The sequence below is a fragment of the Limnohabitans sp. WS1 genome, from assembly GCF_003063265.1.
GTDB lineage: Bacteria > Pseudomonadota > Gammaproteobacteria > Burkholderiales > Burkholderiaceae_C > Limnohabitans_A.
Map to the genome: position 1 here is coordinate 1 of NZ_NERU01000001.1, position 57671 is coordinate 57671.

A 57671-nucleotide genomic window follows, 5' to 3' on the forward strand; every position below is an offset into this window, starting at 1 on the left:
CAGGCAACGCCACGCCCGAGGCCAGCGACAGCGCCAAGCGCGACACCTCCAACTTCGGCCCCGTCGACCCCAACGTCGACCCGGCCAATGCCGACAAAAACATCAGCATCGAGATCACCTCCGACCTGGAAACCGGTGGCGGCAACGCCGTGCTGAACGCCGCCGAGCTGGCCTCCGGCAAGATCAGCGTCAAAGTCAAGTTGTCTGCAGACGCCAAAGCCGGTGACACCCTGGTCATCGAAGGCACGGGCAACACCGCACAAACCATCACCCTGAGCGCCGCGCAAGTGGCCGCCAAAGAAGTCGTCACCGACTTTGCCAACGTGCCCGCCAACGGCACCAAGTTCGTGGCCACCGCCCAACTGAGCGATTTGGCCAAAAACATCAGCAACAAGGTCGAAGACTTTGCGGTCATCAACACCGACTTGCCAGGAGCCCCCAAAGTGGTCATCCTGGAAGACGCCAACGACAACAGCTTCATCAGCCGCGCTGAGCTGTCGGGTGCCATCGACGTCAAAGTCACCGTGCCTGCGGGCGCGGTGGTGGGCGACACCATCACCGTCACCGACGGCGTGAGCGCACCGCAAAACTTCACGCTCACCCAGACCCAAATCGACAACGGCATCCTCACCAGCTTTGCCGCGCCCGCAGACGGCGCCACCTTCAGCGTCAGCGCCACGCTCAAAGCCACGGGCGGCAGTGCGCCCACCAACGCCGTGAGCAACCCCGGCACCGACAGCGCCAAGCTCGATCTGACCGACTTCAGCAAAGTGGACCCTGCCAACCCGAATGGCCCGCGCATCAGCGCTGTGGGCGTGAACATCGACACCGATGCCAACGGCTTGGGTGACGGCATCATCACCAGCGCCGAACTGCTGGCCACCGGCAGCAAAATCAAAGTCACCATTTTGCTACCCCAAGGCGCAGCCGCAGGCGACACCCTCACCGTCAACGCCAGTGGCAACAGTCTGCGCCAGATCACCCTCACGCCAGCGGACATTGCCGCGCAAAAGGTCGTCATCACCGACTACAACAGCGTGGGCGAGGGCAACACCTTTGAAGTCTCGGCCAGCATCAAAGACCAAGCCGGCAACGCCAGCCCCACGCCGGACGCCAAAGACAGCGCCATCTTGCGCACCGTCATCGCCGGCGCCCCGGTGGTCGTCATCACCGAAGACGCCAACAACGACGGCTTCATCAACGTGGCTGAGCTCAGCGGCACAGTCGGCATCAGCATCAGCATCCCCACGGCAGCGCAAGTGGGCGACGTGCTCAAAGTCACGATCAACGGCACGCCAGAAAACATCACCCTGACGGCCGCTGACTTGTTGGCTGCCAGCATCACGCGCCAAGTCAGTGCCAGCAACGGCCAAACCGTCACCGCCAAGGCCCAGCTCATTGCCGCAGGCAACCAAGCGTCTGCCGAAGGCAGCGACACGGCTGTCATCGACACCACCGCCCCCAACGGCGGCAAAGCCGTGGACTTGTCGATTGACACCGACACCAACAACGACGGCTGGATCAACCGCAAGGAACTGGGTGCGGACACCAGCGTCAAAGTCACGGCCAAGTTCGACCCCGCCTTGGTGGACGTGGGCGACAAAGTCACCTTCACCGCAGCGGACGGCAGCGCCCCGCAAATCGTCACCCTCGACGCCGCCTCTAAAGCCGCAGGGCAGGTCAGTGTCAGCTTTGCCGCGCCTGCCGAAGGCGCCAGCATCAACGTCAAGGCCGTGCTCAAAGACAGCTCTGGCAACGCCACGCCCGAGGCCACCGACAGCGCCAAGCGCGACACCTCCAACTTCGGCCCCGTCGACCCCACGGTGGACCCGGCCAATGCCGACAAAAACATCAGCATCGAGATCACCTCCGACCTCGAAGCCGGTGGCGGCAACGCGGTGCTGAGCGTCGCCGAGCTGGCCGCAGGCAAGATCAGCGTCAAAGTCAAGCTGTCGGCCGACGCCAAAGCCGGTGACACCCTGGTCATCGAAGGCACGGGCAACGAGGCACAAACCATCACCTTGAGCGCTGCGCAAGTGGCGGCCAAAGAAGTGGTCGCCGACTTTGCCAACGTGCCGGTCAACGGCACCAAGTTCGTGGCCACCGCCCAGTTGAGTGATTTGGCCAAAAACATCAGCAACAAGGTCGACGACTTTGCGGTCATCAACACCGCCCTGCCCGGCGCCCCCAAAGTCGTCATCCAAGAAGATGAAAACGACAACGCCTTTGTGAGCCTGGCCGAGCTCAAGGGCCTGGTCAACGTCAAAGTCACTGCCCCTGCAGGCGCGGTGGCCGGTGACATCCTCACCGTCACCGCCACCACCAACCAGGCGGTGGGCCAGCCACAAAACATCACACTCACCCAAGCCCAAATCGACGGCGGGGTGGACCTGACCTACACAGCGCCCGCTGACGGCGCAACACTCACTGTGAGCGCCACGCTCAAGTCAGCGGCCAGTGGCAACGTCAGCAACCCCGGCAGCGACAGCGCCAAGTTCGATCTGAGCGACTTCAGCAAAGTGGACCCGGCAAACCCCAACGGCCCGCGCATCAGCGCTGTGGGTGTGAACATCGACACCGACAACAACACGGCTACAGGTGACGGCATCATCACCGCCGCAGAGCTGACTACCACCGGCGGCAAGATCAAAGTCACCATCAGCTTGCCCGCAGGCGCTGCCGTGGGCGACACCCTCACGGTGAACGCCAGCGGCAACAGCCAGCGCTTGATCACCCTCACGCAAGCGCAAATTGACGCCAAGCAAATCGTCATCACCGACTACAACAGCGTAGGCGACAGCAACACCTTTGAGGTGACCGCCAGCATCAAGGACCAGGCCGGCAACGCCAGCCCCACGCCCGACGCCAAAGACAGCGCCATCTTGCGCACCGTCATCGCCGGTGCCCCGGTGGTCGTCATCACCGAAGACACCAACAACGACGGCTTCATCAACGTGGCTGAACTGAACGGCACGGTGGGCGTGAACATCACCATCCCCACCGCTGCCAAAGCAGGTGACACCTTGCGTGTGACCATCAACGGCACGCCGCAAGACATCGTGCTCACGCAAGCGCAAATCAGCGCGGCCAGCATCACGCAAGAGCTGACAGCGCCTGCCAACGGCCAAAGCCTGACCGTCAAGGCCCAGCTCATTGCCCCGGGCAACCAAGCGTCTGCTGAAGGTACAGACATCGCGGTGGTGGACACCACGCTGCCCAACGGTGGCCAAGCCCTGGGCCTGGCCATCGACGCCGACGTGAACAACGACGGCTGGGTCAACCGCCTCGAGTTGGGCAACAAAACCAGCCTCAGCGTGAGCGCCAGCTTTGACAAGGCACTGGTGAGCGTGGGCGACAAAGTCACCATCAGCCTGGCCGACGGCAGCCAAGCGCAAGTCATCACCCTGGACAGCGCGGCCATCGCTGCAGGCAAAGTCACGGGCAACTTCTCCGTGCCCGCTGAAGGGCAAAGCCTGTCGGTCAAAGCGGTGCTCAAAGACAGCTCTGGCAACACCACGCCCGAAGCCACCGACAGCGCCAAGCTGGACACCTCCAACTTCGGCCCCGACACCAACCCGGCCAACGCCAGCAAAAACGTCAGCATCGTCATCACCTCGGACACCGACAACGGCGGCGTGGGCAACGGCGTTCTGGGCGTGAGCGAACTGACAGGCGGCAAAATCTTCGCCACCGTCACCCTGTCCTCGGACGCCAAAGCGGGCGACACCCTGGTGGTGGAAGGCACGGGCAACACCGCGCAAGAATTCACCCTCAGCGCCGAACAAGTCGCGGCCCGCCAAGTGCTGGTCGTCTTCAACGCCCCGGCCAACGGCACCAACTTTGTGGCCACCGCCGAGCTGAGCGATTTGGCCAAAAACACCAGCGGCAAAGTGACCGACAGCGCCACCATCGACACCAGCCTGGCCGGTGCGCCCACCGTGGTCATCCTCGAAGACGCCGACAACAACGGCTTCATCAACAAAGCCGAGCTCTCGGGCCAAATCGACGTCAAAGTCACCGTGCCCGCAGGCGCTGTGGTGGGCGACACCATCATCGTGACCGACGGTGTCAACGCACCACAAACCTTCACACTCACGGCCACACAAATTGCCAACGGCATCCTCACCAGCTTTGCAGCGCCTGCTGACGGCAGCACCTTCACCGTCACCTCCACGCTCAAAGCCGCTGCATCGGGCAACGTCAGCAACCCTGGCAGCGTCAGCGCCAAGCTCGATCTGACCGACTTCAGCAAAGTCGACCCGGCAAACCCGAACGGCCCGCGCATCAGCGCTGTGGGCTTGAACATCGACACCGACAACAACACAGCCACCGGTGACGGCATCATCACCGCCGCAGAGCTGACTGCCACCGGCGGCAAGATCAAAGTCACCATCAGCTTGCCCGCAGGCGCTGCCGTGGGCGACACCCTCACGGTGAACGCCAGCGGCAACAGCCAGCGCTTGATCACCCTCACGCAAGCGCAAATTGACGCCAAGCAAATCGTCATCACCGACTACAACAGCGTGGGCGACAGCAACACCTTTGAAGTCTCGGCCAGCATCAAAGACCAAGCGGGCAACGCCAGCCCCACGCCCGACGCCAAAGACAGCGCCATCTTGCGCACCGTCATCGCCGGAGCCCCGGTGGTCGTGATCACCGAAGACACCAACAACGACGGCTTCATCAACGTGGCTGAGCTCAGCGGCACGGTGGGTGTGAACATCACCATCCCCACGGCTGCCAAAGCGGGTGACACCTTGCGTGTGACCATCAACGGCACGCCGCAAGACATCGTGCTCACGCAAGCGCAGATCAGCGCGGCCAGCATCACGCAAGAGCTGACAGCGCCTGCCAACGGCCAAAGCCTGACCGTAAAGGCCCAGCTCATTGCCCCGGGCAACCAAGCGTCTGCTGAAGGTACAGACATCGCGGTGGTGGACACCAGCACCCCCGTCGGCGCCATCCGCATCGACGCCATCACGGGCGACGACTTCCTGACTGCCAGCGAAACAGCCGGCACTGTGACCATCACCGGCACCGTGACAGGCGAATTCAAAGCAGGCGACGTGGTCACCATCACCGTCAACGGCACAGGCACGCCCTACAGCGCCACCGTCAATGCCGCCGGCCAATACAGCGTGACTGGTGTTCCCGGCGCAGCTTTGGGTGCAGGAGCCAACGTGGCCGCCAGCGTGCTGGCCCACGACGGTGCCATGAACAGCGCCACCTACACCAACACACGGCCCTACACCAAGGACACCAACACCGAAGCGCTCAAGACCGCTTTGACGCTGGACCCCGTGGCAGGCAACAACATCATCGACACCACCGAAGGGACCGCTGTCAGCACCACACTCACCGGCAAAGCCACAGGTGCATTTGCAGCAGGCGACGTGGTCACCTTGACGGTGAACGATGTCAAGTTCACCGGCACCGTCAACGCAGCAGGCGTGTACAGCATCGCCGTCAACACTGCTGACCTCAAGGCCGACACCGACACCCGAGTCGAAGCCCGCATCGCGGCCACCGTGCCCGGCAGTGCGGCCAAGCAAACCGCAGAAGCTGCGCAAGACTACGTGGTCGAAGACACCAACACCGCAGGCAAGCTCACGGCCATCAGCATTGACGCTGTGACGGCTGACAACATCATCAACAGCACCGAAGCGGCAGGCAACATCACCGTGACCGGCAAAGTGACGGGCAAGTTCGCCGCAGGCGACACCGTCACCTTGACAGTCAAAGGCGCAGCCTTGCCTGGCACAGTGCTGGCAGACGGCACCTTCAGCATCCTTGTTTCGGGTGCAGACCTGGTCGCCGACAGCAACACGCAAATCGAAGCCAGCGTCACCGGCACCGGTGGCACAACGGCCAACGCACTGCAAAACTATGCCGTGGTCCTCAACGTGGCACCGGTCAACACCGTGCCCGCTGCCCAAACCGTGGCCGAAGACACCCAGCAAGCCATCACCGGCATCAGCGTGTCTGATGCCGACGGCAACCTGGCCACCACACAAATCAGCGTGCTCAACGGCAACCTGAACGTCACCCTGTCAGGTGGTGCCACCATCACCGCTGGGGCCAACAACAGCGCCACGATGACCCTGAGCGGCACACAAGCGCAAATCAACGCCGCACTGGCCACCATCCAGTACAAGGGCGCTGCCAACTACAACGGCAACGACACCCTCACGGTGCTCTCCACCGACGGTCAAAGCGTCACTGACAGCGACACCGTGGCCATCACCGTCACAGCTGTGGACGACAACGCCAGCATTGGCGGCACCACCACCGGTGTGGCCACCGAAGACACCCTGGCCAACGCCAGCGGCACCCTCACGGTCACCGACGGCGACGCAGGCCAAGCCACACTGCAAGCGGCCACCACCGCCAGCTTGGTGGGCACCTACGGCAACTTCACGCTGAATGCCAGCACCGGCGCGTGGACCTACACCTTGGACAACACCAAGGCTGCCACGCAGGCCCTCAAAGCAGGCCAGCAAGTGAGCGACAAACTCAACGTCAAGAGCAGCGACGCCACCGCCAACCAAGACATCACCGTCACCATCACCGGCACCAACGACGCGCCGGTGGTCAATGGCAACGTGAACGTCAATGACGTGATATTTACGGATTTGTTGGGGGCGGCAGTGCTTGTCCCTGGCATTTCTTCAACTGTGAGTGACTTCCTTGCCAATACGAGCTACACCTTTGGCAGCACAACCGGCACGATGACTGGCAATATCAGCGCAATTTCGCAGGTTATTCCCAGCGGGTTCTTTGGATCTTTGGTTGAAGGCGATACCGCTTTGCGCCTTGGCCAAGGCCCCGCTAATTTTGATGAAACAGCATCCGTTACATTCAATAAAGCAGTGGGACAAGTTGTCATCAAAATTTCAGCGTTGGGCCAAAACGTCCAATTAGGTTACGAAGAGGTCAAGATCTCCATTAATGGACAACCATTCAAACTCACGCAAGCAAACCTGAGCAATTCTGTCGATTGTCTAGACGGTAGTGCTTTGACTCCTACTTTATCTGCAGACGGTGCCCTGATTGGCCCAGATCACATCAGCACAACCATCACCATTAATCTGCAAGATGTACCAGGGGGCATCAATAGCCTTGCTGTGTTCAATGACTACATCAGAGATGGATCAGATTTTGGACCCGGCGGCGTATACGCCAAGATTACAGCTACTGAAATCCCCACGGCTACTCCCACCGCCTCCAAAACCGTCAACGACCTCTTCGGCCCCACCTTCACCGACGTGGACACTGGCGACGCTTTCCGTGGCGTGACCATCACGTCCGCAGGGCAGGGCACAGACGCCACCAACCTGGGCAAATACCAGTACCAAAAAGCAGGCACAAGCACCTGGGTCGACCTGCCATCGGGTTTGACCGACACCACCTCGGTCTACCTGGCAAAAGAAGACGCCATCCGCTTCGTGCCCTCCAGCACCAACAGCTCGGCCTTCGCCAAGCCCGACCTGACAGCTCGCCTGGTTGACAACTCGGCCACCACCGTGCCCACCACCGGTGACGTGATCGACGTCGCAGGCGTCAAGCACGGCGGTAGCACCCCTTACAGCGGCGACACCGCCACCCTGCGCGTGGGCCCCAACACCGTGGCCAGCATCAGCGGCACCAGCACTGGCTCCGCCACCGAAGACAACGGCAGCCAAAACAGCGCCACTGGCACCCTCACGGTCACCGACCCTGACGCAGGCCAAGCTACGCTGCAAACGCCTTCCAACCTGGCAGGCACCTACGGCAACTTTGCGCTCAACACCGCCACCGGCGTGTGGACCTACACCTTGGACAACACCAAGGCGGCGACCCAGGCTCTCAAAGCAGGCCAGCAAGTGTTTGACACCCTGACCGTGGCCAGCGCCGACGGCAGCGCCACCCGGCCGATCACCGTCACCATCACCGGCACCAACGACGTGGCCGTCATCAGCGGCCCCGCCACCGGCGAGCTCACCGAAGACAGCGCCACCACCGTGGCCAGCGGCACGCTCACGGTGACTGACGTGGACACCGGCGAAGCCGCCTTTGCCACGCCCACCACCTTGGCAGGCACCTACGGCAACTTCACCTTCAACACCGCCACCGGCGAGTGGACCTACACCTTGGACAACACCAAGGCCACCACCAATGCCCTGAACACCGGCGACACCGTGTTTGACACCGTCACCGTCAAGAGCACAGACGGCACCGGCAGCCAAGAGATCAAAGTCACCATCCGGGGTGCCAATGAGATCGTGCTGAACACCGCCCCCGTGCCCAACCCGGCCGATGGCTTGGTGAACAACCCGCTGCAAGGGCAAGACGCGGTGACTGTCAGCATCACCGACAACACCACCGTCAACGCAGGCAACTTTGTGACCAACGGCACCACCGTGGCCCAAGGCCTGGTGCGCTACACGCTCAGCTTCAGCGGTGGCATCGACGCTGCCACCTTGACCGAGGCCGACATCAAAGTCAGCAACGGCACCCTCAAGGCCGGGTCACTGACCCGCGTGGGCACCACCAACGAGTGGACCGTGGACGTGCAAACCCCCGCATCGGGCAACGGCGCGACCAGCGTCAGCGTGATGGACGGTGCCTACACCGGAGCCAACGGCTTGGCCGGGCAGGGCAATTCGGCTACGCAGGCTTATGGGACGTTTGGATTAGATGCATCCGGCGGTGCGGCGTTGTCCGGTCCTTCGCAAGGTACTTCGACCAACGAGTCAATGGCCTCATTAGCTGATGGCGGTTGGGTGACTGCGACCTTCAACACGGCATGGACCATTGGAACCTTAACGCGCTATTCCGCTTCAGGTCAGCAAATAAATCAAAAAACTTTTTATATCAACTCTGCTGGGAATCTGCCCTCTTTAAGCGTCGTGAGTTTGTCGAATGGTGAATTGGCCGTTGTCAATGGAGACGGATATGTCATGACTGTCAATAGGTTTGATGCCAATTTGGCGGCCATTGGCACGCAGTCCACGATATTGCAAAACGTCAATCAAGGATTTACGACTCCTTCAAGTACAGCGCTTGAGGATGGTGGATTTGTGGTCGCATGGGTAGGACCAGGTACAAGCGGCGCAACACCCAATGGATTATTTGCGCAGAGATATGACGCATCAGGAGAAAAAGCAGGTGCGATATTTCAAATCGATGCGGTAGGTGCAGGACCTGGAGCATTGAACTTGGCTAGCCTCAATGGTGGTGGATTCATTGCGACATGGGTTGATAATTCCGCCACTTTGGGTGAAAGGGTTTTGTTTCAAAAGATCAATGCCGATGGAACCAAAAATGGCGCTGCGACGGTTGTCGTTTCAAGCAATGCCAATCCCTATTACAGAACGCCTGTTGTTGAAGTACTTGCTGATGACAGTTTCATCGTGGGCTGGTCAAGTGCAACAGGGGGTACTGCGGCCCATGAGTCGCGATTCCAGCGTTTCGGCGCCAATGGCGTAGCCATTGGTGGCGCCATTGACCTCACTGCGGGCGTGGAGGTCAATCCACAGATCGCTGCCTTGGAAAATGGTGGGTTTGTCATGACATGGCTTACCAACTTCACCTTTAAGTACGAGGGGGTCGCCGTTCAGGTGTTTGATGCCCTTGGTAACAAGGTCGGTAACCAAGCAACCTTAGCAACTTACTCTGCGCTGAACACGCATATCACTGGATTGACAGGTGGAGGCTATGCGTTGTCTTACAACGATTCTTCTGTCAACGGGTACAACTTTGGAACTGTCGTTAACAAGGTCTTCGCGGCCCCCGGCGGTTCCTTCCTCTCGGGCGCTACAGCCGGTGGCACCGACACCTTCACCGGTGGCGACGGCACTGACGTCATCACCGCCAACGGCGGTGCCGATGTCATCTACGCCGGTGCAGGCAACGACACCGTCATCGTCAACGCCGACAACATTACCCAGCTGGCCACTGCGGCCAACATGGTGCTCGACGGCGGCACGGGCATCAACACGCTCAAGGTGGACGGCACGGGCTCCACGCTCGACCTGACCAACGCCACCATCGCGGCCAAGGTCAGCAACTTCAGCGTCATTGACCTGACGGGCACGGGCAACAACACCCTCAAGCTCAACGCGGCTGTGGCCAAGTTCTTGTCGGGTGCCAGCGACAACGCGCTCACCGCTGTCAACGAAGCCAAGCTGCTTGTGGTCAACGGCAACAGCGGTGACGCCGTGCAGCTGCTCGACCCACAGGTGGGCGGCACCAGCCAATGGACCGCAGGCCCCACCGAAACCGGTGCCGAGCTGATCGCCAAGCTGGGCGCAGCCCAAGGCTTTGTGTCTGGCCAAAGCTACAAGGCCTACACCCTGGCCGGTGCCACGGTGTACATCAACACCGCGCTCAGCGTCACCGACTTTGGCACGCCCACCACAGCGCCTGCACCCGTGGCCACCGCTGGCCAGACCGTGCAAGAGCTGTTTGGCACCCGCTTTACCGACGTGGACGGCGCGAGCGTGGCCAACGGCCAATTCAAAGGCGTGGCCATCACCGACGCGGGCACCAGCACAGAGCAAAGCAACCAAGGCGTGTACCAGTGGTCCACCGACGGCACCAACTGGACCCCCCTGGCCGCAGGCCTGGGTGACAGCAATGCCGTGTTCTTGGCCCCCACCACACTCATCCGCTTCCAGGCGGCAGCAGGTGTGGCCACGCTCAACCTGCACGACCTGAGCGCCCGCTTGGTCGACATGTCGGGCCAGACCAACACCGCAGGCCTGACCAACGGTGCCACCACCAACGCCAGCAGCAACGGCGGCACCACCGCCTTCAGCGGCACGCCCATCACGCTCAAAGACCTGGGTGCGCCTGCAGCGCCGGCCATCGTCAGCTACTTTGACGACGTGGGCAGCGCCACCGGCAACAACGCCAGTGGCACCACCACCGACGACGCCAAGCCCGCAATCAGCGGCACGGCCGAAGCGGGCAGTGTGGTCAAGCTGTACAACAACAACGTCGAAATCGTCACCGCCAACCCCATCGTGGCCAACGGTGCAGGCGTGTGGACGTACACCCCCACGGCCGACCAGGCCAACGGTCTGTACACCATCACCGCCAAAGCCACGGACGCCAGCAACAACGTGAGTGGGGTGTCCAACACCTTCACTTACACGGTGACAGCGCCCGAACTCAACGCCGCCCCCGTGGCCAACCCTACGGTGGTGAGCAACGTGTTTGCGGCTACGGCCATGGCACCCGAGGTGACCATCACCGACGACCAAAGCACCGCCAGCGTGGCCAACGGCACGCAAGTCACCTACACCCTCAAGTTCAGCGAAGCCATCAAGGCCAGCACCTTGACCGAAACCGACCTGACCGTGACCAACGGCACCTTGGTGGCAGGCTCGCTCACGCAAGTGGACGCGACCACCTGGACGGTGAAGGCGAGTGCGCCAGCTTCGGGTTCGGGCGCTGTCGCCATTTCTTTGGCCGATGGCAGCTACACCAATGCAGCCGGTGTGAATGGGCTGGGTAACTCTGCGACGCAGGGGTATGGGAATATTCCGCTTGCAGCAACAACGGTTGAAATCGGAGGTGCGGCAAGTATTAATAGCGTACCAACTGGTTGGACTATGGTCACTGGTTCACCCGATATCAATGACAGCGTTAACACCGCTTGGATTGCAAATTATTCACTGTCAAATTTGAATGGAACTTCTTCCAACGGTGGTACTTACGTCGATTTGGCTTCTTTCCCTGCATCAGTCACTGAGTCGATGAAGGCGGAAATGACAGGTCTGACTGTTGGTCAAACTTATAGCTACGGAGTCCAATGGCAACAAATATCTTTGTTGCCGCTTGCACCTAATCCTGGCATTACCAATTTGTCCGGTGGTCAACTGAGCGTAACCATCAATGGCACAACTCAGACATACACCAGCTCTGGTGTGGCCGATGGTTGGCAAACGGCGTTGTTCACTTTCGTGGCAACTTCATCAAGCATGGATGTCACCTTAGCGCCTAACGGTACGACGGGAACTGTGGCTAGCTCACCGGCTGGTGCTGTTATTGCAGTTGATTCATTGTCATTGGCGCAAATTACAAGCGCTTTGTTACCAAGCACCAGTTTCAGTGGCACCACTACCGCTGACACCTTCGCAGGCACCGACACCGACGAAACCTTCAACATCGCCACCGCCGCTACATCCGCAGCGCAAGGGACCGACAAAGTCTTCGCCGGTGCAGGCAACGACACCGTCATCTTCAACAACAACAACGCGGGCGTGATGACCGTGGACGGCGGCAGTGGGGTCAACTTCTTGAAGTTGGATTCAGCCGCCACCGCCACCTCGCTGGACTTGACCGACGCCGCTGTGCGTGCGCGGATCAAGAACTTCAGCAGCATCGACATGACCGGCGCGGGCAACAACACGCTCAAGCTGGATTGGACTGCAGTGGCTTCCATGTCGGGTACCACCGACGTGACGGCGACTGCGGCCAACGAGTCCAAGATGCTGGTGGTCAGCGGCAACGCGGACGACACGCTCAACCTGGTCAATCTGGCCAGCTGGAACGTGGGCGCGGCCCAAACCGCCGCCAGCCTGAGCGCCGCTTATGGCAGCGCCTACAACTTCCAGGCCGGTAAAACCTACAAGGCCTACACGCTCAACGGCGCGACGGTGTTTGTGGACCAGGCCATCACAGTGCCTACCACGCCGATATCGTCCACCACCGCCAGCGTGGCCTACAGCCAGGCCGTCACCATCGACACCCTGTTTGCAGCCACCTTCACCGACAGCAACGCCGCAGGCACGGCCAACGCCACCTTCAAGGGCGTGGCCATCACCACGGCAGGCAGCGCAAGCGACGTGACCAACTTGGGCAAATACCAGCTGTCCAAAGACGGCGGTGCCACATGGACCGATGTGGCCGGTGGCCTGACCGACAGCACAGCGGTCTACGCCGACAAAACTGCGCTGATCCGCTTTGCCGGTGCCAGCGGCGTGGAAGCCATCAACCCGCCCAACCTCACGGTGCGTTTGATCGACAACTCGGGTGCAACCGGCACGGGCACACTGACAGCGGCCTCCACCGGCAACACGGTCAACGCCAGCGTCAACGGCGGCGCCACCGCCTTCAGCGGCGGCAACAACGGCGGCACGGGCGACACCGTGACCATCAACCTGCTCAACCGCGCACCCGTGTCTTCGGATGCGGATGGGGTGGTGACGACGGATTTGTTGGGGGCGGCAGCCATTCCAACGAGTGTTGCAATCGTCGGTAGCCGCTTGGATTTGTCTGCAAGCAATACGACCCAGTCAGGCGCACAGACCATCACAACAAATCCTGAAGCAATCCAAATTAAATACAGTGCTCTTTCAAATTATGTAGTCCCTCTTGCAACTGAATCTGCCAGCATCACAATCAATGGGACACCCTACAAGCTGTCGTTGGCAAATTTCAGCAACCTTGGAACCATGAGTTCCACGAATTTGCAAGGTTTTGATATTCTCAAATTGAGTGCTGATGGGTATAGCTTCACTTCAACCCTGGCTGAAAGTACCGGAACAATCACCATATTGGCGCGTGATGTTCCTGGCGGTGTGATTAACTCCGTTTTGGTGACCAATACGGTGGTCGCTGGATTACCAAATGGTGCGGACTATACGATTTACACCGGTACTGCATTGGCCACCCCAGCCCAATCCGTCGAAGCCCTCTTCGGCCCCACCTACACCGACGCCGACTTCGACACCATGCGTGGCGTGGTCATCACCTCGGCTGGCACGGGCACCGACCTGAGCAACCTGGGCCAGTACCAGTACTCCACCAACGGCGGCACCACTTGGCTGCCCCTGGCCGGTGGTTTGACCGACAGCACCTCGGTGTTCCTGGCCAAGACCGACTTGATCCGCTTTGTGCCCTCGGCCAGCAACACCTCGTTGGTCAACAAGCAAGACCTGACCGCCCGCCTGGTCGACGACTCGGCTGCCGTGGCCCCCACCTCGGGTGCCACCGTGGACGTGTCCGGTGCCTTGCATGGCGGCAGCACGCCTTATAGCGGCAATGCAGTCACCTTGCATGTGGAGCCCGTGGTCAACTCTGCCCCCGTCCTGGCCGACACGGCTCTCAGCTTTGCCAACCTGGCCCAAAGCGCCACCCCGGCCACGCCCACAGGCGCTGTGGGTGTGCTGGTCAGCAGCCTCTTGGGCGGCGTGACCGATGCCAACGCCACCGACGGCAAAGGCATGGCCATCACCAGTGTAGACACGGCCAACGGCAAGCTGTTCTACAGCACCAACGGCGGCACCACCTGGACCGCCGTGGACACCAGCACCGCACTCAGCGATGCACGCGCCTTCTTGATCGGCTCGGACGCCGACAACCGCCTGTACTTCCAGCCCAATGCCAACTACGCCGGCACGAGCAGCAATGCGCTGACCTTCCGCGCCTGGGACCAAACTGCAGGCGGCACCGAAGCCAGCTTCACCAACATCACCGCCAACGGCGGCAGCACGGCCTTCTCGGCTGCGACCGACACGGTGGGGCAGACGGTGCCTTTGGCTTATGTGGTCTTGACGGATGCGATCAATGGTGAAGCCGTTGCAGATTTGAGTGGCTTCAGTGTTTCGAACGCGGGCGATGTCAACGGTGACGGCTACGATGATTTGATCATTGGTGCTATTCAGGCTGACCGTAACACGAGCTTTAATGACGTTGGTAAGAGCTATGTGGTCTTTGGCGGTTCGGGCAATGTGATGCCGCTCAACTTGACCAGCCTGTCGGCCGGAACAAGCAGCGCAGGTTTCATGATTCAGGGCGTTAATCCGCTCGACACCAGTGGCTGGTCTGTCTCTGCTGCTGGAGATTTGAACGGTGATGGATTGGCCGACCTCATCATAGGCGCGCAAGCAACAGCAACCACACCCGGTCGCAGTTACGTGGTTTATGGCAAAACAGATTCGGCCGTCGTCAGCCTTGTGGACATCTTGACGGCAACAAGCTCGGCGGGTTTTGTGATCAATGGCACAGCGGGCGATCAAGCTGGTTACTCGGTATCTGGCGCGGGTGATGTCAACGGGGACGGTTTGGCCGACTTCATCGTGGGTCGACCCAGAATCGAAAGTACAGCGCCAACCGTCAGCGGCCAGTCGTACGTGGTGTTTGGTAAGACCGACAACAGCCCCCTCAATTTGACCGCCATTGGCGGAGCCAACAGCGGCGGCTATGTCATCAACGGCGAAGCCGTTGGCGACCAGATGGGCACCTATGTGAGCAACGCAGGCGACGTGAACGGTGACGGTCTGTCAGACGTCATTGTGAACACGGGCGTCAACGGCAAGAGCTACGTGGTATTTGGCCAAACCGCCAGCACGGCCATCAATTTGTCCGCTGTGGCAGGGGGTACGGGTGGTTTTGCCATCACCGGCATGTCGGGTGGAGAAATCAAAACGTCCAATGCCGGTGACGTCAACGGTGACGGTTTGGCAGACGTGATCGTCAGTGCACCATTGCTGAACGGTGTGGCTGCTTTTTCTGGCCGCTCTTATGTGGTCTTCGGCAAAACGGGCACCACCGCTGTCAACGTCAGCAGCTTGAGCGCCAGCAGCAACACCAACGGTTTTGTGATCGATGCACCTGGCACGAATGAAGTGCTGGGATCATCGGTTTCTTATGCGGGTGACATCAACGGCGACGGCTTGGCCGACTTGATCGTTGGCAGTCGCGGCACGGACAAGGGACGCGTTTATGTGGTCTATGGCAAAACAGATGGCACAGCAGTGAGCGGCTCTGCAGTTGCAGCAGGATCGGGTGGCTTTGTCATCAATGGCCAATCGGCCGGGGATCAACTCGGAAAAGCGGTCTCTTACGCCGGTGATATCAACGGTGATGGCTACGACGATTTGCTGGTGACAGCACCTAATGCCAACACCAACTTCGGCAAGACCTACATCGTTTACGGTGGTTCGCAGTTCATCAGCGGCAGCATTGCCACAGGCTCCGGCACAGCAGGCGACGAATACGTCGCAGGCACCAATGGCAACGACACTCTGACCGGTGGCGGGGGTACGGACCGCTTCAACGCAGGTCGTGGCAACGACACCATCGTGCTGCAAGCCTCTGACGTGACCAACTTGGCCAACACCACCGTCGGTGGTGCCAAAGCCATGGTCGACGGCGGCACGGGCTTTGACACCTTGCAAGTGTCGGCTGCAGGCGTGAACCTGGACATGACCGCCATCAGCAATGTGAGCGCCGTGGCCAACGAAGGTGCCAGCCGCATCAACAGCATCGAACGCATCAACCTTGGATCAGACGCCACAGCCAACACGCTGACGCTGACGGCCAAAGATGTGAACGACATGGTGGGTTTCAACAGCTACAACAGTGGCAATGGCTGGGTCGGCTTGGCTGCCTCGGTTCAGCGCCATCAGTTGCTGGTTGACGGCAACAGCGCCGACACCCTCACCTCGACCGACGCTTGGAGCTACGCAGGCACTGCCACCAACGGCGGCAAGACTTACAGCGTGTACAACAGCATCTCCAGCATGTCGCAGATCATTGTGGACAGCACGGTGCAAAACAAGCTGAACCCGGGCCTGAGTTTGGCCATTGTGGACACGGGCTTGGGGGGGTACGCCATCAACGGCGAAGCCGTTTCTGACAGCAGTGGCTACACCATCAGGAACGCAGGTGATGTGAACGGCGACGGTTATGACGACATTCTGATCAGCACGCCTTTTGCGAACGTGGGTGCCTTGAACGATGCGGGCAAAGCTTACGTCGTGTATGGCAAAGCAGGTGGCCTCACAGGCAATACCAACATAGAGCTGAGCAGTGTGGCGGCTGGTGTGGGCGGTTTTGTAATCAATGGCGCAGCAGCTTCCGATTACACAGGGACAAGGTTCAGCGCTGCGGGTGACGTCAATGGCGACGGCCTGGCCGATGTGATCGTGTCGTCTGAAAACGCAGACGTGACGACCGCCGGAGACAACATCGGTCGCGCTTTTGTGGTTTATGGCAAAACCAGCGGAGCGGCGGTTAATTTGTCTGCCGTGGCCACCAGCGAAGGCTTCTCGATCAACGCGGGTCAAACCAGTGCGGGGTTAACCACTGTGGGCCAAGCGGGCGACGTCAACGGTGACGGCCTGGCCGACTTGATTGTGTCCACCACCAACGCCGATTCAGGGAGCACGTTGAACATCGGCAAGTCCTATGTGGTGTTTGGCAGCACAAACAACAGTGCATCGGTTAACCTGACAGCGATTGAAGGGGGTGTGGGTGGCTTCGTCGTCAATGGCCCTGGTGCCGATGTGCGTGTGGGGTATGGTGCCCGAAGCGCTGGCGACTTCAACGGCGACGGTTTGAGCGATCTGATCATGGGTGCAGACTTCAATGCATCGAACGCGTTCAGTGGCACCAGTTACATCGTGTACGGCAAGACCAGTACCACTGCAGTGGACTTGTCCAATGCAGGTACAGCGGCGTTCGCCATCGTGGGTCAGTCCGCCGCAGACAAGGCTTTCCGCGTGTCCAACGCGGGCGACGTCAACGGTGACGGTCTGGCCGATGTGGTTGTGGGCGCTATAGGCGCAGACACCGCAGCGGGCGTCGACGCGGGCCGCAGCTATGTGGTGTTTGGCAAAACCGGTGCTTCGGGCACAGTCCAGTTGAGTGCTATTGCAGCTGGTGTGGGTGGCTTTGCCATCAACGGTGAAGTGGCAGCAGACACCGCTGGCATCGTGAGTTACGCCGGCGACATCAACGGCGATGGCTTGGCTGACCTGATTGTGGCGGCCCCGGGCAACGACAATTTGGCTGGTGCCAACGCGGGGCGTGCCTATGTGGTTTACGGCCAAACGGGAACAACGGCGGTCAATCTGAGCACGGTGGCCAATGGTGTGGGTGGCTTGGCCATCAACGGTTTCTCTACGGGCAGTTCTGTGTCATCGGTTTCTTATGGGGGTGATCTGAACGGTGATGGCTATGATGATTTGCTGGTCGCGACAGCGAACGCCGATCCAGCGGGCCGCACCGATGCAGGAAAAACCTTTGTTGTCTTTGGTGGCAACCAGCTGGCGACCCTGGTGGACTTTGTGGGCGATGCCACAGCCAACACGCAAACTGGAACCACGGCAGCCGAAACCTTTGCGGCAGGCGATGGCAACGACACGCTGATTGGCAACGGCGGTGCCGATGTCATGTCAGGCGGTCGTGGCAACGACATGTTTGTGATCAACGCCAGCAACATCACGGCTCTGAACAGCGCCATGGGTGCAGGTGGCAACACCGCGCAGCAAGCGCGTGTAAATGGCGGCACGGGTGTCGACACCCTGCAGTTGTCTGGCGGTGCATCGTTGGACCTGACCGCAGTGACCAACGTGGATGCCATGTCTGCCGAAAACACCAGCCGCATCGAAAGCATCGAACGCATCGACATGGCCACCGACACCAGCGCCAACACGCTGACCCTGACTGCCAAAGATGTGAACGACATGGCGGGCTTCAATGTCATCCGCACGGGCACCGTCAGCGCAGATGGCAACATTTGGGCCAATGTGACGGGCACGGCATTGAGCGCCATCACCAAATACCATCAGTTGGTGGTGGATGGCACGAATGTGGATACTTTGAGCTTGTCTAACAATGAACTTTGGACCAAGGTGGGTGAGGTCAGCAATACGGGTTCGGTGTTGGCCAGCACGCATGCGGTGTATCAAAACAATGCGACCAACACGCAGTTGATCGTAGACAAGCGCGTGAATATCCAGCAGCTGGACTTTGCACGGGTGTCGATCTCGGACAACCAAACTTCTGCGACCACAGGCAACAACACGCAGCTGACCTTCACTTTGAAATTCAGCGAAGCCGTGGATCCGAGCACCTTGACCACTGAGGATCTGAACGTTGTCAATGGCACTTTGGTGCCCAATTCGTTCACGCAAGTTGACAGCACGACTTGGACAGCCCAGGTCACCACACCGACTTCGGGATCGAGTGCAACAGTCTTGTCTTTGAGCGATAACAGCTACAAGGCGATGAGCACAGCCATTGGTTTGGGTGGCTCTGGTGTGCAGGCTTATGGTGCCTTGGGTACGGGGGCTTCACCCGGTTCGGGATATTCTTCAGGCACTAACTCATACAGTGCAATTGGTGCGTTCACCAACGGTTCGACGGTCTTTGCTTACAGCAATGGCTTGACGCCATGGGCGACTCAGGGCGGTTCTTTGTACCCGAACGGTTTGTATGAGTTTTCATATTTGACGGTTGAGTTGTACAGAGCCGATGGTTCCTCTGTGCTCGTTGAAAACATTGACCAGGCATCGAAGTGGAACGGTACGCGTCACACTTCGCCGCAGGTGGCTCAGGCCGGTGCAGATGGTTCGTTTGTGGTGACCTGGAATTTCTACGGTTCGAATGGTTACTTCTACCCTTATGCGCAAAAATACAGCGCAGATGGAGTCGCAGTGGGTCCACGTACCGCATTGGCCACTACGGGTTCTTTCTCGACCGTGGTTGCGCCTTTAGGTCTGGATGGTTCGTATTCGATCACTTGGACAGAAAGCAACGTCATCAAGTTCCAACGCTTCAATGCCGACGGAACCAAGACAAACTATTCGCTGATGACACTGGATGGCGATGGCAATGGTGCAGACACTTCACCTCAGGTGATCTCGACAGGCGCAGATGGCGGCAGTGTGGTGACCTGGACAGGTCCGGATGGTTCAGGTCAGCCGACTGTCTTTGTGCAGAAGGTTTTTGCAAACAGTGGCATGTCGGGCTTGGTCAAGCTCAAGGCACCTTCAGCAAGCACCAATTCAGACAGCCAGCCAGACATTCTGGTCGTTGGCAATTCGGGTGAGTATGTGGTGACTTGGACGGGCAAGGATGAGGGTGGCGACACCAGCATTTTTGTGCAGAAGTTCAATGCGGATGGGTCAACCACTGGCAACGCGGTTGTCAAGTTGGAAGGTGCGGGTTCGACATCGAGCAACGACTCTGCACCACAGGCGTATTCGATTGCTGCAGATGGTTCGTTTGCATTGGTTTGGACTGTCACAGGCACAGGCAAATACATGCAGAAGTTCAATGCCAATGGCACCACAAACGGCACTACAGCGTATGTGGCACCCGCCGATGCACAGGTCGTTGTTTTTGACAACGGTGACTATGCCTTGTCGACTTTGTTGAACAACAACACCATCGTCACGACCAAGTACTCTGGCGCAGGGGTCATGCTGTGGACAGACAGCTGGTTCTACCCAGCTCCGTCCAACGTGTCGCCTTGGGCTGTGAATGGTATGTCCTACACCATGGTGGCTCAGGCAGATGGGGGCATCGCGTTGGGTGGTGTTGCGGCTGTGACTGGAACGTCCTACAACTCCAGCGACTCATTGAAGTTCTATGTGGACTACACCTCGACAGGTCGTGCGTTTGTCAAGACCGGTACAAGCGGCACAGATGTTTTGGTGGGTACCGATGGTGCTGACTACATCACTGCCGCAGGGGGTGCTGACATCGTTTACGCGGGTGCGGGTAACGATAGCGTGACGATCGACGCTTCTAACATCAGCAGTTTGGGGGTCAGCAACAACATGGTGCTGGACGGTGGTTCGGGGATCAACAAGTTGATTCTTAACACGTCTACCGCGCAGACACTGGATCTGACCAACATCCTGGTGTCCAGCAAGGTAAATGGTTTCACGTTGATCGATTTGACAACAGGGACCAATACGCTGACCTTGTCTCAGACGCAGGCAGCTGTGTTGTCGGGCGCTTCAGACAATGCATCGACCGCCGTAGATGAGTCCAAGATGTTGATTGTGAACGGCAATGCTGGTGATGGTGTCCAGTTCATGGATGGCACCAACTGGAGCGCCGGGCAGTCATTCACTGGCAACAGCTTGAACCTGACTTATGGGGCAGCTTTCGCTTTCAAGAGCAGCAGCACGTACAAGCTCTACACAGCGGCCAATGGAGCGACGGTTTTTGTGAACTCTTTGGTCACGGTCACCGGCAATATCGCACCAGTAGTTTTGGACATGAATGGTGATGGTGAATTGAGTTACGCCCGGATGCTCATGGACGTGAACAGCGATGGTGAGATGGACATGACCCTTTGGGCCGGTCGTCAAGATGGTGTGCTGGTTTGGGACAAATACCATGACGGCAAGGTTCACAACCACACGCAATATGCGTTCGTTCAGTACGGCGGAGAGTCCGATCTGGAGGGTCTGGCCGCGATGTTTGACACCAACCGCGATGGCCAACTGAATGCTGCTGATGCATTGTTTGGCGAGTTCAAGGTTTGGCAAGATGCGAACCAGAACGGTGTGAGCGATGCAGGTGAGTTGCTCAGCTTGACCGATGCGGGCATTGCCAGCATCAACCTGGTCAGCGATGGTGTGCAGCGCACACCTGTGGCGGGTGTGACTGAAGCCGGTCAGACCACCGCGACCATGGTGGATGGCCAGAGTGTGTTGGTGGCTGATGCGGCCTTCGTTTACGAAACCGCAATCGATGCCGATATGGCTGGATATTTGGCCGCTCAACAGAGCACCGATGTGACGCCTGAACAAGTCGCCGCCGCGATTGCCGTGTGCACCAGCGCTGCCGAGTCGAGCGTCTACTCGCTCAGCAACGGCCAGAGCCTGGACCTGACCACCGTGCTCAAGGACATGAGCTTCAACGGCATCGTTAAGGGCTTGGAGCAAGTGGACATGGCCACCGACACCAGTGCCAACAAGGTGTCCCTGACCCTGGCCGATGTGCTGAGCCTGCCGCCCACCAACGGTGTGCACCAGCTGATGTTGACCGGCGCGGCCAACGACAAGCTGATGCTGACCGAGGGTGAGTGGACCGACACCGGCAACGTGGTCAAACAAAACGGCCAAAACTACGCTGTCTACAGCGGCACCACCGACCCGTCAGCGCAACTGCTGATTGACCAGCACATGCTGCAGTCTCACCAGACCAGCTAAACAAAAAAGGGCCGCCACAAGCGGCCCTTTTTTTGTCAGTCGCTGCGCGATGTTTTGTGTCTTTGTATTTGCCTTTGTGGGAGCCCACCCCTGTGGGCGATTGGTTTTAAATAAAATGAATACGCCAATGGCGTATAGAATGGAGTTCTGTGGAATTCATCGAAACCCCCACTTTTACACGCACGATCACCGTGTTGTTGTCGGATGATTCTTATGCGCAAATGCAGATGGCATTGGTTGAAAATCCGGCTCTTGGTGATCTGATCCGAGGCGGCGGAGGGATTCGAAAATTGCGCTATGCAGTGCAAGGGCGTGGCAAAAGTGCGGGGGTCCGGGTGATTTATTACTGGCTTAAAGATGAGTTTCAGATTTATTTGTTGTTGGCCTACCCGAAGTCAGCCAAGGATTCGCTGACAGATAAAGAGGTTGCGCTTTTATATGACTTGGTAAAGGAGTTGTGAAAATGGAAAAAGCATTGTTCGACGATTTGGTACAAAGCTTGAAAGAGGCCAAAGCGATTTCTACTGGGAAAGCCCAAGCTTCACGACGCTTTGAGATCAACAATCCTGATGTGCGACAGCTTCGAGAGCAAGTAGGTTTGTCACAGTCTGAGTTCGCGCAGATGATGCGTGTAAGCGTGAAGACGCTTCAAAATTGGGAACAACACCGCCGCAATCCAACCGGTCCCGCAGCGGCATTATTGAAAATTGTGTCGACGTCCCCAGAGCTCGCAATGCGTTCACTTCACGCTTGATTTCGCTTTAAAAACTCAGGGCTTAAAGTAGGCATCCACCTTGTGGGCGATTGCCTTGCTGCCCATGTGGGAGCCCACCCCGTGGGCGATGGTTCCTCGGCACGACGCATACCCAGACTTTTTTGTAGGAGCGACGCCCCCGTCGCGATGAAGCCTTGCAGACCACCACCCATCGCCCCGAGTGCGGGTCTCTTGCAAAATGCAGGCAAACCCCGCGACTGCCGCCCTAAAATGTCAGAGTTGCCCTAACCCCTCACACACCATCATGCCCACCCGCTACCTCGACCCCAAAGTGGACCTCGCCTTCAAACGCGTGTTTGGTGAGCATGAGCATCTGTTGCGCAGTTTTTTAAACGCTTTGCTGCCCCTGCCCGACGACGGCCAGATTGAAAGCCTGGAGTACCTCACACCCGAACAAGTGCCCGAGCTGCCGGGTTTGTTCAAAAACTCCATTGTCGATGTCAAGTGCAAAGATGCCCGGGGGCGCACTTTCATTGTGGAGATGCAAATGCTGTGGAGCACCAGTTTTGAGCAACGCATTTTGTTTTCTGCCAGCCAGGCTTATGTGAAGCAGTTGCACGCGAGTCAGAGCTACGCCAGCTTGCAGCCGGTGTATGCCTTGGCGTTGACCAACCAGGTGTTTGACCGTAAAACACCGGAGTATTACCACCACTACCAAATCGTGCGCCAGCATGAGCCAAGGCGGGTGTTAGAAGGGCTGGAGTTTGTGTTCATTGAGCTGCCCAAGTTTGCGCCCCAAAGCCGCACCGACAAGCGCATGCAGGTCAAGTGGCTGCGGTTTATGAGTGAGGTGGGCGAGACCTCGGACAACACACCCGATGCTGACCCCAGCTGGCGCGAAGACCCGGACATTGCCCAAGCACTTGAATTGGTGGAGGCAGCGGCGTTTACCGAGCAAGAGCTGGAGGCGTACCACATCCAGATTGACAAGGCGCGCATTGAGTCAACGGTGCTGGAAGATGCACGGGCAGAGGGCAAGGCAGAGGGCAAGGCAGAGGGCAAAGCCGAGGGCAAAGCCGAGATTGTCCGGACCATGCACGCCAGTGGTATGGGTGCAGCGCAAATCAGCCAGTTCTCTGGTTTGAGCGTGCAACAAGTTGCCGAAATCTTGGCCTTGTGATGACCTCACCACGCCACTGACTTACATCACCCCAACAACGAACACAGCCCATGCCCACCGGTTTCTCTGAACAGCTTGCATCGCCGGGCTTGACAGAGACGGGCGTTGCCGCAGCAATCAACGCGATCTCTGAGGTGTCCAGCGAATTGCCCCCTGCACCCGAGGTGTGCCTGCCCGCTGCCGAGTCGAGCACCTACTCGCTCAGCAACGGCCAGAGCCTGGACCTGACAACCGTGCTCAAGGACATGAGCTTCAACGGCATCGTCAAGGGCCTGGAGCAAGTGGACATGGCCACCGACACCAGTGCCAACAAGGTGTCGCTGAGCCTGGCCGATGTGCTGAGCATGCCGCCCACCAACGGTGTGTACCAGCTGGTGTTGTCTGGCGCTGCCAACGACAAGGTCATGCTGACCGAAGGCGAGTGGACCGACACCGGCAACGTGGTCAACCAAAACGGCCAAAACTACGCCGTCTACACCGGCACCACCGACCCGTCAGCGCAACTGCTGACTGACCAGCACATGCTGCAGTCTCACCAGACCAGCTAAACCAAAAAGGGCCGCCACAAGCGGCCCTTTTTTTGCGGTGTGGGAGCCCTTGTGGGAGCCCACCCCGTGGGCGATTGCCTTCATTGTCTTTGTAGGAGCCCTTGTGGGAGCCCACCCCTGTGGGCGATTGGTTTTGTTGTGGGAGCCCACCCCGTGGGCGATTGCCTTGCCTTGATGGGATGCGCGGAATCGCCCACAGGGGTGGGCTCCTACAAACAACCTCACTTGATCACCCGCATAAGGGCGTGGGGGTTTTTCGCGATAATGAAACACACTCCGTGGAGACCATCATCGTTTCATTACAAGATACGAACCAACCAGATGTGAGGCTTTTCGCTATTCCTGCGAATGCGCCTGTGGTCTGGTTGTTTGATGTGGACCAAGCGTTAAAGACGCATCCTGCCTATGTCAATGCCAAAGCTGGTGATTGGCGGAGCGCGTTGACATTGGTTTCTGATCTCGCTTTGGCAGGTGTTTATGCAAACCGTCATAAGTTTGCCCGTGATTGCATTTTTGTGGCGCCCTTTGCGCGAGAAGCCAGTGGCGATAACGCGATTCCTCAAGTGTTGGCTGAAGTTTGTGCCGTGGTTTTCGGAGCGACGGCTGACCAAACGATTATTCAGGTGACGAAGGTTTACCATACGGGTGCAGACGCGATGGAGCGCTTGGCCCTGCGCCCAGAGTTTGATGGTGTAGTGCAACCCGGCAAGCGCTATGTTTTGGTGGATGATGTGACCAGTTTGGGAGGAACCTTGGCTGAGCTCGGTCATTACATCCAATTAAAAGGTGGCATTGTTGCGGGTATTTTTGTTTTGGTAAATGCGGGAAGATTGAAATCTTTTTCACCAGATAGACAAACACTCAAACTATTGGAACAGAGGTATGCAAATGAACTCATTGAAATCTTTGGCATCAAAGCCAGTGCTCTCACCGCCAACGAAGCCCGCTATCTTGTCGGATTCCGTTCGGCTGACGAAATCCGAAATCGACTCGTTAAGGCAAAACAAGAAATTGATATCCGATTACGTTCAAAAGGAATTCCAGGCGTCTTTGGGTGCTAAGTTGGCGTTGCTGCAACAAACTGCTTAAGCTAGAAACACCTTCCGTAAGTTTTTCCCGTACCCTTTGGCTGATTGGTTTCTTTGTGGGAGCCCACCTCATGGGCGATGGTTCCTCTGCAGTGCGCATACCCAGACATTTTTTGTAGGAGCGACGCCCCCGTCGCGATAACCCTCGCAGACTAACAACCATCGCCCCGAGGGCAGGGTTAACAAACTACAGGCAAGCCCTAGCTCGCTCCCTGCACCTGTCGTGCGCTGGCCTTGCACAGGTGATCGACGCGGTGACCGAGGTGGCCTCTGAGCTGACCGCCGAAGAGCTTGCATCGCTGGGCGTGTCCGAGACGGGCGTTACCGCAGTGATCAACGCGATCTCTGAAGTGTCCAGCGAATTGCACCCTGCACCCGAGGTGTGCCCCACCGCAGCCGAGTCGAGCACTTACTCGCTGAGCAACGGCCAGAGCCTGGACCTGACCACGGTGCTCAAGGACATGAGCTACAACGGCATCGTCAAGGGCCTGGAGCAAGTGGACATGGACACCGACACCAGTGCCAACGTGGTGTCCCTGACCCTGGCCGACGTGCTGAGCATGCCGCCCACCAACGGTGTGTACCAGCTGGTGTTGTCTGGCGCGGCCAACGACAAGGTCATGCTGACCGAAGGCGAGTGGACCGACACCGGCAACGTGGTCAACCAAAACGGCCACACCTACGCCGTCTACACCGGCACCACCGACCCCTCAGCCCAACTGCTGATCGACCAACACATGCTGCAGTCTCACCAGACCAGCTAAACAAAAAAGGGCCGCCACAAGCGGCCCTTTTTTTGTCAGTCGCTCCGCGATGTTTTGTATATGCCTTTGCAGGTGTCTTTGTAGGAGCCCACCCCTGTGGGCGATTGCCTGTCGAATTAACACTTAAAAATTTGGAAATGGAAGGGAGTTTATATGCATAATAATATGCATTTAAATGCAGATCTGATTTTCACTTGCAATGCCATCAAAAGTGCCACCAATGAACGCGATCGGGGGTTGCCTTTACTGGCTGCAAAGGGGATGTTCGATGAACACATGGTTGTCATTGAAGATGTGCGCAAGGCGTATTCCGAACAACGTTTTATCGGTATGAATTTTTTGAGTGGGCGATTGATGGTCGTGGTTTTTTGCATGCCAGACCCTCAAACGGTTCACGTCATTTCTTTCAGAAAGGCGAATCATCGTGAGCAAAAAAAATTTGACACTCAAACCTTCGCAAGAGCTTCCCATCATTGACTGGGACAAAGTCGATGCCGCAGCGTTGCGCGAAAAACCAGACGACGAGAGTCCAGAGTTGACCTTGTCTCAAATCAAAAAAATGAAGCCACTGCCACATGTGGTCCCCTCACTCGTTTCAGGAAAAACACGCATCACCATCATGGTGGATGACGCCGTATTGCAGGCGTTTAAAGCCAAGGCGGGCGGCCGCGGCTATCAAACCTTGATCAACGAAACGTTGCGCAAAAGCCTGGAGGCCGATTCATTGACCCACCTGATTCGGCAAGTCGTCCGCGAAGAACTTCGCGCCGTGTAAGCCACTCCACCGCAGGCGATGGCTTTACCTTCGTAGGGACCCACCCCGTGGGCGATGGCTTTGCCTTCGTAGGGACCCACCCCGTGGGCGATGGTTTCTAGGCAGGGCGCATGCCCAGACTTTTTTGTAGGAGCGACGCCCCCGTCGCGAAAAGCCCCGCAAACCACCCCCATCGCCCCGAGTGCGGGGCTCCTACAAAATGGAGGCAAGCCCCGCGACTGCCGCCCTAAAATGTCAGAGTTGCCCTAACCCCTCACCGCCCATGCCCACCCGCTACCTAGACCCCAAAGTGGACCTCGCTTTCAAACGCGTGTTTGGTGAGCATGAGCACCTGTTGCGCAGTTTTTTGAACGCCTTGCTGCCCCTGCCCGACGATGGCCAGATTGAAAGCTTGGAGTACTTGACGCCCGAGCAAGTACCCGAGTTGCCGGGTTTGTTCAAAAACTCCATTGTCGATGTCAAGTGCAAAGATGCGCGGGGTCGCACCTTCATTGTCGAGATGCAAATGTTGTGGAGCACCAGCTTTGAGCAACGCATTTTGTTTTCTGCCAGCCAGGCTTATGTGAAGCAACTGCACGCGGGCCACAATTACGCCAGCTTGCAGCCGGTGTACGCCTTGGCGTTGACCAACCAGGTGTTTGATCGGGCCACACCCGAGTATTACCACCACTACCAGATTGTTCGCCAGCACGAGCCACGTCGGGTGTTGGAGGGTTTGGAGTTTGTGTTCATCGAGTTACCCAAGTTCGCCCCCCAAAGCCGCACCGACAAGCGCATGCAGGTCAAGTGGTTGCGTTTCATGAGCGAAGTGGGTGATATGCCGCGCAAAGCAGAGACTGACCCGGACGCCAGCTGGCGCGAAGACCCCGACATTGCCCAGGCCCTGGAGTTGGTTGAGGCAGCCGCGTTTACCGAGCAAGAGCTGGAGGCGTACCACATCCAGATTGACAAGGCGCGCATTGAATCAACGGTGCTGGAGGATGCACGGGCAGAAGCCAAGGCAGAGGGCAAGGCAGAGGGCAAGGCAGAGGGCGAAGCTTTGGGTATTGCAAAGGGCAAAGCAGAGGGCAAGGCCGAAGGCGAAGCCGCAGCCAAGGTCCAAATGGTTCGTGCCATGCACGCCAGCGGCCTAGACTTGGTGCAAATCGCACAAATCACAGGCTTGAGCCGCCAACAAATTGACGATTTGCTGGTGCCATGATGGATGCACCGAGGTTGTAGGAGCGACGCCCCCGTCGCGAAAACCCTCGCAAACCACCAACAATCGCCCCGAGGGCGGGGCTCCCACAAAATGCAGGCAGCCTCCTGTAGGAGCGACGCCCCCGTCGCGAAAAGCCTCGCAAACCACCAAGAATCGCCCCGAGGGCAGGGCTCCCACAAAATGCAGTCAGGAAAAGCCTCACAAAACAACCCTTATCTCCAGAGAGCAGGGTTTCGGTAATGGGGCGTTCATGCGTTAAGCTTTTCGTTTTAGTCAAGCTTGGAGAGATGTCTTATGCAACCATTTTCAACCCGTGCCAACCGCGTCAGGGCTTGGCTGGCCATGTTTGTGGTGACGTCAGCCTTGACCGGTTGTGGTTACAACGATTTTCAGCGTCTGGATGAGCAGACCACTTCGGCATGGTCCGAAGTGCTCAACCAATACCAGCGCCGCGCCGATTTGGTGCCCAACATCGTGGCCACGGTCAAAGGCGAGGCCAATTTTGAGCAGGAAACGCTGACCAAGGTGATTGAGGCACGCGCCAAGGCCACCAGTTTTCAGATCACTCCCGAGGTGCTGACCAATCCGCAGGCGATGCAGCAGTTTCAGGCCATGCAGGGCCAACTGTCCAGCGCCCTGTCGCGTTTGATGGTGGTGTCCGAGCAATACCCCAACCTCAAGGCCAACCAGGGTTTTGCGGATTTGCGTGTGCAGCTCGAAGGCACTGAAAACCGCATCACGGTGGCGCGCAACCGCTACATTGCCGCCGTCAAGGATTACAACGTCTTGGCCCGCAGCTTTCCGACCAACTTGACGGCCAAAGTGTTCGGCTACGCGCCCAAGGCCAATTTCGCGGTGGCCAATGAAGCGGCCATCAGTGCGCCGCCCAAAGTGGATTTCGGCAAGTGAGCTTGCCCCCTGTGATGTTCCCCATGCCCATGGGTGGTCGTGCTCGTTGGGGCTTGAGCAAGGGTCTGACAAGGCTGTGGCTGTGTGCCGTGGTTTGGGCCGCCATGTGCTTGTCGCCCGCGTGGGCGCAGGCGCTGGTGCCTGTGCCAGCCCTCACCGCTCGCGTGATGGACCAGACCGGCACGTTGGCCGTTGCCGATGTGGCCGCCCTTGAGCAGCAACTCCAAACCTTTGAGCAGCAACGCGGCACCCAGATCGTCGTGCTGCTGCTGCCCAGCACTGCGCCTGAAGACATCAGCGACTTCACCCAGCGCTTGGGCGATGCCTGGAAAATCGGTCGCCGCCAGGTGGGCGACGGTGTGTTGCTGGTGGTGGCGCTCAATGACCGCCGCTTGCGCATTGCCCCGGCCAAGGCACTCGAAGGCGCGGTGCCCGACTTGGCGGCCCAACGCATCATTGACCAGGTGATCACGCCCGCTTTTCGTCGAGGGGATGTGGCGGCAGGCTTGCGTGAAGGATTGACGCACCTGCAGGCCCGCATTGAGGGCGAGGCCTTGCCCTTGCCTGGCACGGGTGCTCAACGAGCCCAACGCAGCGAAGGCGACGAGGTGGATTGGCTGAACTTGGCGGTTTTGTTGCTGGTGGCCTTGCCTGCCGTGGCGGGCGTGTTGCGCCGGGTGTTGGGCCAGCGAGTGGGCGCATTGGCCACTGGTGGCGTGGTGGGCGTTTTGGTTTGGAGCGTGACGGGTCTGCTTTGGCTGGGAGGCATCGCCGCCTTGTTGGGCTTGATGTTGGCGCTGTTCATGCAGGCACTGCCCAGCGCGGCTGTGCGCCGCAGCCAGGGGCGTGGTGGTGACTTATCCGGCTGGGGTGGCGGGCGTGGCCACTCAGGCACTTGGGGTGGTTCGGGCGGCGGTGGGTTTTCGTCGGGCGGTGGTGGTGATTTTGGGGGCGGTGGTGCCTCCGGGAGATGGTGACATGCACGAATCGCTGATGACCCATGGGGCGCGTTGGTGGCGACACCGCTGGATGCCCGAGCGTGCCGCCGAGCGGGCGGTACCACCGGCCATGGCCGAGCAACTGCAGGCCCGGGTGAGTGCGAGCGAAGCGAGGCACAGTGGTGAAATTGTGGTGTGCGTCGAAGCTGCCTTGCCCAACAAGGACCTGTGGCGGGCGGGGCGCGAAGCCCCCTTGCCTGTGGTGATTCGTGAGCGGGCACTTTTTTGGTTTGGTCAATTGCGCGTTTGGGACACCGAACACAACAACGGCGTGTTGATCTATCTGCTTTTGGCTGAGCGCTGCGTCGAAATCGTGGTGGACCGTGGCATCAGCCGTCATGTGGCGGATGAACACTGGCAATCGGTGGTCCAAGCTTTGGGCCAGCACTTGCAAAGCGGCGACTTTGAAAGTGGCCTGACACAGGCGCTGCAAGAAGTCTCGGCGCTGCTGGTCGAACACTTTCCCCTGCAGCCCGATGACGTGAACCCCAACGAGCTGAGCAACCGAGTGGTTTGGGTCGATTGAACCGTCCCATTTGCAGGTCAGATGTCCATTGGCAGGAGCACCGCCCCCGGGGCGATGGGGTGGTGGTCAGCGAGGCTTATCGCGACGAGGGCGTCGCTCACACAATCCCTGTAGGAGCCCCGCCCCCGGGGCGATGGGGTGGTGGTCAGCGAGGCTTATCGCGACGAGGGCGTCGCTCACACAATCCCTGTAGGAGCCCCGCCCTCGGGGCGATGGGGTGGTGGTCTGCGAGGCTTCATCGCGACGAGGGCGTCGCTCCCAAAATCCCTGTAGGAGCCCCGCCCCCGGGGCGATGGGGTGGTGGTCTGCAAGGCTTGATCGCGACGAGGGCATCGCTCCCACAATCCCTGTAGGAGCCCCGCCCCCGGGGCGATGGGGTGGTGGTCTGCAAGGCTTATCGCGACGAGGGCGTCGCTCCCAAAATCCCTGTAGGAGCCCCGCCCCCGGGGCGATGGGGTGGTGGTCTGCAAGGCTTATCGCGACGAGGGCGTCGCTCCCACAATCCCTGTAGGAGCCCCGCCCTCGGGGCGATGGGCGTTGGATTGTGAGGGCGTCATCCAAAAGCCAACGACCTGTCAAGCACAATCGCCATCACCATCGCCACAGGGGAGCGCGAAGGTCAAACAAAAGGTAAGCCATGCACAACTTCTGGACCGCTTGCGGTCACCAACACCTGAGGCGCGACACGCGCGGCTGGATGAGCGCGACGCCCGACTATTGGCGTTTGTGGTTGCAGCGTCCCGAGCTGGCGCTGGTGCCCGAATCGTGTCAAGCTGAAAAGCGTTTGCACAAGGCCTTGTTGGACAACCCCTTGGTGCAGGTCGCGCCCGCGCAATTGAGTGCATTCAAGGACGACGATGCGCGGGAAAACTACCAACTGTTCTTGCGTTTTCGGGACGACGTGCAAGCTGCGGGTTCGCTGGAATCGGCTTACATGGCTTGGCAGCACAGCGGCCATATTCAGCTGCCCCCGCTCTTCATCGATCTGGTGGTGCAAGCCATCGTGTGCAATGTGCTGGACGATGTGGAGGACGCTTGGGTCTGGCGTGCGGCCGAGCTGCTGTTCCGCCGCCAGCGCATCACCGTCGAAGGTGGCCGCGTGTTGTCGGGCGACAGCGAGACTTTGGACAGTCTCAAAGCCACAGGCGGTTTGGGCGAGATGGGGCGTTTGTTGATGGAGGGCGGTGCCACGCTCAAGGCGGTCGATGTGAAGGTGCTGCACACGGACAATGCCGAGCGCTATTTTGCGCAGCGCGAGGGCTTGGGCCGCTACGCCTTTTTGCTCGACATGACGCATGAACTGCAAAACCAATTGCCTCACGGTTTGATTCTGAGCATGGTCAACGCCCGCTCAGGCCTCAAGGCCTTGTCGGTGGTGCTGGCGCGTTGGGTGCAACACTTCCTGGGCGCGGCGGTCAGCATTGAGCCCTTGCAAAAGGTGGACGATTCGGCCTGGCGCTGGCATGTGGGACTGGACGTGACCTCGACCGCTTTGCTCAATGACCTGTACCAAGGCACCGAGCTGTCAACCCAGCGCCAACAGCAACTCATCAGCCTGTTCAAACTGCGCTTTGACAACCCGCAAGACATGCGTGCCGATGTGCAGGGCAAGCCCGTTTATTTGGGCCTGGCCATGAACGAGCAGGGTCTGCTCAAACTCAAACCGCAAAACCTCCTGCTCAATTTGCCACTGGCTCGTGAGGTCTAACAAGCCGCTACTGCGATGTTTGAAGTGTTGGCACAGCAATCCCTGTAGGAGCCCCGCCCTCGGGGCGATTGTGGGTAGTTTGCGAGACTTTTCGCGACGGGGGCGTCGCTCCTGCAAGGGAGATGCCCCGCATTTTGTAGGAGCCCCGCCCTCGGGGCGATGCTTGGTGGTCTGCAAGGCTTATCGCGACGGGGGCGTCGCTCCTAGTGCGCCCGTGAAGGCGCGTACACAGCATGGTGAGAGTCCATGTCGGGGTAAGCCAAGGCCCCGTAGTCGAAGGTAACTGCGTCGCTGCGAAGCGGGGTGGGGAGCAACCGGAGGCGAACTGGCGGTGCGCAGTAAAGCGAACTCGATTCGGCAGGGAGTGGCGGCGAGCTGGCTAGGAGAAGGCGAAGCCTGAAACACATCGCATGCGTTGTTTTGGTGGATAAAACGACATGCGGGCCACCCATGTGGTTGGAGGCGCAACGCTAGGAAGTGTGCGTGAGATAAGCGGGGAGAGCTGTGGCCCGAGGTGACGGGCCGCAGCAGTCAGAGCCATCGTAGTAGCGATGGGCTGCCAGAGCAGATATGGCCAAACTGCACCGGAAACGGTGTGGGCAAACGAGAGTTTGCAATGACCGGGGTGCGCCCCTTGAGCCTAAACCGAGCAGACGGCAGCCTGAGAAATGCGGAGTAGGAAAGCCGCACGAGCCAAGGGTGGCAGGAAAGTGGATACGAAAAGGACAGAGATGAACGAGAGCGAAAGCGAAACGGCGGCAGTGCCTCTTAGGGCTAAAACAAGCCGAGTCAGACTCTGCCCAATGGGCGTGGGTGGACCGAGAAGTCTGGACGGATCGTATGTTGGCGGCGCTGGGCAACGGCGTCAAAGGACACAATTGGTCAATACTGGCCAAACGCGTACTTCGCAGAGTTGGGGCTGTTCACCATGACGCAGGCCCGATTGAAAGCGAGCCAATCCCGATGTGGAAACCACTGACTGGAGAGCCGTGTGCGGGAAAACCGCACGCACGGTTCGGAGGGAGGGGAGGCTTCGGCCTTCTCTACCCCTATCAGGGGGAATGTGGGAGCCCAGTTTCAGGGGCCATGGTTGACTGCCTGTTTGTAGGAGCCCCGCCCCCGGGGCGATGGGTGGTGGTCTGCGAGGCTTGATCGCGACGGGGGCGTCGCTCCTACAGGGGGACTGTGGGAGCCCAGTTAAAGGGTCATGGTTGCCTGCCTGTTTGTAGGAGCCCCGCCATCAGTTCAATGTACCTGCTCATGGCCCTGCATCAGGCACCCATCCCTTTTAAGGTGAGGTTCAAATGCCTGGCGCAGGCCAGCGCAGCACGAACTGGCGCTGGGCTTCGGTTTCGGGGCTGTGGGGTTCTTGCGCGTGTTTGTCGACCGCACGCCATTTTTGGGCCAACAGGTCCAGCGCCTGTTCGGGTGGCAGGCCTTGTGCGACCAGCCAGGTGGCGGCCACGGTGCCGGTGCGGCCGATGCCGGCGCGGCAGTGCAGGTAGACCTTGCCGCCTTGCTCCAGCGCCGTTTGAACATCGTTCAGGATGGCCTGCATGCCTTCCACGCTGGGCACACCAAAATCGGTGATCGGGTGGGAGAGGCGTTGGGCGGGCTGTGGTGTTGCGGCCTCAGGCCCCGACAGGGGTAAGGGCAGCGGCTGGTAGGGCGGCACTGGGTCGTGTGGCGAGGTCAGGTCCACAAAGTGGGTGATGCCCGCCTCGGCCAAGGCCGCCAACCGCTCAGCCATGGCCTCTGCGCCCAAAAGCCCCGGATGCTCACCCGCCAACACGCGACCCGTCCACAGCCAGTAGCTGTTGCCAAAGGGTCGTGCCGCGCCATCGCCCCGGCTTTCTTGGGAGGTGTCAAAGTCGGGTGAGGGCATGGACGGGGCAATGCGTTGAAACAAAGCGCAGGCTCAATGCGCCAGGATCTTGGACAAAAAGTCTTGCGTGCGTTCGTTTTGCGGGTTGTCAAAAAACGCAGCGGCGGTGTTTTGCTCGACGATCTGGCCTTGGTCCATGAAGATCACGCGGTCGGCCACTTGGCGGGCAAAGCCCATTTCGTGGGTCACGCAGATCATGGTGATGCCCTGGTCGGCCATCTCCACCATCACGTTCAGCACTTCGCCCACCATTTCGGGGTCGAGCGCCGAGGTGGGCTCGTCAAACAGCATGATGTTGGGCGTGAGGCACAGGGCACGGGCAATGGCCACGCGTTGCTGCTGGCCACCCGACAGTTGCAGCGGGTACTTGTGCGCTTGCTCGGCAATGCGCACACGTTTGAGCTGCTGCATGGCGCGTTCTTCGGCCTCGGCCTTGGGCACTTTGCCCACCCACATGGGGGCCAGCGTCAGGTTTTCCAGCACCGTCAGATGCGGGAACAGGTTGAACTGCTGGAACACCATGCCGACTTGGCGACGCGCCGATTCGATGGACTTGACGTCGTCGGTCAGCTCCACGCCATTCACCGTGAGGTGACCGGCCTGGTGCTCTTCGAGGCGGTTGATGCAGCGGATCAGGGTGGATTTGCCCGAGCCCGAGGGCCCGCACACCACGATGCGTTCGCCACGCGCCACCGACAGGTCGATGTCTCGCAGCACATGAAAGTCGCCATACCATTTGTTGACTTTGGAAAATTCGATGATGGGAGTGCTCACGTTACTGTCTCCGGGTTCCGGTGTTGAGGTGGCCTTCGAGCCAATGGCTGTAGCGCGACATGGCAAAACAGGCGATGAAATAAATGGCCGCCACAAACAGCTGGCCTTCGATGAAGAACTTGCGCCAGTCGGCGTCGCCCAAGGCCAGCTGCACCGCACCCGTCAGGTCGTACAGGCTCACGATGGTCACCAGCGAGGTGTCTTTGAAGGCCCCAATGAAGGTGTTGACGATCGAGGGCACCACCAGGCGCAGGGCCTGAGGCAGCACGATCTTGCGCTGGATTTGCCAGTAGCCCATGCCCAGGGAGTGGGCCGCTTCGACCTGGCCTTTGGGCAGCGCTTGCAAGCCGCCGCGAATCACCTCGGCCAGATAGGCTGCGGTGAACAAGGTCATGCCAATCAGCACCCGCACCAGCACGTCGATCTTGCCGCCATTGGGCATGAACAGCGGCAAGATGAAGGAGGCCATGAACAGCACCGAAATCAGCGGCACGCCGCGCACGAATTCGATGAAGATCACGCACAGGGTGCGGATCGCGGGCAGCTGGGACTGCCGGCCCAAGGCCAGCAAAATCGCCAACGGAAACGCCACCACCAAGCTCACGCTGGACAAGAGCAGCGTGAGCGGCAGGCCGCCCCAGCGTTCGGTGTCAATCGGGGTCAGGCCGGCAAACCCGCCGCTCATGAGCCCGTAAAACACCGCATAAACAGCCACCCAGGCCACCACCAGCGCGGGACGCCAGAAGCTGCGCAGGCAACTCAGCACCAACAGCAGCACCAGCAAGCTGGACGCGATCAGTGGACGCCACTGCTCGTCGTAGGGGTAGCGGCCAAACAGGATGAGGCGACCTTTTTCGGTGACGACGCCCCAGCAGGCCCCCACACCTTCGGCGGCGCGGCAGGCTGCGTTGTCGGCCTGAACCACGGCGTTGAACACGGTCCAATTCAGCAGGGGCGGCAAGGCCCAGGCCAGCAGGGCCAGCACCAGAACGGTCAACAGGCTGTTGGCCCAGCCATCAAAAAATCGGCTGCGCAGCCAAGGCAGCAAACCGACTTGGTTGCTGGGCGGCTGGCGGGCGGCAATCGGGGTAAAGACAGCGTGGTTCATCAGCGGTCCTTGATCTGCACACGGCGGTTGTAAATGTTCATGAGCGCCGAGGTCAGCAAACTCAAGCTCAGGTAGCACAGCATCACCACGGCGATGCACTCGATGGCACGGCCCGTCTGGTTGAGCGCGGTGGAGCCAATCGAGACCAAGTCGGGGTAGCCCACGGCCACGGCCAGCGAAGAGTTTTTGGTCAGGTTCAGGTACTGGCTGGTCAAGGGCGGCACGATCACGCGCAGCGCTTGCGGCAGTTGCACCAGGCGCAATTCGGCCGAACGGGGCAGGCCCAGTGCCACGGCTGCTTCGTGCTGGCCATAGGCCACCGACTGCACACCCGAGCGCACCACTTCAGCAATGTAGCCCGAGGTGTACACGGTCAGGCCAATCAGCAAGGTCAGGTACTCGGGCGTCACCGAGCCGCCACCGATCACGTTGATTTCGGTGGCTTCGGGGATGTTGAGTGCACTGGGTGCGCCGCCCACCAGCCAGCCTACAGCGGTCACAGCCAGCAAAATGCCTAGGCCGATCAGGTGTGTGCGGGCTGGGTGGTACTGGCCCGTGATTTCAAATTGGCGAATGGCCCGACGAGCCCAAAAGCGCCAAGCGACAGCACCGGCGATCAGGCCGATCACGGTTCCCCAGTGGCCGGTGGACCATTCGGGCAAGGGGTATTGCAAGCCGTTTTTGCTCAGGAACACGCTGGCCAGGGGCTTGAAGGGCTCTTCAATCGTGGGCAGCAGTTCGGTCATGGCGAAGTACCACATGAACAATTGCAGCAGCAAGGGCACGTTGCGGGTGACTTCGACGTGCACCGTGCACAGGCCCCGCACCAGCATGTTGTTGGACAGGCGGCCGATGCCGATCAGGGTGCCCAGCACGGTGGCCAGCGCAATGCCCACCAGCGCCACGCGCAAGGTGTTGGACAGGCCGACCAAATAGGCCACCCAGTAGCCTTGGGCTGAGTCGAACTCAAACAGGCTCTCGCCAATGGCAAAGCCTGCGGGTTGCAAAAAGAAATCGAAGCCGCTTTGAATGCCGCGCGTGCGCATGTTGGCAAAGGTGTTGGACAGCAGATAACTGACGGCCAGAACGAGCAGCAAAATGGTCAAAACTTGGTAGACCAGACCTCTGAAGGACTGGCTGCGCCAAGACCAGGCGCGTGATCGGGGGGGAGGGGGGGGAGCAGGTGGGATCATCATCGTGCATCGGCCCGCACGAGGCGGGCCGATGTCCTTTCAGGGGTTGCCGTGTTTGTCTGAATCAGAAAAACACAAGGGGGTCGATCAGCGCACGGGTGGTGCGTACATCAGGCCGCCTTTGTTCCACTGGTTGTTCAAACCGCGTGGCAGCTTCAGGGTGGACTTGGGGCCCACGTTGCGCTCGAACATTTCGCCGTAGTTGCCCACGGCCTTGATGGCGCGGTAAGCCCACTCTTTGTCGAGGCCCAGCAATTTGCCGGTGTCTTCCGAGGTGCCCAAGATGCGCTGCACAACGGGGTCGGTGCTGCTCTTCATTTGGTCCACGTTGGCTTGGGTGATGCCGTACTCTTCGGCTTCGATCAGGGCGTAAACCACCCATTTGACGATGGCAAAGAACTCGTCGTCACCCCGGCGCACGCTCGGGCCAAGAGGTTCTTTGGAGATCAGGTCGGGCAAGATGACGTGGTCATCGGGGTTGGTGGCTTCCTTGTTGCGCACCGAGGCCAGGCCCGAGGCGTCGGTGGTGTAAGCCTGGCAGCGGCCTGCAAAGTAAGCCTTGTTGGTGGCTTCCTGGGTGTCAAACACCACAGGCTTGATGTTGAGCTTGTTGACCTTGGAGAAGTCGTTCAGGTTCTTCTCGGTGGTGGTGCCCGATTGCACGCACACGGTGGCACCCTTGAGGCTCTTGGCGCTGGTGATCTTGGACTTTTTGGTCACCATGAAGCCTTGGCCGTCATAGTAGGTGGTGCCGGTGAAGTGCAGGCCCAGCGAGGCATCGCGGTTCAGGGTCCAGGTGGTGTTGCGCGACAGGATGTCGATTTCACCGGCTTGCAACACGGCAAAGCGTTGGGTGGCGTTCAGGGGCGTCCACTTGACTTTGCTGGCGTCGTTCAACACGGTGGCGGCCACGGCCTTGCACACGTCCACGTCCAGACCGGTCCAGTTGCCTTGGCTGTCTGCCGCTGCAAAACCAGGCAGGCTGGGGTTCACGCCGCAGTTCAGCATGCCGCGCGATTTGATGGCGTCCAAAGTTTTGCCAGCAAAGGCCGGGGTGGCGACCGAGCCCATCAGGGCCAGCAAAGAAGCGGCCAACAAAGGGCGCTGGATCAGAGAGCGAACAATTTTCATCGGTGAACCTCAACAATTAAAAAAGCCATTTTGCATCAAAAAAAATGACAACTGCTTCGGGTTATCACCGAGCAAGGGGTGGCCCTGAGAGGGGGTACAGGCCTTGCACCACAGGAGCGCAGAGGCTGCATCATGAGGGTGCAAAAAGACCAAGCCTGCACTTTTTGTGGGCGGTTCAGGGTTTGCGACAATACGCCCCATGACCCAAGAACTCACCCTCATTCGCCCCGATGATTGGCACCTGCATGTGCGCGACGGCGCCGCCCTGAACGTGGTGGTGCCGCACACCGCCGCACAGTTTGGCCGCGCCATCATCATGCCCAACCTCAAGCCACCGGTGACCACCGCCGAGCAGGCTTTGGCCTACAAAAGCCGCATTTTGGCCGCCGTGCCTCAGGGCATGGCTTTTGAGCCCTTGATGACGCTGTATCTGACCGACAACTTGGCACCCGCCGAAATTGCTCGGGCCAAGGCTGCCGGTGTGGTGGCTTGCAAGTTGTACCCGGCAGGTGCCACCACCAACAGCGATGCGGGCGTGACGGATTTGCGCAAAATTTACCCCGTGCTCGAAGCCATGCAGCGTGAAGGCGTGCTGCTGCTGGTGCACGGCGAAGTCACCTCGTCCGACATCGACCTGTTTGACCGCGAAGCCGTGTTCATCGAGCAGCAACTCATTCCCCTGCGCCGCGACTTTCCAGGTCTGAAAATCGTGATGGAACACATCACCACAAAAGAAGCTGCGCAGTATGTGACCGAGGGTGACGCCAACTTGGGCGCGACCATCACGGCACACCACCTGCTGTACAACCGCAACGCCCTGTTTTTGGGCGGCATGCGCCCGCACTATTACTGCCTGCCCGTGCTCAAGCGCGAAACGCACCGGCTGGCGCTGGTGCAAGCGGCCACCAGCGGCAACGCCCGTTTCTTTTTGGGCACCGACAGCGCCCCGCACCCCGCGCACCTCAAAGAGCACGCCAGTGGTTGTGCCGGTTGCTACACCGCGCACGCGGCCATCGAGTTGTATGCCGAGGCCTTTGACCAAGCCGGCGCACTCGACCAACTCGAAGCCTTTGCCAGCTTCCATGGCGCAGACTTTTACGGCCTGCCGCGCAACACGGGCACCATCACCTTGCGCCGTGAAAGCTGGACGCCCGCCGAAAGCTTTGCTTTTGGCGACGCCGAACTCAAGCCCCTGCGCTCGGGCGAAAGCCTGCCGTGGCGCATGGTGAGCCTCTGAGCCATCCCGTCAGCCCCAACCGGCCCGGTTGCCGCTGTGAGGCCGTCAGCGCTTTGGGCGTGTCCGACATCGACTGGACCGCGCCTTGGTTGGCCGACTGGCGGCCAGTGGGGCAGGCCATTGCCCAGCGCGTGGTGGCCGGGCTGCCCCAGCCCCAAGCCCTGAGCGAGGCTGGCTTGGCCCCTGTGGCTTTTGTGCCGCAAGCCGATTTGCCCGAGGGGCAAGCTTACGAAGACTTTATCTTGGCGCATGGCCAGGTGCCCACCCGCGAAGGCTTGCACGACTTTTTCAACGCCTTGTGCTGGATGCACTTTCCGCAGGCCAAGCGCCAGCTCAACCGGCTGCAAGGCGCAGAAATTGCCCGCGCGGGCGTGGGGCAGGTGCGGGGCGCGGTGCGTGATGCGGCCACGGTGTTTGATGAAAACGCTTGGCTGATCCAGCCCTCAGACGCGCTGTGGCAAGCCCTGACCACCCACCAATGGCACGAAGCCTTGGTGACGCGGCGCGATGAATGGCACCACACCCGGCTGTGGACCTTTGGCCATGCCGCACTCGAAAAACTGGTGCAGCCCTACAAATCCATCACGGTGCATTTGTGGCGTGTGCCAGGCGATGTGCCACACGACCAAATCGACGATTGGTTGGCCCATGACCTGACGGCCGACAAACTGGCCCTCAAACCCTTCAGTCCTTTGCCGATTTTGGGTGTGCCAGGGTGGTGGCCGGACAACGCCGACCCGGATTTTTACGAAGACCGCAGCGTGTTTCGTCCGCGCCGGGTCAAACGCTCAGCATCCGCCTGAAAAACCGTACGCCAATCCGGAAATCACCGGGTCATCTTGATTTTGGACAACAAGCCCCTAATATTCGCCACAACGTGCCCGCGTCTTTCGGGTTGAAAGAGAAACCTTCCATGAAACGTATTTTTCTGTTTGTCTTGACCAACATTGCCGTGGTGGTGGTGTTGGGCCTCGTCGCCAGTTTGTTGGGCGTGAACAAATTTTTGACCTCCAACGGTCTGAACCTGGGTGCATTGCTCGGCTTTGCCCTGATCATGGGCTTTGGTGGCGCCATCATTTCTTTGCTCATGAGCAAGTGGATCGCCAAGATGTCCTCGGGCGTGAAGCTCATTGATCAGCCGGCCAACGCCGACGAAGCCTGGATTGTGGACACCGTGCGCAAGTTGGCCGACAAAGCCGGCATCGGCATGCCCGAAGTGGGTGTTTTTGAAGGCGATCCCAACGCCTTTGCCACCGGCGCTTTCCGCGACTCGGCTTTGGTGGCCGTGTCCACTGGCTTGTTGCAAAACATGACCCACGAAGAAATCGAAGCCGTGCTGGCCCACGAAGTGGCGCACATCGCCAACGGTGATATGGTCACCATGGCCCTGATTCAAGGTGTGATGAACACCTTTGTGGTGTTCATCTCGCGCATCGTGGGTTATGCCGTGGACAGCTTCCTGCGCAAAAACGACGAAGAAAGCACAGGCCCCGGCATGGGTTATTTCATCACCACCATCGTGATGGACATCTTGCTGGGTTTTCTGGCGGCCATCATCGTGGCTTGGTTCAGCCGTCAGCGTGAATTCCGTGCCGATGCGAGCGCTGCCCAGTTGATGGGCCGCAAGCAGCCCATGATCAACGCTTTGGCCCGTTTGGGTGGCGTGCACACCGCCGAATTGCCCAAGAGCATGGCCGCCATGGGCATTGCCGGTGGCATCGGCCAGCTGTTCAGCACCCACCCGCCCATCGAAGACCGCATTGCTGCCCTGCAAAACAGCGCTCAGTAAAGCGTCATTCCAACGCTTTTTTGTGTAGGCGCGACGCCCTCGTCGCGAAAAGCCTCGCAAACCACAAGCCATCGCCCCGAGGGCGGGGCTCCCACAAAATACAGGGCATCTCCCCTGTAGGAGCGACGCCCCCGTCGCGAAAAGCCTCGCAAACCACAACCCATCGCCCCGAGGGCAGGGCTCCTACAAAATGCAGGGCATCTCCCTTGTAGGAGCGACGCCCCCGTCGCGAAAAGCCTCGCAGACCACAAGCCATCGCCCCGGGGGCGGGGCTCCTACAAAAAGCAGGGCATCTCCCCTGTAGGAGCGACGCCCCCGTCGCGAAAATCCTCGCAAACCACAAGCCATCGCCCCGGGGGGAGGGGCTCCCAATTGATGGGTCCCATCCACAAGGCAATGCTTACTCTGGGTTGGACACGCCCGATGCGACGTGGCCAGACGGCACATGTCGGGCGGCCGATTCGATGTGGCCGGTTTGGTCGTCAAAAAAGAAATCAGGCTCGAATTCACGCAAAAACTCACCTTTGGGCAAGCCGCCCAAAAACATGGCCTCGTCCACCTCAATGTTCCAATTCATCAGCGTGCGGATGGCGCGTTCGTGGGCCGGAGCGCTGCGGGCGGTGACCAAGGCGGTGCGGATGCGCATGTGGGGTGTGCCCTCTTGTTGCAGTCGTTGCAATGCGGCCAGCAAAGGCTTGAAGGGACCGGCCAGCAGGGGTTGTTCGGCTTTGTCGCGTTCGTGCGCCTGAAAAGCCGTCAGACCTTCCGACTGAAACACCCGTTCGGCCTCGTCCGAAAACAGCACCGCATCGCCATCAAAGGCAATGCGCACCTCGTTCGGGTGAGATTCCGAGGCCAGCGCTGAATGCGGATAGACCTGCGCTGCGGGCACCCCGGCCCCCAAGGCGGCACGCACATCGGACAAATGCGTGGACAAAAACAAATTGGCGTTCAGGGGCTTGAGGTAACGCCAAGGCGGCTGTCCCCGGGTGAAGCTGCCGCGCTGAATGGTCAGGCCGTAGTGCTGCGCCGAGCGGAACACCCGCATGCCCGAGACCGGGTCGTTGCGCGAGAGGATGACCACCTCGACGCGTTGCGCATCGGCGTCGTTGAAGGCCAACAACTTGCGCACCAGAGAAAATGCCACGCCCGGTTTGGCCGGCGCTTCCAGACGCTGCAGCTGCAATTGCATGTAAGCGCGGTCGTCGCCTTGCTCAAACACACGGTTTTCTTCTTCAAAGTCAAACAAGGCCCGCGATGAAATCGCCACGACCAATTGGCCTTCCAGTGAGACGGGCATCGTGATCTCCGGTGCAGTTGAAATGGTGAAGCGCCTTGTCGATGCAGGCTTATTTTTTCTCGGAATAGGGTGTCACCAATTTGGCGTCGATGCGGTAACTGGCCACTCCCATGTGCGAGTCGGTTTTGGTTGCGCTCAGAGTGCCGGTCACCCACACGGTGTCCATGCTGCGAAAGCGCTTGACGGCCTGGTCGAGCTTCACATGCACGATCTGGTTGGCGGGTGGTGGTGGCGAGTGCACGCAGGCCCCAAAGTAAGGCACCAGCAAAAATTCCTTGAGGCCTTCAGGCAAGTCTTCCAGAGGCACCAGGTAGCCAGGCAGGCGCACGTTTTGCCCCAGGATCAAGGGGTTGATGGGGGCGTTGTCCCACATCTGGCGCATTTTTTTCAGCGCTTCATCGGCCTTGGGGTCGTTGTCTTTCAGGCTTTGCAGGTTCAAGGCTTTGAGGTCTTTGTACGGGTCCCAGCCTGCGGGAATGAGCTGCTCCCAGCCGATGGTGCGGGGCGCGCTTGGTGTGCTGGCCCCTTCGGGCGCTGCACCCGCCGACAAAGACGGCTGCACTTGGGGCACAGTCTCGCGTGCGGTCTCGCGCACGCTTTGCGCGAAGACGGACCCGGCCAGCAACAAACCTGCCAGCACTGCGGTGTTTGGAATGACAAAAGTTTTTTTCATAAGAACTCCCAAATGAGCACTGTAAGCCCGCTGGGCCTCTTCAAGGCGTGAAAGCTGGCTCAAGGGCTTGGTTTTTTTGATGGATCTGGCCTTGTGAAGTTTGAAGGGAAAAGCTTGTCTTGTCACAGCGATCAGCGATCAGCGATCAGCGATCAACGATGCGATCCATCTGGCAGCCCCGCCCCCGGGGCGATGGTCTTTTTGTAGGAGCCTCGCCCTCGGGGCGATGGGTCGTGGTCTGCGAGGGTGATCGCGACGAGGGCGTCGCTCCTACAGGGGGAGATGCCCTGCATGTTGTGGGAGCCCGCCCTCGGGGCGATCGGTTGTGGTCTGCGAGGGTGATCGCGACGAGGGCGTCGCTCCTACGGGGGAATGCCCTGCATTTTGTAGGAGCCCCGCCCTCGGGGCGATGGGGTGTGGTCTGCGAGTGTGATCGCGACGAGGGCGTCGCTCCTACGGGGGGAATGCCCTGCATGTTGTGGGAGCCCCGCCCTCGGGGCGATGGGGTGTGGTTTGCGAGGGTGATCGCGACGAGGGCGTCGCTCCTACGGGGGAGATGCCCTGCATGTTGTGGGAGCCCCGCCCTCGGGGCGATCGGTTGTGGTCTGCGAGGGTGATCGCGACGAGGGTGTCGCTCCTACGGGGGGAATGCCCTGCATTTTGTAGGAGCCCCGCCCTCGGGGCGATGGGGCGTGGTTTGCGAGGCTTTTCGCGACGAGGGCGTCGCTCCTACAGGGGGAGATGCCCTGCATTTTGTAGGAGCCCCGCCCTCGGGGCGATGGGGCATGGTTTGCGAGGGTGATCGCGACGAGGGCGTCGCTCCTGCAAAAAACACGTTGCTGTTTGACAGGACTCACACGCGGGGTGACAAGCCATCGGCCAAAGACAGGCGGTAGGCCCGCCAGGCGGGCCCCAGGCTGGCCAGCAAACCGGCCAGCAAGACCGCGCCCGCCAAAGCCAGTTGTGTGGGCAAAGGCGCGGCCAGTTGCAAACGGATGCCCAGCGACTGCTGCAGCCAGGGTGTGGCCAGGGCCATGCCTGCGTAGGCCAGCAGTACACCCAACACAACCCCGGCGCAGGTGACCCACAGCCCCTCTAAAGTGAGCAGGCCCAGTACATGGCGTGGCCCAGCGCCCACGGCACGCAGCACGGCCAGTTCGCGGCGGCGCTCGTTCAGGCCCGCCAGCACCACCGCCATGAGCGAGACCACACTCACCAAAGCCACCAAGGCCGACACGGCCAGCAAGGCGTTTTCGCCCAGGCCCAGCACCGACCACAGCTCACCCAGCGCCACACCGGGCATCACGCCCATCAGCGCTTCTTCTTCGTGAAAATTCACAAAGCGCTGCACATTGAACACCGCTGCCCGACTTTTCAGGCCCACCAAGGCGGCGGTGACTTCTTCGGGCTGTAGGTTGAATTTACGCGCCTGATCGGCCGGGATGTGCCCGCCCGGCATGGGGGTGCCCGCCACCCAGCCCAGGTGCAGGGCTTCCAGTGCTTGCAGGCTCACATGCACCGTGCGGTCCACCGGGGTGCCTGTGGGGGCCAAAATGCCGACCACCTTGAAGGGTTTGTCGGCGTGCTCATCGGCTTGCCCGCCTTCGAGGTCATGGTCATCGTGCAGGCCATGGCCCAGCGTGATGCTTTGGCCCAGGCCATAACCCATCTTTCGCGCTACTTCGGCTCCGATCACGGCCTCGTACAAACCGTCCAGCGTGTCTGCAAATACCGCGCCTTGTTGCAAAACCAGCGGTTGTTTGTCGCCATAGGCAAAGTGCTGAAAGTAAGCGGGTGTGGTGCCCAACACTGGAAAGCCCCGGTGCGAGTCACCCAAACTCAAGGGCACCACCCAGGACACCGAGCGGTGCTGCGCCAGTTTGTTCACGCTGTCCATGCTCATGCTTTGCGGCACGCTGCCAATGTGAAACACCGAAAACAGCATCAACTGCACCGGGCTGCTGCGGGCACCCACAATCAAATCGACGCCGCTGACCGATTGTGAAAAACTGCTGCGGATGTCGTGGCGTAAACGCTCCAAAGTCCACAACAAAGCGGTGGCCAGCGCCAGCGACACCACCACCCACACCAGGGTGCTGCGGCGGTTCCAGGCGCTTTGCCGGGCAATGTTCAGCAGGCTGTTCATGCGCTCACCCCCGCTTGCTGCAAGGCGGGCAAGGACCATTGCACATCAAAACGCACAGCCTGCTGCTCGTCGTGGCTCACACACACCAAGGTGCTGCCCGCCGCGCGTGTCGCCTGCAGCAACAAGCCCATGAAGCCCTGGCGCAAGGCTGCGTCGAGCGCCGAAGTGGGCTCGTCGGCCAGGATCAATTCGGGCTGGCCCATCAGGGCGCGGGCAGCGGCCACACGCTGCTGCTGGCCCACCGACAAGGCGTCGGCGCGGCGGCTCCACAGGGCCTCGGGCAGGGCCATGCGCTGCAACCAGCTTTGGGCCGTGGCCTCGGGGCCACCGCTGGCTTGGCAGCGAGAACGCCGCAGCTTGGAAAAGCGGCAAGGCAGGGTCACGTTGTCCAGCACGCTTAAGAACGGCAGCAAGTTGAACTGCTGAAACACCACGCCCACATGGTCGGCCCGAAAGGCGTCGCGCTGGCCCGCTTTCAAGGCCGCCCAGTCTTGCCCGAGCAAAGACACACGGCCTTGTTGGGGTGTCAACACACCGGCCAGAAGCCCGAGCAAAGTGCTTTTGCCGCAGCCGCTGGGGCCATGCAAAAAAACGGTTTGTCCGGTACTGACTTGCAAGCGCCCCAGTGTCAGGGTGTCTTGGCCCCCTGGAGTCCACGCGTAGCGCAATGGCTCGATGTCGATCACAACACTCTCCCTGTGTAGAGGCGGCAATATACCCCCTCAGTGGGATGTGGAGACCTTTCTCCGGCTTTCTCGGCGGGCAATCCACACAGTGGCCCCCAAGATGACCAAGGCCCCGGCCCAAGTCCACTGGCTGGGCACGTCGCCAAACACCAGCCAGCCCAGCAACGAGGCCCACACCAGGTCCAAAAAGCGCAGCGATTGGGTGGCCGAAATGTCGGCCAAGGCGAAGGCCCGCGTCAGGCAATAGTGGGCCAGCGTGCCCAACACGCCCGTGGCGGCAAAGCCCAGCCATTGCATCAAGGTGGGCGCTTGCCAGTTGGGCAATGCCATGGGCAGGCTCAAAATCGTGACCGTCAAGGCTTGCCACAGCACAATGACGCCTGCTTTTTCGTATCGGGTCAGGGCCTTGGTGATGAGAAAGGATGCGGCGAAGACCGGTGAAGAAGCCAACATGATCAGGTTGAACCAGCCGCCTTCGCCCGACATTTTGGGCAAAACCACCACCAGCACCCCGGCAAAACCCACGATGGCGGCGATCCAGCGGTCTTTGCGCATGGGTTCACCCAAAAACCAGGCGGCCCCGAGCATGATGAAAATCGGCCCGGTAAAACCGATGGCCGTGACGTCGGCCAAGGGAATTTTGGGCAGGGCCGTGAACCACAAAATCAGGCCCAGGGTGTGCACCCCGCCGCGCCAGAACTGGCCCACCATGTTGACGGGCATGTAAGCCCGCCAACCTTCGCGCCAGACCCAGGGCAAGATGAACAGCAGGCCAAACAGATAGCGCAAAAACTGTGACTGGTACACGTCCAAGTGCAGGGTCAACTCCCGTGCAATGGTGTTCAAAAAAGAAAACAACAAGCCGCCCAACACCATCCAGACCATGCCTTGCACCGCCACAGGCCAGGCCGCAAACAGGCGCAGGCCGCGCTGGTACGCGTTGGCGCAGCGCCGAATCCAGGAGAGCGGGGTTTGGGGAGGCGTCATGCCAAAGGCGTGTGCAAAAGGTCTATCACCGGCGCATCTTAAGGCCAGCCCTGCGCGGCCAGGGTCGCTTGCGTTACGTGGCTGCGCGGCCGTACGCCCTCACTTGACCCATTGGTTCAGTTGCATGATGGGCATGAGCACGGCCAGCACAATCAACATGACCACGCCCCCCATGGTCACGATGAGCAAGGGCTCGAGCACCGTGGCCAAGGCCATGGCGCGGCGCTGCACTTCGCTGGACAGCTGCTGCGCCGCCCTTTGCAGCATCAAGGGCAGTTGCCCGGTTTGTTCGCCCAGCCGCGCAAACATCGACAGCAAGCCCGGAAACCGGGCGTTTTGCGCCAAGGCGGTGCCCAGGGGCGCACCTTCGCGCACGCGCACCAGGGCCTCCAGGGCGTCGGCCCGCAGGGCTTGGTTCGACAAGGTGTCGGCCGCTGCTTGCAGCGCTTTGAGAATGGGCACGCCTGCGGCAGTGAGCATGGCCAGGGTGGAGGCAAAGCGGGCGCTGTTGTAGCCCCGGGCCAGCCGCCCAATCAGGGGCAGGCGCAGCCAGGCGGCGTCAAAGCGCAGGCGCAAGGCCTCTTGGCGCATGGCCAATCGAAAGGCCACCCCGGCGGCGGCCAGCACCAACAGCATCAGCCAGCCCCAATGCCGCACCAAATCGCTCAGGGCCAGCATGGCCACCGTCAGGCCGGGCAGTTGGCGTTGGGTGCCGGCAAACACACCGGCCACTTGGGGCACCACCGAGGTCACCAAAAAGACCACGATGGCCAAGGCCACCAGGCTCACGATGGCGGGGTACAACGAGGCCGACAGCAGTTTGGAGCGCAGCACTTGCTGGTCTTCCAGGTCGGCGGCCAATTGGTGCAGCACATCGGACAGGTGCCCGCTTTGCTCGCCTGCGGCGATCACAGCGCGGTCGATGGCGGGAAATTCCTTGGGAAACTGCGCCAAAGCGCGGCCCAAAGTGCTGCCCGAGTTGACCTCGGCCCGGATGGCGGCCATCAGCTGGCCTTGTTTGTCGTGGTCGGCTTCTTCGGCCAGGGCCGACAAGGCGCGTTCAATGGGCAGTCCGCTGCCCACCAAGCTGGCCAGTTGGCGCGTCCACACGGCGCGTTGGCTGCTGCTGAACACCCGTCCCTGGCCTATGGGTCTTTGCCACCAGGGCAAGGCGGCGTCTGCGTCGCTGCCGCTGCCCGAGGCAATGGCCTCGACCAGCAGGGGCACCAGCGACTGCGCTCGCAGTTGGGCGCGGGCGGTTTTCAGGCTGTCGGCCTCCAGGGTGCCTTTGCGCGTGCTGCCATTGGTTTGCAGGGCTTCAAAACGGTAAGCGGGCATGTCGTGTTCTCAGCGGCTGAAGTAAAGCAGGCCCAGTTGGCCATTCCAGCTGAAGTGGCTGGGGCTGACTTCGTTGACTTGTCCCAAGTGGCGCGAGGTGCCCAGGGTGCCAAACCAGGCCCACTGTGGGGTGATGGCGTAGCGGTAACTCATGCCCCAGCCCCAATCGCCCAGACCGGCTTGCCAGCCGCCTTCGGGTGTGGGCCTCAAGCGCAGTTGGGTGGCCCAATGCCGGGCCGTGGCCCACGAGGCACCGCTGCTCAGGCTCAGGGCGCTGCGTTCGCTCAAGGGCCACAGATAAGACACGCCCATGGACAAGGTGGTGCCATCGCCCCGGTTCATCAGGTCTTGTGTGACATCGCTGCCCAGCGACCAGTGTTTGTCGAGTTGGTAGCTCGCACTGACGCGCCCGCGCACGGTGTTTTTGCCCGAGCTGAAGCCATCAAAACTGCTGTTGTCCTGGATGTTCTGGATGCGTGCAGACAAGGACAAGTGCAGCCGATCGTCATCACGAAGGTCATAAGCCAAATTGGTGGCTTCGCGGTAACCGCTGAATTTGAACCATTCGTCGCCCGTGGCATGTCCCAGTCGCCAGCGTCCGTAGCGCAGGCCCAGCACCGGGCGAAGTGCCAGGCTTTTGCGGCCATCGGCTTGTTCACTGGACTTGAGTTTGAGCCCCAGGGTGTACTGCCAGCGTTGGGCAGGGGCCTGTGCGGGGGCCGGGTCTGCTGTGGCTGGGCGGTCGGGGGCCGCATCATGGGGCGTATCTGGGGCCACAGCCTGGACCGTACCCTGGACTGCATCAGGGGCCACCGTGGGTGTGGTCTGAGTGGATGGTTCAGGGGGCTGAGTTTGAGCGTGCGCTGCGCCCACCAGCCCTGTCCAACTCGCCATGGTCGCCAGCAAGCAGCAAGCCCATGCCAGTGCCCGCAGACGAAGGCCCATGGCTGAGCCTATGGGCTTGGGCGGGGTCTTCAGAGGGGCGCTGCGATGCGGCAAAGGTGTGGGGTGCATGCGCATCAGTCGCGTGTCACGCGCAGCAGTTCTTCGGCGCTGGTGATGCCCGCATCGACCAGACGCTGGCCATCGTCGCGCATCAGCACCATGCCTTGCGCCAACGCGGTGGCCCGCAAGTCGGCTTCGGCAGCACGGTTGTGGATTTGCGCCTTGATGGCATCACTGGCCACCAGCAGCTCAAACACCCCGGTGCGCCCGGCGTAACCGGTGTGCCCGCAGATGTCGCAGCCCGCACCATGGCAGGCGGTGCAACGCTTGCGCACCAGGCGCTGGGCCAGCACACCCAAGAGCGACGAGCTGAGCAAAAACGGCTCGACGCCCATGTCGATCAGGCGGTTCACGGCACTGGCCGCGTCGTTGGTGTGCAGCGTGGCCAGCACCAGGTGGCCTGTGAGCGAGGCCTGAATGGCGATCTGCGCGGTTTCAAAGTCGCGGATCTCGCCGATCATGATCACGTCCGGGTCTTGCCGCAGGATGGCCCGCAAGGCTTTGGCAAAGCTCAGGTCGATCTTGGCGTTGACCTGCGTTTGGCCCACGCCGGGCAGCTCGTATTCGATGGGGTCTTCCACCGTCATGATGTTGTTGCGTGTTGCGTCCAGGCGCTGCAGCGCGGCATACAGGCTGGTGGTTTTGCCCGAGCCGGTGGGGCCGGTGACCAGCAAAATGCCGTGAGGCTGGTGGATCAACTGGTCAATTTGCTGCAAGACGCGGCCCTGCATGCCCACCGCTTCCAGTGTCAAGCGCGCTTCACTTTTGTCGAGCAAACGCAACACGGCCCGTTCGCCATGGGCGCTGGGCAGGGTGGACACACGCACATCGACCGCGCGGGAGCCCAGGCGCAGGCTGATGCGGCCGTCTTGGGGGAGTCGTTTTTCTGCAATGTCGAGTTCGGCCATGATTTTCAGGCGCGAAATCAATGCGGCATGCAGCGCCCGGTTCGGTTGTACAACTTCGCGCAGGGTGCCGTCGATGCGAAAGCGCACACTCGAATGGCGTTCATAGGGCTCGATGTGGATGTCGCTGGCCCCGTCGCGTGCCGCCTGCGTGAGCAAGGCGTTGAGCATGCGGATGATGGGCGCGTCGTCGCTGGCCTCCAGCAGGTCTTCCACGGCGGGCAGGTCTTGCATCATGCGAGACAGGTCGGCTTCGGATTCGACCTCGCTGACCACGGCGGCAGCGCTCGATGAGCTGTTGGCCTGGCCACCCGAGTAGGCCTGGTGGATGCGTTGGGCCAGTTCGGTGGCGCTGCTGTGCTGCATCTGCCAATGGGGCCCGGCAAACTGGCGTGTCACCTCGGACAGCGCCGAGCGATCGCTCTCGTCACAAAACCACAGGTTCAGGGCCTGCGCATCGTCTTCGAGCAGCAAACGATGGGTGCGGGCAAAGGCATAGGGCAGGGGGTAGCGCATGGGCAACTCAGGGCTTGGCTGGGGCGGGGGCCGAGGAAGTGGCTGGATCGCCACCGTTCAATGGGGGAAGGACGGCCGAGCCGGGCACGGGAAGCGCACCGTTGGCGGCGGGCTGAAAACTCATCTGGTTGAGCCGCATTTGTTCGTAACGGCCCAGCGACAGGGCTTCGGTGGCCGCACCGTCACGCACCACCACCGGGCGCAAAAACACCATCAGATTGGTCTTCTTGCGGCTGCGGGCTTCGGCCCGAAACAGGTTGCCAAGGATCGGGACGTCACCCAAGCCGGGCACTTTTTCTTGGGTGTTGGTGGTGTCGTCTTGCAGCAAGCCGCCCAGCACCACGATGGAGCCATCGTCGACCAGCACACTCGACTCGATCGAACGCTTGTTGGTGATCAGCCCCGCGGTGGACGAGCTTTTGCTGTCGATGCTGCTGACTTCCTGGAAGATTTGCATCTTCACCGTGCCGTTTTCACTGATTTGCGGCTTGACGCGCAGGGTCAGGCCCACGTCTTTGCGCTCGATGGTCTGAAACGGGTTGACCGCTCCGGCGTTGGTGTTGTTGGACGTGTATTGGCCGGTCACAAAGGGCACGTTTTGGCCAATGACGATTTTGGCTTCTTCGTTGTCCAAGGTGAGCAAATTGGGCGTTGACAGCACATTGGCGTCGCCATTGGACTGTAAAAACCGCGCCAATGCGCCCAAGGCCAGCACGCCGTTGCGCCGCTCGCCAACGGCCACGTTCAGGCCTGTGGAGGGGGTGTAGTTGCCAGTGGCTGCGTTGGCCGCCAAGTTGAACAAATTGGTGCCGCCCACCGCAAAGTTGGTGCCCAACAGGCCCACGGCGCTGCCACTGTTGCCCGTGCCGCTGAGCCACTGCACACCAAACTCGGCGGCCTTGTCGGCGCTGACTTCGGCAATCAGGCTTTCCACAAACACCTGAGCGCGGCGTTGGTCGAGCATCTCGATCACCGAGCGCAGTTGCCGGTATTGCGGTTCGGGGGCGGTGATGATGAGCGAGTTGGTGGCCGGGTCGGCCTGGATTTGGCCGCCTGTGGAGGGGCTGGCGCTGGCGTTCAGGCTGGTTGTGGCAGCCGATGCCGGACCCGCAGGTGCCGGGTTGCCCGTGCTGGCCGGGCTGCTGGGTGTGCTGCGCGATTCGCCGGCCAAGGCGGCACGCAAGGTGATGGCCAGCTTGGTGGCGTCGGCATTCTTCAGGTACACCACATGGATGTTGCCACTGGCCGCGCCCGCCCCGGTGGCGCTGGGTTGGTCCAGTTGGCTGACCAGGCCCCGCACCAAGGCCAGACGGGCCGGGTTGGCGGCACGCACGATCAAGGCGTTGGTGCGCACGTCGGGCAGCACGGTGGTTTTGAACAAGTTGTCGGTTTGTCCTTGGCTGGCCACGGCGGCAGCGGCCGTGGATTCGAGCAGGCGCAGCACCATGGGGGCCAGGTCGCTGGCCACGCCGTGTTGCAGCCGGATCATCTCGACCCCGGTGGCGTTGGCCACATCGAGTGCCGCCACGATGCGGGCCAGGCGTTGCAGGTTCTCGCTGTAGTCGGTGATCACCAAGGCGTTGGTGCCCGGGTTGACGTTGATGGTGTTGTTGGGGCTGATGAGGGGGCGCAGCACCGGCACCAGGTTGTTGGCGTTTTCGTGGTTGAGTCTGAAAATTTGGGTGATGATTTGGCCGCTGCTGGCGGGCACAGCACCGGCCGAGACGGCGCTGCTTTGCAGCTTGGCTTCGGCCTCAGGCAGCACGGTGTACAGCCCCGACGACTCCACGAGGGCAAAGCCTTGGGTGCGCAGTTGCACGGCAAACAGGCGCAAGGCTTGGGCGGGGGGCACGGGCAGTTGGCTGGACAGCGAGACGGTGCCCTTGACCCGGGGGTCCACTACCACGTTGTGCCCAGACAAGGTGGCCAAGGTGCGGGCCACGGCTTCGATGTCGGCGTTGACAAAGTTGAGCGTGACCGGCTCTTGCCGCTTGGCTTTGCGGGTGGCTGACTTGGCTTTGGGCTGGGTTGTGGTGGTGGCCGAGTTCAGGGCCGCGCTGGGGGCCTGGGCGGGCTCGGTGTTGGGGGCCTGAGCCAGTGCGCTGGACAGGCAGACCCAGCTCAGTGCCAGAGGCTGCCACAGGCGTTTGGATGGCAAGGGCTGGGACAAGCGGGCAAAGAAAGGGGTGGCGTTCATGGTGTGGGCGGGTTCAATCGGTGGTGTGGGGTTCAGCCCAAAGACAGCAGGCTGCGTGGGCCTTGGCGGCGGCCCACAATGTTCAGCAAATTGGACAGGGCCGCTTCGTGCCCTTCTTGGGCGCTGGCTTCGCCTGTAAAGCGCAGGCGTGCGCCGACCCATTGGCCTTGACCGCTCAAGAGCAAAGGCCCTTGCAGGGTGCTCAAGAGCAGCTCGGGGGTGGCGGTGCCTTCGGGGCGACCGTTCAGGTGAATGAGGTAACTGCCCATGGGCTTGAGGGTGCTCAGGCGCGAGGACAGTTGTTGCACTTGCAGCTCGACTTGGCCTGTCATTTGCAGTCGGCCTTCGCTCCAGCGCAGTTGCAGGCCTTCGGTGCGCCATTGCAGCTGGCCTTCGGGTTGCAGGGTGTTCCAGGGGGCACCCAGTCCACTGAGCAAGGCGGCTGGCCATTGCGAGAGGTGGTCGCTGAGGCTCAGTTGCAAGGTGGACAGGCCAAACTGCAGCGTCACACTGGCCGCTTGTGCCATGCAGCATTCGGCACGCCAAAGCACGCGCATGCCCGTCCAGGTGGGTTGAATGCGCCAGCGCAGCCGACCGGGCAGGCCTTGCGCATCGCGGCTGCCATTGCCCCCGCTGAGCACCACTTGCGCCGATCCGGCCCACAGGCTGTTGCGTGGGTCGATCAGTTGCACGCGTCCTTGGCTGGCTTGCGCCACGCCCCAGGCCAGCCAGCGTGCGGGGGCCCACACGCAGATGGCCACCAGCAGGCCCAGCCATGCGCCCCAAAGTGCATGACGCCATCGCGGGCGCAGGGCAGGGGTGATGCGCTGGTTCATGGCGTGGCGGGCAAGCGAAGCACCACACTGCCGCGCCAATGCACAGCGTTGGCGTCGGCGGGCGCAGCGCCGGGGGATGTGAGGGCGGTTGTGAGGGCTGTTGCGGGGGGGGCCAGTTTTTGCGTCGGCAGCACCTGTTGCAGCTGGGCTTGCACCGGCAGGGCCTGGGCCCGTTCCCGGGCTTGGCTGAGCCAGCGGGCCATGCTTTCGGCGGGGGCCGATTCCACACTCAAGGTGGCGCGATCGCCTTGCAGCTGAATGCGTGCGCCCGTGCCCAGATCGCGCACGCTGGCTTCCAGCCATTGGCGGGCTTGGGCGGCGGTGTTGGCGGGGGCCGATTGCAGTTGTTTGGCTTGGGCTTGCAGTTCGCGCATGCGCTGGGTTTGCCGGTCCAGCTCGGCTTGCTTGGCAGGGGCTTGCTGCCAGGTTCGCCAGGCGGGGTTCAGGGCCAGGCTCCACAGCAAAGTCAGAGTCAGCAGCAGGGCGACCAAGGCCAAGCCCTTTTTTTCGCGTGGATTGCGTTGTTGCCAAGCCTGTTGCAGCGCTTGCAGGGGCAAGTGGGTGCGGCTCATGGGGTGCTTTCCTTGGCGGGGGTCACAGACATCAACCAGCCTTCGCCTTCTGGCGTGAGCAGGTAGCCCCGGGCTTGCAGGGCGGTTTTCAGGGCAGAGGACTCGCTGGCACCGGCTTGAAAGCCTTGCAGCCGCAGCTGGCCGTTTTGGTAGGCCCATTGGCGCGGCGCGGCCGTGCCTGCCGGCAGGGCCTGGCCCAGGGCGGCGAGCATGACTTCCAGGTCGGCAGGCCCCAGTTGGCCAGAATTTTGTTGCAAGCGTTCGACTTCTCGCGCCATCTGGACCGGGGCGTCCACCACAAGCTGGGTTTGTGGGAAGCTGTCTTTGAGCATGCGAGCCCAGCTTTGTTCTTCGGCCTGCCAGTTGACGCGTGTTTTCCAGGCCCAGGCGTTCAGGCCGAGCACTTGGCTGAGCAGCAACAGGCCCAAGGCCCAGCGGGTCGGTCGCCAGGCGGGGCTGTTCCACAGGGCGCTCAGGCCCTTTTGGCCCTGTTTGAGGTAACGCGCTTGGGCGTTGGCCCGAAAGTCAAACTGCGCCAAATCCCAATCGGAGGCGACCGCCTGGAGCCAGTGTTGCCCCGGGGGCATGAGTTGGGCCGGGCGGCCCAAGGCTTCGGTGATGGGGCCCACCACGGCCGACTCGGCCAGCAGCTGGGCGCTTTGCAGCGCTTGGGGGCTCAGTCCAAAGCGTTCTGCCAGCGTGCGCATGGGCTCAAGGGGCATGCCCCAGACGCCGCGTTCGGGGTGCGCTGCCCACAGCCAGCCGCTTGGGGCATCGCCCAAAGCCAGCAGTTGAAGAGGCGCTTTGCCCGGTGCGATTTCGGGCACGATGCGGTGCACCTGCAGACCGACTTGTTCGAGCGCTTGGAGGTGTTCGCGCAGCCATTGGCGTTGGCACACGCCTACCCAGGGCTGGGGCAAGTCTTTCCAGCCGGTTTGCAAAGCCATGTGCAACTGGGCGGGGTCGTCGAGCAGGCGGTCTTCGAGCAGGCCTTGCAAGGCGGCTTGCAGGCGTGAAGCCTGTTTGTGCAGGCCCGGGGGCAACTCAACCCGGTGCCACGACAGGCAGGCCGCGGGCAACAAAACCAGCACTTCGGTCTGTCGGTCAGCGCTGGGCAACAAGGTGCTGGCCGACCACTGCAGGCGCACAGAGGCCGTTTCACGCTCGGGCTGCACCAGGGCGTGGGGGTAAACCGTGGCGGGGCCGGCGGGGCCGGGGGGCAATTGAATGATCAGGGTGCGCATGTGCGATTCATTGTAGAGGGGCACTGTGACTTTGCTGGGGGCTTTTGACCCGCCACAGCATGCGCACTTGGTTGCCTTCGCGGCGCACCAAGGCCAGCTCTTGCTGGACCACGTTGTCGATGCGCATGCGCCCCAGCACCTCAAAGTAACGGCTTTGCACGCTGTGCTGTTTTTCATTGAGCTGCAAACCTGCCGGTCCCAGTGCCTCGCGGGCCGCGTTCAGACTGGCCCAGTGCCCCCGTGCCCGCAAAGCCACCGCTTGGCGTGCTGAGGACAGGTCAAAACCGACCAGGCTGGCCGAGAGCACTTCGGCTGAGGCGGTGTTGAGGTTGATGGGCGTGGGCTCGGGCAGCACGGTGATGTGATCTTGCAAGGCAAGCAAGGTGGCCGCGCTCAGGCCCATCCAGCGCAGTTGGGCGGTTTGTTGCGGCACCAAGGGCGCTGCTGTGGCATTGCGCGAGGTGGTCGGGGGAACCGCTTGGGGTTTTGTGGCCAGCCAAGCGTCGACCAGCTTTTGCAGCTCGGACGCGGGCAGTTGCAAACGGTCAAACAGGGCTGTCAATTGCGCCAGGGCCAGGGGTGAGGGTTTGCCGTCTTCGGTCAGATTGGCCAGGTTCATGCGCGATTGGGCATCGGTGATTCGGCCCGATAAAAAGACTTCAGCATCGTCTTCGCGCCATTGCTGGTCTTGTGACAAAAACGAAGACAGTTTGGATTCTTGCACCGGCAAAGCCCAAGGTTCACCCAAATGGTCAACGCTTGCACCTTGGGCAGAGGCCGCGTCTTCGCGCAAGATCAGTCGGGCCCAGTCCAGGGCCCCGGTCATCATCCAGGCGGTTTGGCTGCGACCCCGTTCAGCGGATTCAATTTCAACTTGCCGCCACTGTTGCCACAGGGCGGCACTGGCCAGCGTGGCCACCAGCGCCACGGTGAGCATGGCCACCAACAAGGCGGCACCGGCTTGGCCCGGTTGTTTGGCGTGTCGCGCTGTTGGGGCGTGACCAGGGGTGTAGGGCCGCTTCATGAGGGGGCTCCAGACAAGGTGGGGCGCACCCAATCGAGCGTCAGGGGACCTGCCCCTGCAGGTCCGGGGGGCAAGCTCAGCACCAGACGCACACCATCAGGTGTTGTGCTGGCGCTGGTGGCTGCTGGGGTGGGGGCGGCGGCAGGCGTGTTGGGTCGTGGGGGTGACTGGGGTGGGGTGTTGGGGCCTGCCGTCACGGCATCGCTGGACAAAGGGTTGGTCCACGCGCCGCCCCGGTGCACAAAAATTTGCCAACCCGCCAAAGGGTGGATTTGAATTTGCCCGGCGCGGGCTGCATCGTCAGGTGTTTGGCTCCATTGCCGGGCCGCATCCCAGGCGGTTTGCCAGTCCTGGCTTTGGGTCAGTGGGGGCGATTGCCAGCGTTGCCAGTCGCCGCCACCGGGCCGACCTGGGTCGATGCGCCACGTCCAGGCCACCACCTGCACACTGGGCACAGGGCCGTTGGGTGATGGGGGGGCGTCTGCGCTGCGGCGTGTCAGGCGCAGCACCTGCCCGTCCCAGTCCCAGCTGGGGGTGCCGGCCAATTCGGCCAATTGGTCCAGGTCGGTTTGCCATTGGGCCAGGCCCGCTTGCAAGGTGCGGATGTCGTCGGCACGGGTTTGCAAACCACTTTGGGTGCGCAGCATGCCATCAATTCCGCGCCAGGCCATCAGGCTCATCAAGGCCATGATGGCAATGGCCACCAGCACTTCGATCAGGGTGAAGCCGCGTGCACGGGAGGACAGGGGTGCCATCAGTTGCGCCC

Annotated in this window: 37 protein-coding genes (1 of these 37 running past the window's edge); 17 read left to right on the forward strand and 20 right to left on the reverse strand. The window is 60.8% G+C overall.

Annotated elements, in window-relative coordinates:
• Positions 1 to 149 precede the first annotated feature (149 nt).
• The 14 genes from B9Z48_RS00005 (at position 150) to B9Z48_RS00070 (ending at position 32359) form a co-directional block, all read left to right on the forward strand.
• Complete coding sequence (locus B9Z48_RS00005; protein WP_233260963.1) at positions 150 to 21947, forward strand: S-layer family protein; 21798 nt, start codon at positions 150 to 152, stop codon at positions 21945 to 21947.
• A 149-nt stretch (positions 21948 to 22096) separates the two neighbouring features.
• On the forward strand, positions 22097 to 22408 hold the full coding sequence (locus tag B9Z48_RS00010) for a type II toxin-antitoxin system RelE/ParE family toxin (protein ID WP_089952503.1): 312 nt from the start codon (positions 22097 to 22099) through the stop codon (positions 22406 to 22408).
• Positions 22409 to 22410: 2 nt separating this feature from the next.
• Positions 22411 to 22701, forward strand: coding sequence for a NadS family protein (nadS, locus tag B9Z48_RS00015; RefSeq protein ID WP_108376754.1), 291 nt, complete (start codon positions 22411 to 22413; stop codon positions 22699 to 22701).
• 265 nt (positions 22702 to 22966) lie between these two features.
• A complete protein-coding gene (locus B9Z48_RS00020) occupies positions 22967 to 23842 on the forward strand; it encodes an Rpn family recombination-promoting nuclease/putative transposase (protein ID WP_158273177.1) in 876 nt (291 codons plus the stop codon).
• Between the two features lie 50 nt (positions 23843 to 23892).
• Positions 23893 to 24390 (forward strand): hypothetical protein, encoded by a 498-nt coding sequence (locus B9Z48_RS00025; RefSeq protein WP_108376756.1) that lies wholly within the window; start codon positions 23893 to 23895, stop codon positions 24388 to 24390.
• A 278-nt stretch (positions 24391 to 24668) separates the two neighbouring features.
• Positions 24669 to 25451 carry a conjugal transfer protein TraN gene (locus tag B9Z48_RS00030; RefSeq protein ID WP_199233425.1) on the forward strand — a complete coding sequence of 261 codons (783 nt, stop codon included), beginning with the start codon at positions 24669 to 24671 and terminating at the stop codon, positions 25449 to 25451.
• 269 nt (positions 25452 to 25720) lie between these two features.
• Positions 25721 to 26242 carry a hypothetical protein gene (locus B9Z48_RS00035; protein ID WP_108376757.1) on the forward strand — a complete coding sequence of 174 codons (522 nt, stop codon included), beginning with the start codon at positions 25721 to 25723 and terminating at the stop codon, positions 26240 to 26242.
• Positions 26243 to 26395: 153 nt separating this feature from the next.
• Positions 26396 to 26719, forward strand: a complete 324-nt coding sequence (locus tag B9Z48_RS00040) for a BrnT family toxin (protein ID WP_108376758.1) — start codon at positions 26396 to 26398, stop codon at positions 26717 to 26719.
• On the forward strand, positions 26667 to 27017 hold the full coding sequence (locus tag B9Z48_RS21735; protein WP_233260964.1) for a BrnA antitoxin family protein: 351 nt from the start codon (positions 26667 to 26669) through the stop codon (positions 27015 to 27017). The genes B9Z48_RS00040 and B9Z48_RS21735 overlap by 53 nt, the downstream gene beginning before the upstream one ends.
• A gap of 262 nt (positions 27018 to 27279) precedes the next feature.
• Complete coding sequence (locus B9Z48_RS00050) at positions 27280 to 28218, forward strand: Rpn family recombination-promoting nuclease/putative transposase (RefSeq protein ID WP_108376759.1); 939 nt, start codon at positions 27280 to 27282, stop codon at positions 28216 to 28218.
• A 342-nt stretch (positions 28219 to 28560) separates the two neighbouring features.
• Positions 28561 to 29127 (forward strand): LemA family protein, encoded by a 567-nt coding sequence (locus B9Z48_RS00055; RefSeq protein ID WP_089952657.1) that lies wholly within the window; start codon positions 28561 to 28563, stop codon positions 29125 to 29127.
• On the forward strand, positions 29124 to 30104 hold the full coding sequence (locus B9Z48_RS00060) for a YgcG family protein (RefSeq protein ID WP_228769052.1): 981 nt from the start codon (positions 29124 to 29126) through the stop codon (positions 30102 to 30104). Before B9Z48_RS00055 ends, B9Z48_RS00060 begins: the two co-directional genes overlap by 4 nt.
• Before the next feature lies 1 nt (position 30105).
• Positions 30106 to 30651, forward strand: coding sequence for a TPM domain-containing protein (locus B9Z48_RS00065; RefSeq protein ID WP_089952482.1), 546 nt, complete (start codon positions 30106 to 30108; stop codon positions 30649 to 30651).
• Between the two features lie 637 nt (positions 30652 to 31288).
• On the forward strand, positions 31289 to 32359 hold the full coding sequence (locus B9Z48_RS00070; protein ID WP_108376760.1) for a DUF6352 family protein: 1071 nt from the start codon (positions 31289 to 31291) through the stop codon (positions 32357 to 32359).
• A 1300-nt stretch (positions 32360 to 33659) separates the two neighbouring features.
• On the opposite strand, the gene B9Z48_RS00075 is transcribed toward B9Z48_RS00070, so the two are convergent.
• From B9Z48_RS00075 to B9Z48_RS00095, 5 genes are all read right to left on the reverse strand, one after another.
• On the reverse strand, positions 33660 to 34244 hold the full coding sequence (locus tag B9Z48_RS00075; protein WP_108376761.1) for a dual specificity protein phosphatase family protein: 585 nt from the start codon (positions 34242 to 34244) through the stop codon (positions 33660 to 33662).
• A gap of 33 nt (positions 34245 to 34277) precedes the next feature.
• On the reverse strand, positions 34278 to 35018 hold the full coding sequence (locus B9Z48_RS00080) for an amino acid ABC transporter ATP-binding protein (protein ID WP_089963773.1): 741 nt from the start codon (positions 35016 to 35018) through the stop codon (positions 34278 to 34280).
• Position 35019: 1 nt separating this feature from the next.
• A complete protein-coding gene (locus B9Z48_RS00085) occupies positions 35020 to 36126 on the reverse strand; it encodes an amino acid ABC transporter permease (RefSeq protein ID WP_108376762.1) in 1107 nt (368 codons plus the stop codon).
• Positions 36126 to 37232 (reverse strand): amino acid ABC transporter permease, encoded by a 1107-nt coding sequence (locus tag B9Z48_RS00090; protein WP_233260965.1) that lies wholly within the window; start codon positions 37230 to 37232, stop codon positions 36126 to 36128. The genes B9Z48_RS00085 and B9Z48_RS00090 overlap by 1 nt, the downstream gene beginning before the upstream one ends.
• A 174-nt stretch (positions 37233 to 37406) precedes the next feature.
• Positions 37407 to 38390 carry an amino acid ABC transporter substrate-binding protein gene (locus B9Z48_RS00095; RefSeq protein WP_108377141.1) on the reverse strand — a complete coding sequence of 328 codons (984 nt, stop codon included), beginning with the start codon at positions 38388 to 38390 and terminating at the stop codon, positions 37407 to 37409.
• Between the two features lie 259 nt (positions 38391 to 38649).
• On the opposite strand from B9Z48_RS00095, the gene pyrC reads away from it, so the two are divergent.
• The 3 genes from pyrC (at position 38650) to htpX (ending at position 41476) form a co-directional block, all read left to right on the forward strand.
• Positions 38650 to 39687 carry a dihydroorotase gene (gene pyrC / locus B9Z48_RS00100; protein WP_108376763.1) on the forward strand — a complete coding sequence of 346 codons (1038 nt, stop codon included), beginning with the start codon at positions 38650 to 38652 and terminating at the stop codon, positions 39685 to 39687.
• A gap of 59 nt (positions 39688 to 39746) precedes the next feature.
• Positions 39747 to 40490 carry a DUF3025 domain-containing protein gene (locus B9Z48_RS00105; RefSeq protein ID WP_368665897.1) on the forward strand — a complete coding sequence of 248 codons (744 nt, stop codon included), beginning with the start codon at positions 39747 to 39749 and terminating at the stop codon, positions 40488 to 40490.
• Positions 40491 to 40600: 110 nt separating this feature from the next.
• Positions 40601 to 41476, forward strand: a complete 876-nt coding sequence (gene htpX / locus B9Z48_RS00110; RefSeq protein ID WP_108376765.1) for a protease HtpX — start codon at positions 40601 to 40603, stop codon at positions 41474 to 41476.
• Positions 41477 to 41876: 400 nt separating this feature from the next.
• On the opposite strand, the gene B9Z48_RS00115 is transcribed toward htpX, so the two are convergent.
• The 15 genes from B9Z48_RS00115 to gspI form a co-directional block, all read right to left on the reverse strand.
• Positions 41877 to 42776 carry a 5'-nucleotidase gene (locus B9Z48_RS00115; RefSeq protein WP_108376766.1) on the reverse strand — a complete coding sequence of 300 codons (900 nt, stop codon included), beginning with the start codon at positions 42774 to 42776 and terminating at the stop codon, positions 41877 to 41879.
• A gap of 49 nt (positions 42777 to 42825) precedes the next feature.
• Positions 42826 to 43449, reverse strand: coding sequence for a DUF3299 domain-containing protein (locus tag B9Z48_RS00120; protein ID WP_108376767.1), 624 nt, complete (start codon positions 43447 to 43449; stop codon positions 42826 to 42828).
• An 853-nt stretch (positions 43450 to 44302) separates the two neighbouring features.
• Positions 44303 to 45595: an ABC transporter permease gene (locus B9Z48_RS00125; RefSeq protein ID WP_108376768.1), complete on the reverse strand. Its 1293-nt coding sequence runs from the start codon at positions 45593 to 45595 to the stop codon at positions 44303 to 44305.
• The gene (locus B9Z48_RS00130; RefSeq protein WP_108376769.1) at positions 45592 to 46281 is read right to left on the reverse strand and encodes an ABC transporter ATP-binding protein; all 690 of its coding nucleotides are present in this window, start codon (positions 46279 to 46281) and stop codon (positions 45592 to 45594) included. The genes B9Z48_RS00125 and B9Z48_RS00130 overlap by 4 nt, the downstream gene beginning before the upstream one ends.
• Positions 46282 to 46317: 36 nt before the next feature.
• Positions 46318 to 47268 carry a DMT family transporter gene (locus B9Z48_RS00135; RefSeq protein WP_108376770.1) on the reverse strand — a complete coding sequence of 317 codons (951 nt, stop codon included), beginning with the start codon at positions 47266 to 47268 and terminating at the stop codon, positions 46318 to 46320.
• Between the two features lie 99 nt (positions 47269 to 47367).
• Positions 47368 to 48606 carry a type II secretion system inner membrane protein GspF gene (gene gspF, locus B9Z48_RS00140; protein ID WP_108376771.1) on the reverse strand — a complete coding sequence of 413 codons (1239 nt, stop codon included), beginning with the start codon at positions 48604 to 48606 and terminating at the stop codon, positions 47368 to 47370.
• A 9-nt stretch (positions 48607 to 48615) separates the two neighbouring features.
• Positions 48616 to 49551, reverse strand: a complete 936-nt coding sequence (locus B9Z48_RS00145; protein ID WP_146186210.1) for a MipA/OmpV family protein — start codon at positions 49549 to 49551, stop codon at positions 48616 to 48618.
• Between the two features lie 74 nt (positions 49552 to 49625).
• Positions 49626 to 51032 carry a GspE/PulE family protein gene (locus tag B9Z48_RS00150; protein WP_108377142.1) on the reverse strand — a complete coding sequence of 469 codons (1407 nt, stop codon included), beginning with the start codon at positions 51030 to 51032 and terminating at the stop codon, positions 49626 to 49628.
• A 7-nt stretch (positions 51033 to 51039) separates the two neighbouring features.
• Positions 51040 to 53229, reverse strand: coding sequence for a type II secretion system secretin GspD (gene gspD, locus B9Z48_RS00155; RefSeq protein ID WP_108376773.1), 2190 nt, complete (start codon positions 53227 to 53229; stop codon positions 51040 to 51042).
• A gap of 32 nt (positions 53230 to 53261) precedes the next feature.
• Positions 53262 to 54065, reverse strand: coding sequence for a general secretion pathway protein GspN (locus B9Z48_RS00160; protein WP_108376774.1), 804 nt, complete (start codon positions 54063 to 54065; stop codon positions 53262 to 53264).
• Positions 54062 to 54637 (reverse strand): type II secretion system protein GspM, encoded by a 576-nt coding sequence (gene gspM, locus B9Z48_RS00165; RefSeq protein WP_158273178.1) that lies wholly within the window; start codon positions 54635 to 54637, stop codon positions 54062 to 54064. Before gspM ends, B9Z48_RS00160 begins: the two co-directional genes overlap by 4 nt.
• A complete protein-coding gene (gspL, locus tag B9Z48_RS00170) occupies positions 54634 to 55881 on the reverse strand; it encodes a type II secretion system protein GspL (protein ID WP_108376776.1) in 1248 nt (415 codons plus the stop codon). Before gspL ends, gspM begins: the two co-directional genes overlap by 4 nt.
• A 7-nt stretch (positions 55882 to 55888) precedes the next feature.
• Positions 55889 to 56905: a type II secretion system minor pseudopilin GspK gene (gene gspK / locus B9Z48_RS00175; RefSeq protein ID WP_108376777.1), complete on the reverse strand. Its 1017-nt coding sequence runs from the start codon at positions 56903 to 56905 to the stop codon at positions 55889 to 55891.
• Positions 56902 to 57660 carry a type II secretion system protein J gene (locus B9Z48_RS00180; protein ID WP_108376778.1) on the reverse strand — a complete coding sequence of 253 codons (759 nt, stop codon included), beginning with the start codon at positions 57658 to 57660 and terminating at the stop codon, positions 56902 to 56904. The genes gspK and B9Z48_RS00180 overlap by 4 nt, the downstream gene beginning before the upstream one ends.
• On the reverse strand, positions 57660 to 57671 hold the 3' portion of the coding sequence (gene gspI, locus B9Z48_RS00185; RefSeq protein WP_089963727.1) for a type II secretion system minor pseudopilin GspI. 411 nt of this gene lie beyond the right edge of the window; 12 of the gene's 423 nt are visible here — the last part of the coding sequence; its start codon lies beyond the right edge, outside the window; its stop codon occupies positions 57660 to 57662. The genes B9Z48_RS00180 and gspI overlap by 1 nt, the downstream gene beginning before the upstream one ends.

What these genes read in the sequence shown, in the direction of transcription:
- nadS (WP_108376754.1), top strand. Translation starts at nt 22,411, where the DNA reads ATGGAAAAAGCATTGTTCGACGATTTGGTACAAAGCTTGAAAGAGGCC.
- B9Z48_RS00020 (WP_158273177.1), top strand. Translation starts at nt 22,967, where the DNA reads ATGCCCACCCGCTACCTCGACCCCAAAGTGGACCTCGCCTTCAAACGC.
- B9Z48_RS00025 (WP_108376756.1), top strand. Translation starts at nt 23,893, where the DNA reads ATGCCCACCGGTTTCTCTGAACAGCTTGCATCGCCGGGCTTGACAGAG.
- B9Z48_RS00040 (WP_108376758.1), top strand. Translation starts at nt 26,396, where the DNA reads ATGCATAATAATATGCATTTAAATGCAGATCTGATTTTCACTTGCAAT.
- B9Z48_RS00050 (WP_108376759.1), top strand. Translation starts at nt 27,280, where the DNA reads ATGCCCACCCGCTACCTAGACCCCAAAGTGGACCTCGCTTTCAAACGC.
- B9Z48_RS00055 (WP_089952657.1), top strand. Translation starts at nt 28,561, where the DNA reads ATGTTTGTGGTGACGTCAGCCTTGACCGGTTGTGGTTACAACGATTTT.
- B9Z48_RS00065 (WP_089952482.1), top strand. Translation starts at nt 30,106, where the DNA reads ATGCACGAATCGCTGATGACCCATGGGGCGCGTTGGTGGCGACACCGC.
- B9Z48_RS00070 (WP_108376760.1), top strand. Translation starts at nt 31,289, where the DNA reads ATGCACAACTTCTGGACCGCTTGCGGTCACCAACACCTGAGGCGCGAC.
- B9Z48_RS00075 (WP_108376761.1), bottom strand. Translation starts at nt 34,244, where the DNA reads ATGCCCTCACCCGACTTTGACACCTCCCAAGAAAGCCGGGGCGATGGC.
- B9Z48_RS00085 (WP_108376762.1), bottom strand. Translation starts at nt 36,126, where the DNA reads ATGAACCACGCTGTCTTTACCCCGATTGCCGCCCGCCAGCCGCCCAGC.
- B9Z48_RS00095 (WP_108377141.1), bottom strand. Translation starts at nt 38,390, where the DNA reads ATGGGCTCGGTCGCCACCCCGGCCTTTGCTGGCAAAACTTTGGACGCC.
- pyrC (WP_108376763.1), top strand. Translation starts at nt 38,650, where the DNA reads ATGACCCAAGAACTCACCCTCATTCGCCCCGATGATTGGCACCTGCAT.
- htpX (WP_108376765.1), top strand. Translation starts at nt 40,601, where the DNA reads ATGAAACGTATTTTTCTGTTTGTCTTGACCAACATTGCCGTGGTGGTG.
- B9Z48_RS00115 (WP_108376766.1), bottom strand. Translation starts at nt 42,776, where the DNA reads ATGCCCGTCTCACTGGAAGGCCAATTGGTCGTGGCGATTTCATCGCGG.
- B9Z48_RS00120 (WP_108376767.1), bottom strand. Translation starts at nt 43,449, where the DNA reads ATGAAAAAAACTTTTGTCATTCCAAACACCGCAGTGCTGGCAGGTTTG.
- B9Z48_RS00125 (WP_108376768.1), bottom strand. Translation starts at nt 45,595, where the DNA reads ATGAACAGCCTGCTGAACATTGCCCGGCAAAGCGCCTGGAACCGCCGC.
- B9Z48_RS00135 (WP_108376770.1), bottom strand. Translation starts at nt 47,268, where the DNA reads ATGACGCCTCCCCAAACCCCGCTCTCCTGGATTCGGCGCTGCGCCAAC.
- gspF (WP_108376771.1), bottom strand. Translation starts at nt 48,606, where the DNA reads ATGCCCGCTTACCGTTTTGAAGCCCTGCAAACCAATGGCAGCACGCGC.
- B9Z48_RS00145 (WP_146186210.1), bottom strand. Translation starts at nt 49,551, where the DNA reads ATGGGCCTTCGTCTGCGGGCACTGGCATGGGCTTGCTGCTTGCTGGCG.
- B9Z48_RS00150 (WP_108377142.1), bottom strand. Translation starts at nt 51,032, where the DNA reads ATGCGCTACCCCCTGCCCTATGCCTTTGCCCGCACCCATCGTTTGCTG.
- gspD (WP_108376773.1), bottom strand. Translation starts at nt 53,229, where the DNA reads ATGAACGCCACCCCTTTCTTTGCCCGCTTGTCCCAGCCCTTGCCATCC.
- B9Z48_RS00160 (WP_108376774.1), bottom strand. Translation starts at nt 54,065, where the DNA reads ATGAACCAGCGCATCACCCCTGCCCTGCGCCCGCGATGGCGTCATGCA.
- gspM (WP_158273178.1), bottom strand. Translation starts at nt 54,637, where the DNA reads ATGAGCCGCACCCACTTGCCCCTGCAAGCGCTGCAACAGGCTTGGCAA.
- gspL (WP_108376776.1), bottom strand. Translation starts at nt 55,881, where the DNA reads ATGCGCACCCTGATCATTCAATTGCCCCCCGGCCCCGCCGGCCCCGCC.
- gspK (WP_108376777.1), bottom strand. Translation starts at nt 56,905, where the DNA reads ATGAAGCGGCCCTACACCCCTGGTCACGCCCCAACAGCGCGACACGCC.
- B9Z48_RS00180 (WP_108376778.1), bottom strand. Translation starts at nt 57,660, where the DNA reads ATGGCACCCCTGTCCTCCCGTGCACGCGGCTTCACCCTGATCGAAGTG.